Source organism: Rhodococcus sp. LB1, from assembly GCF_001583455.1.
GTDB lineage: Bacteria > Actinomycetota > Actinomycetes > Mycobacteriales > Mycobacteriaceae > Rhodococcus_F > Rhodococcus_F opacus.
This window is the reverse complement of sequence record NZ_LTCZ01000442.1, coordinates 1-56,645: the sequence shown is the minus strand read 5'-3', so window position 1 is coordinate 56,645 and position 56,645 is coordinate 1. Positions and strand designations below refer to the sequence as shown.

Genomic DNA, 56,645 nt, shown 5'->3' with positions numbered 1-56,645 from the left:
GGGCTGGACCCGAAGTCGCCGCTGGTCGGCGAGGAATGGATGTCCGGACCGTATCCGCTGGCCACCGGCACCGCGGCACTGTCCGCGAGCCTGGCGAAACTCGAAGCCGGATCCAGCCCGCTGGACGGCGCCACGTTCGGCACGGCCCCCGGCGGCCGCACCACGGTCAAGGCTCTGCCCCTGAACATCTTCGACAAGCTGCTGCTCAGCGGATTCAGCGCGGACGTATGGTTGCAGCCGGGAATCGATCGTGCGACGGCACAGCGCGACGCCGGCCTCGCCCAGCGTGACCCGTCGCGGACACAGGGCATCGGCGTGGTCCTGGGCGCGGGCAACATCACCTCGATCGCCCCGCTCGACACCCTGTACGAACTGATCGCGCACAACCGCGTCGTCGCACTCAAGCTCAACCCCATCACCGACCGCCTGCTGCCCGTGCTGACACGTGTCCTGGAACCGCTCATCTCGATCGGCGCGGTCCGGTTGCTGACCGGCGGCGCGGAGGTCGGGACGTATCTGGTGCACCACGACCTCGTCGACCACGTGCACATGACGGGCAGCGCGCTCACCCACGACGCCATCGTGTTCGGCACCGGCGAGGAGGGCGCGCGGCGCAAGGCTGCGAACGAGCCGATCCTCGGCAAGGCGATCTCCAGTGAACTCGGCGGTGTGTCCCCCACCATCGTGCTGCCCGGTGAATGGAGCCGCGCCGACATCAAGTTCCAGGCCGAACACATTGCGACGCAACGACTCCACAACGGCGGCTACAACTGTGTCGCGGCGCAGGCGGTGGTCGTGTCGTCCGAGTGGAAGCAGCGCGACGAGTTCGTGGCAGCCCTGAAGGAGGCCCTCGACACGGCACCGGACCGCGCCGCGTACTACCCCGGCAGCGACTCCCGGGTCGCCGGCGCCAAAGCGTCGTTCCCCACCGCCGCACGCCTGGGTGCGAACGGCGGACGCGTCCTGGTCACCGATCTCGAGCCCGGCGCCTACGCCCCGATCCTGCAGACCGAGTACTTCGCCCCGGTGCTCGGCGTGATCGACCTTCCCCACGGCGGCGCCGAGTTCGCGGCACACGCCGCGGACCTCGTGAACGAGGACTTCATCGGCACCCTCGGGGTCAACATCGTCGCCGCCCCGCAGACCATCCGCGAACTGGGTGCGGAGTTCGACTCACTGCTCGAGAGCCTCCGCTACGGAACCATCGCCGTGAACGCGTGGACCGGCGTCGGGTACCTCACCGCCACCGCGACCTGGGGAGCCTTCCCCGGCCACACCCTCGACGACGTCCAGAGCGGCATCGGCGTGGTGCACAATGCCCTGCTCATCGACCGGCCGGAGCGCACCGTCGTCCGGGGCCCGTTCCGCCCGTCGCCGCGGTCGATCCTGAACGGTGAGATGTCCATCTCGCCCAAGCCCCCGTGGTTCGTCACCAACCGAACCGCCGCCACGACGGGCCGATTGCTGACAGGATTTGCCGGTGCACCCTCATGGACCCGGCTGCCGGCGATCTTCGCGTCCGCGCTGCGTGGATGAGGGCTGCGTGTCCTCGACCCCTCACCCCCGTCGAAGTGGAGATGAACGATGAATCAGGAACTGTCTGTGGCCGACTACGTGATCGTGGGGTCGGGTTCGGCAGGTGCCGTGCTGGCAGACCGGCTCAGCGCCGACTCCGGCAGCGAGGTCGTGGTCCTCGAGGCCGGTGGTGAGGACAAGGACAAGTTCGCGCACATCCCCGCCGCCTTCTCGAAACTGTTTCGCAGCGAGTTGGATTGGGACTACCTGACCGAGCCGCAACCCGGGCTCGGCGGGCGGAGTATCTACTGGCCGCGCGGCAAGATGCTCGGCGGCTCGTCGTCGATGAACGCGATGATGTGGGTGCGCGGATTCGCCGCCGACTACGACGAGTGGGCCGAACTCACCGACGACTCCTGGTCGTTCAAGGAAGTGGTCAAGTACTTCCGCCGCATCGAGAACGTGCAGGACGCGTCGGACGCCGACAGCGGAACCGGCGGACCGATCGTCGTCTCGCAGCAGCGGAGCCCCCGGGCCCTCACCGCGTCGTTCCTGGCGGCGGCCGAGGAGACCGGCTACCCCGTCGAACGGGCGAACACCACTCGGCCCGAGGGTTTCTCACAGACCATGGTCACGCAGAAGCGGGGCGCGCGGTGGAGCACCGCCGACGCCTACCTCCGGCCGGCGCTGAAACGGAAGAATCTGACCGTCCTCACCGGCGCCCAGGCCACCCGGGTTCTGTTCGAGGGTTCCGCGGCCGTCGGCGTCGAGTACGAGAAGGACGGGGTGCGACGCACCATCCGCGCTGCGAAGGAAGTGATCCTCGCCGGAGGGGCGATCAACTCCCCACAACTCCTCATGCTGTCGGGCATCGGCGACGAGGCACAGTTGCGCGAGCACGGTATCGCGGTGCAGCAGCACCTGCCGGAGGTCGGGAAGAATCTGCTCGATCACCTGGTGTCGTTCCTCGGCTACAGCGTCGACTCGGACTCGCTGTTCGCCGCCGAGAAGATCCCCGAGCTGCTCAACTACCTGACCCGTCGCCGCGGCATGCTCACGTCGAACGTGGCCGAGGCGTACGGCTTCACGCGCAGTCGGGACGATCTGGCACTGCCCGACCTCGAGATGATCTTCGGGCCGGCGCCGTTCTTCGACGAGGGCCTCATCCCGGCAACCGGTCACGCCGCGGTGATCGGCACCATCCTCGTGAAACCCGAGAGTCGAGGCGAGATCTCGCTGCAGTCGGCGGATCCCCTCGCCAAGCCGATCATCGATCCCCGCTACCTCAGCGACAGCGGCGGAGTCGACCGGCGGGCGATGCTCGAAGGACTGCGCCTGTGCGACGCCCTCGCATCGGCTCCGGCGCTGAAGTCGCGGCTCGGCAACATGATTCGCCCGGCCGTCACGCCGAGCACGCCGCTCGACGAGATTCTCGCCCGGGCACTGCAGGAGAATGCCCACACGCTCTACCACCCGGTCGGGACGTGCCGCATGGGCAACGACGACGCCAGCGTCGTCACGCCCGACCTGCGGGTGCGAGGTGTCGACAAACTGCGCGTCGCCGACGCGTCGATCATGCCGGCCATCATCCGCGGGCACACCCACGCACCCTCCGTCCTCATCGGTGAGCGGGCGTCGGATCTGATCCGGAACGCGTAGGGCGCTTCGCGCCCCGTGCGTGGTTTGCGAGTGCAGAGACTCGTTAACCACGCACGGGCGGCGGAGCCGCCTAGTACCGGCGCGCCGCGTAGAACGGCATCGAATCGAGGGGCGCCTGCTTCACCGGCTGCCCGGACGTGGGCGCGTGGACGACCATGCCGTTCCCGGCGTAGAGCCCGACGTGGTTCGCCCCGTTGAACAGGACGAGGTCACCCGGTTGCAGGCTGCCCTTGTCGACGGGCGAGCCACCGTTCACCTGGTCGTAGGTGGTGCGAGGCACCGAGATGCCTGCCTGCTTGTACGCCCACTGCACCAGACCTGAGCAATCGAAGGCGTTCGGCCCGGTTGCGCCCCAGACGTACGGCGATCCGATCTTCGATTCGGCGGCCGCGAGAGCCTGCGCGCCGTGGGTGGATGGCAACGCCGGCGGGGCAGGCAACGGTCCCGGGAGAGGCCCCGGGTTCGGAGCCGGAGCCGGAGCCGGCGGCACCGGCGGCACGCCTGGTACCTCGAACGTCCCAATCCCTGGGATCGTGATCGGCTCCGCTGCAGCGGGAGCGACGGGAAGCAGAAATGCTCCCACTCCCACACCGGCGGCGATCAGAAGACCGCCGGTCGAAAACTGCAGACGATTGCCCCGACGCAATCTATGCTTGGCCATTGAGCTGAGTCCTTCAATTCATGAGGTTCCGGCGACATCAGTGCCGCTCGGACGAGACGTTAGATAACATCCCGGTCACGGACTCGGCGGACAACGGCCGAATGGCCCATATACATACCTGTTTTCGCAATACGGGTATATAACGATCAGATCTCGAACCGACCGGTCAGTCACGAAACTTCAGAAACAGGTATGCCTTCAGGCAATTCGGCCCGTTACCGAAGGCATGCGCGTCGTCCACGCTGTTGGGCGTGTCACTGATCCAGAATTCAGAACCCGAGATCTTCGGGGAACCCGCCGATGCGGACGCCGCGACCCTCACTGTCGTGGGGCGCGGCTCACCCGTCGTCTTCCTGCACGGATGGGGGCTCACCCCGCGGGTGTACGGCCGCAGCCTGTCGATGCTCGCCCAGCAGGGACATCGCGTCGTCACTCCGACGCTCCCCGGCTTCGGCGGAACTCCCGACCATCCGCCCGAGGCCCGCACCTTCGCGGGTTACGCGGCGTGGCTGGGACGGTTCCTCGACGAGGCGGGAATCAGCGAACCGGTGACACTGGTCGGCCACTCCTTCGGCGGGGGCGTCGCCATTCAGGCTGCCCACGACCTTCCGGAACGGGTCGCACGCCTGGTGCTCGTCAACTCCGTCGGCGGTGGCGCCTGGTCGTCCGACGGTTGGGGAATCCGGCCCATCGGCGAGAGGCCGCTGTGGGACTGGGGCGCTTCGGCGCTGGGTGAGGCGCTGTCGATCCGGACCATCGCGCACACGACGGCGTCGCTCGTCAACGGTTTCCTGCCCAACACGCTGCGGGATCCGGGTGCGGTCTGGCGCACCGCGCACCTGGCCAGACGGGCGGACCTGCGCGACGAACTCGGCGTCCTCGCCGACCGGGGCCTACCGGTGTCCCTCGTCTGGGGTCGCGGGGACCGGACGATTCCGCTCGCCAGCTTCGAGTCGATGCGGAAGGCACTCCGCAATCCGACCGTCCTCACCGTGACGGGCGGTCACGGCTGGCTGATCCACGACCCCACCTCGTTCGCCGACGCCGTCCGCCGGGCACTCCGCAGCCCGTGAGTGGTTGACGAGTGCAGAGACTCGCACACCACGCACGGGCGGCGGAGCCGCCTACTTCTCGCCGCGGAACGCCGCACCGGCGATGGACGTGGACTCCTTGCCGTCGGGGCCGACGGGAACGTCGCCCTCGAGGGTGGTGCGGTACAGGACGCGGGTGACGTCGAGGTGGTCGAGGTCGGTGGGCGCGAGGTGGGCGGTGGCACGGTTGTCCCAGAACGCGAGGCTGCCCGGCGCCCAGCGGAACCGCACCGTGTAGGCGGGATTCGTCACCTCGGCGAACAGCAGGTCCAGCAGGCGGTCGCTCTGCGACGGCGAGACCCCGACGATCCGGCTGGTGAAACCGGGTGTGACGAACAGTGCCCGCTCCCCCGTCACCGGGTGCACACGGACCACCGGGTGTTCGGTGACGAGCGGGTTCTCCCGCGTCTTCTGGGCGTAGCTGCTGTCCTCGGCCCACTGCGGGTGCCGTCCGCCGAACCGGTGCTCGGCGCGGAGACCGTCGACGAGGCCCTTCAGCGAGTCCGGCAGACCCTCGTACGCGGCGACGAGGTTCGTCCACTGGGTGTCGCCACCCTGCTCCGGGACGATGTGCGCACGCAGGATCGCGCCGGCAGGCGGGTTGATCAGCGCGGTGACATCCGTGTGCCACTTGTTGTCGTAGCTGTACTTCTTGCGCCCGAATCGCTTCTCGTACTTGCGGCTGTCGACGGCGAGGATCTGCGGGAAACCCTCGGGGGCTTCGTCGTCGTACGGATGCGACGGTGTCACGTCACCGAACTTCCGCGAGAACGCGATCTGTTCGGCGTGCCCGATCTCCTGGTCGCGGAAGAACAGGACCTTGTAGCGGTGCAGGGCGTCGCGGACCTGCGCTACCTCGTTGTCGGCCAGTTCTTTCCGGAGGTCGATTCCGGAGATCTCGGCGCCGATGTGCCCGGCGACGGGACGAACCTCGAGTGCGGTGTCGGCGGTCCGATCCGAGTCGGCGGGCGCGGCGGTGGTGAGTGTCATGAGTACTCCTGGTTTCGGGCTGAATCGATACGTCGCGATCATCATCGAATCCCGAACCACGGTGCTACAACGGTATTTTCACAATGCGAAAAAGGTTCACCCTGAGTTTTTCCCTACCGGAATCCGGGAAACGCGGTTCCGGCGCCCGCGCCGATCCGCGCCGCGACGCCCCGCATCGGCGGCACGATCTCCCGCACCAGATCGTCGGTGAGTCGCCGCCGGAGCGCTTGGACCCCCAACGCGCCGCGGGGCCGTCCCTCCGCGTCGAGAACGGGAACCGCAACGGCGAGCACGTCCCGGTTCTCGGAGGAGAAGGCCGCGGCGTACCCCCGCCGCCGGACCCGTTCGAGGTCGGAGGACGCCGTCACCGAACTGCGTCGCCGTGCGGACGCGGTCCCGAACGCCAGGATCGCCATTCCCATCGCGCTGCTCTGCAGCGGTTGACGTGCCCCGGGCAGCTGATGCGTGCAGAACCGTTCGGGTGGGCGCGCCGAGAAGACGGTGACCGCGACGTCGTCCCTCGCGACCCCGAGGCTGGCCGTCAGCTTCACATGCGCGGCGAGCGAGTACAGGTGCGGGGCGAACGATTCGGCGTCGAGCCGCCCGAGCGACGGCACGGCGAGGGAGATCAGGCTGGGCCCCACCCGGTAGCAGTCGGTCCGCTCGTCGCGCTCGAGCAATCCGCCGCGGACGAGGGCCTGCACGATGCGATACGCGGTGCTGACGGCCAACCCGGTGCGGGCGGCGAGCGCGCTGACGGTCAGGTCGGTGGCCCCGCCTTCGAAGCAGGCGAGTACCGCGATCGCCCGTTCCACCGCCTGCGAGCCCGACCGCGGTGACGTCACGAGCCCTCCTTACCGTCTGAACGAACTCAGGCCGAGCGTGCGGCGCCGTACTCGGGAAGCGGCACCGCGAAACGCTCACGCAGGGTCTTCTCCGCGTATTCGTGGCGGAAGAGCCCCCGCTTGCGGAGCAGGGGCACCACTTCGTCGACGAAGGTGTCGAGTCCGGACGGGAACGCGTCCGGCATCAGGTTGAATCCGTCGGCGGCCTCGGCGCGGAACCACGCCTCGATGGTGTCGGCCACCTGTCCCGGTGTGCCGATCACGGCGCGGTGCCCGCCGCCGCCGTCCAACTCGCGAAGGAGCTGGGCCACGGTCAGATTCCGCTCACGCGCGAGCCCGACCACTGATTCGCGGAACCCGAGGGAACCCGCGAACGTCGACGGGTCGGGTGGTCCGTCCAGCAGCGATGCCGGGATCGGCTGGTCGAGGTCGAGTTCCGCCAGCGGGACTCCGAGGGTCAGGCTCAGCCGGTCCCAGCCGAACTTCGCGGGGACGTGAGTGCGGAGCTGTTCGTGGCGAGCGACCGCCTCCGCTTCGGTCGAGCCGATGACCGTGATCAGCCCGGGCAGGATCTTCACGTCGTCGGGGTTGCGGCCGGCCGCACGCGCCACGTCCTTGACGTGCTTGTAATGCCTGCGCCCGGCGTCGAGCGTCAGCTCCGCGGAGAAGACGCCGTGTGCGGTGCGGCCGGCGAGGTCACGCCCGGCGGGTGACCCGCCCGCCTGGATGAGCGGCGGCTGCCGCTGCTCCGACGGCGGCACCCGCAGCACGCCGTCGACGTCGAAGAACTCGCTGTGATGCGACACCGGGACACCGCTCCGGGCGCTCTCCCACAGCGCGGTCACCACGCCGACGAAGGCCTCGGCACGGCGATAGCGGTAGTCGCGGTCCGGAATCTGCTCCAATCCGAAATTGGCTGCGGCCGTCGGCGAATACGTGGTGACCACGTTCCACGCCACCCGGCCGCCGCTGAGGTAGTCGAGGGAGAGGAAGCGTTCGGCGAGATCGCGCGGGTCGTTGAACGTGGTGGAGGCGGTCCCGATCAGGCCCAGGTTCTCGGTGGCCGTCGCCACGGCCGCCAGGATCACCGACGGTTCCAGCGCCCGGGTCGGCTTCACCCGGGGGTTCTCCCAGAAGCCGGGACCGTCGGCGAGGAAGAACGCGTCGAGGGTGCCACGCTCGGCGATCCGCGCGATCCTGGTGAAGTGGTCGAGATCGACGAACGAGTGCGCATGCACGTCGTCGAGTGTCCACGCTCCGGGGGCGATTCCCACGTCGAGGACGTTCACGTTGAGCACCAGTTGGCGTCGGGATCTACTCACGGCAGTGCCTTCCGAATCAGAAGAATCCGGTGTCGGGAAGCGGGGTCTCGTTGACCACGAGGTCGCCGATCACCCGCGCCTTGTACACCGTCGGGTTGTGGGAGAACAGGGTTCGCAGGTTGCGCCAGTGCCTGTCCAGGTGCGCCGACTCCCGGGTGGCCGAGGCGCCGCCGACCTCGAACAACCGGCCGGCTGCCCGGAGCGCGATGTCCTCGATGGAGACCTTCACCTTGGCGGCCAGTACCGCGGCCTCCTGCTCGAGCCGGGCGTCGACGCCGGAGGTGCGCGCGACGTCCGCAGCCACATCCTGTGCTGCCGCGGCCGCCCGGACCACGGACTCCGCCGCGAAGGCCGCCGCGGAGAGCGTTCCGACGATCTCGAGCAACTGCGGGTCGTGCCGCGGTTCCTCGGCGACAGCGAACACGAAGCTGCGCTTACGGCCGCGGATCAGCTCGGCGGACTCGGTCGTGACGGTGCGGAGGATGCCCGCCGCGATCGCGTGCAGATACAACTGGGGAAGCGCCTGCCGCGGCCGGGTCTCCTCGTCGCCACCGCGGAACGGCAGCGTCTCGGACTCCTCGACGGCGACGTTCTCGAACACCGTCGTCCCGCTGCCCGTGTGGCGCTGGCCGATTCCGTCCCAGTCGTCCTTGTGGACGATCCCCGCCCGATCGGCGGGAACGATGGCGCTCAGTGCCTTGCCGTCCGGGAGGTTGGCGGAGACCCGGATGAAATCGGAGTACAGCGAACCGGTGCTGTAAAACTTGACCCCGTCGAGGCGGTACCCGCCGGGACCCGGTGTCAGAGTGGACTCGAAGCTGTAGGAGCCGACGGCGCGGGTGCTCAGCTCCGAGGACGCGCCACCGAACAGTGTGCCCGACAGGATCTCCGGCAACCACGCGTCCTTGCGCTCGGTGCGCGGGGCCCGCAGCACTTCCTCGACGAAGGCGTAGTGAACGCGGACGATGTGTGGCACATCGGGATCGGCCTCGGCGAGGTCGATCACCAGATCGAAGAGATCCTGCAAGGTATAGCCACCGCCGCCGTGTTCCCGCGGCACACGCACGGCCCCGAGCCGGTGTTCGCGGATCAACTCGACGGCCCGCTGCGGGCCTTCGGTCCCGCCACGGGCACGCCGCCGCGCGGCGTCCTCGGCGATCTCGGCGATCACGGCCGCCAGTTCGGCGGAGCCGCGTGCCGGCGGACGCACCGCCTCCGGCGCGGGCGCCTCGGATACCGCTGTCATGGTGAATCTCCTGTCTTCGGTGGAATGCTCAGCTGACCGGGAACGCGCTGCGGCCGCCGGACAGTACGGTCTCCGCCGCCTGCAGGCCCAGACGGTCACGCAGGGTGCGCCGCGGGTCCTGGAAGATCGGCTCCCGTCGTATCGCGCCGAGCAGGGCGGGCAAGGTGGTCGTGGTGGCCCCTCGGAAGACGACGCCGTCGGCCTCCGTCGTCAGAGGGGAAACGCCGCCGACCGCCCATGGGCGGTCGATCAGCAACACCTGGTCGCGGGCGGCATCGGGGTCGAAGTGCGACCGATAGCGTCGCACCGCATCCTCGTCCGCGAGGATCACGGCGTCGGCCGTGCGCCGCGCCGCCACCAGTTCGGCTTCGTTCGCGGGGCGCCAGAACACGGGCGGCTTGCGTTGCGGTGGCTCGGGGACGTTGAGCGGGCCCGACACGGAGAACGTGCCCGCGTGATCGATGTAGACGATCCGCTCGGATTCCGCGAAGATGCCGCGCTCGGCGTCGTCGACGATGCTGTCGCCCGGCCAGCTCTCCCACAACTTCCGGACCACCGACACGGCGTCGACCGCAGCGTCCACCGGGGCTGACCCGATCAGCCAGCCGACCCTGCCGTGGGATCCGTGGTCGAGCGAGCCGAGCCGGCGCGCGAGATTGAAGGGGTGATCGCGGACGGGAGCGCCGGCCACCACCAGTCCGACCGACGTCGTGTGACGAGCCAGGACGGTGGCGGCCACGGTCGCATCGATCGTCGGGTGACCCGCGTCCCCCGCGTCCAGGCGGTCGCCGCCGAGAACGACGAAGTCGATTCCCGACTCGTCGATGCTGCGTCCGAACTCTTCTCGCCGCGCCGGCTCCCTCGGGTCGAGCAGTTCGGTGACGAGTGCGGCGTCGACGTGCAGTCCGATGACGGTGTGACGGCTCATGACGGTTCCCCTTTCCGCGATAGTCGTTACCTTCCCAGAGCATCGCTCACGGGACGAGCGTTGCGCTCAGTCTGATTCTGGACGCAGGACGACATGAAACACTCTGTCCCCCATCAGTACTCACTTGCGCTCCGTCCAGGTGTCGTAGAACCAGGGCACGGAGTTGGCCGCATTGCGGAAGTCGTGGATGTGCGGGGCGACGGCGAAGATCTGGGTATCCAGCAGCAGGGGGATCGTGTAGGCGTTGTCGATCACGTGATCCTGGATTTGTTCGATCAACGCGATCCGCTTGTTCCGGTCCGTCTCGGTGACCTGCGAACGCAGCAGGCCGTCGAGATACGGATCGTTGCCTTCGAGCTGGAACAGATCACCCTGGTCGCTGTCGTAGTTCTGGGTCAGCCGGAAGGTGTCGGCCGTGGGCCACCCGTTCCGGCGCAGGCTCAGTTTCGGATCCGCAGTTGCCTTCGGATAGTTCGCGAAGTCGGTCTGTTTCAGCTGCAGCGAGATCCCCACCGCACGCAGCTGACGCTGGACGAGTTCGTACAACGGTTTCGACGTGTGGTCGTAGACGTCGATGTACAGGCTGAGTTCGAGTGGCCTGCCGTCCTTCTGCCGGATCCCGTCGGCGTTCCGCGTGGTCCAACCCGACGCGTCGAGCCGACGATTCGCCTCGTCCGGGTCGAATCGCACCTCGTCGGAACGGTCCTTCCACCCCAGCGCGCCCTCGGTGATGATGCTGTTCGCGGGCTTCCAGTTGTCCGAGTACAGCGTGGACACGATCTGATCCCGGTCGATCCCGTACATCACCGCCTTGCGAACGTTGACGTCGTCGACGAAATCGGCGGTCTGCCGGACGTCCAGGACGTTGGCCAGACCCGGGGTGCGCAGGCCCAGAACGGTGAAGCCCTCCTTCTGCAGCAGCGCCTCGTCCGGCGGCTGGGTGTACCGGAGGGCGTCGCCCTCCCCGGAGCGCAACGCACCCACGCGGATGCTGTCCTCCTCGATGGGCACCACCGTCACCGAATCGAGGTACGCCTCACCCTGGTGCTTCGCGGTGGCGGGCGCCCAGTCGTACCCACGACGCTTGACGAGTCGGATCTCCTTGTTCGGAATCTCCGACTCCGCGACGAAGGGCCCGCTGCCGATCAGATTGGTCACCACCGACTGATCGTCCTTGCTCGCGTCGATCGTTGCGTCCGCGACGAGGCCGGCCGTGTTCATCGACAACGCCGCCAGGAACGGGGCGTTCGGTTCCGCGAGGTGCACGGTGACCGTGCGGGAGGCCGCATCGGTGTCGACCGCCGTCACCTTGGGGAACCAGGCGTTGCGGGGAATCCCCTTCGGCTTGTCGCCCTCGGCGAGCCACTCGATGTTGCGTTTCACGCTGGCCACGTCGAGCGGCGTGCCGTCGCTGTACGTGACGCCGTCCCGGATGACGAACTGGTAGGTGGTTCCGGGTTCGTCGACGGTCCAGCTCTGCGCGATCCACGGCACGAACTCGAAGGTCTCCGGATCCTGGTACACCAGCCTGTCGAGGAGCTGATCCTTGACCAGGCTGTTCTGCCAGTACGACACCTGAATCTGCATCGACGCCGTCACTTCGGCGTCGAGGTACACCAGGTCTCCCCCCCTGCTCGACCTGCGACCCCGTGTCGGTGGAGCCGTGCGCCTGACTGCAGGACGCCACCACCACCGCCGTCGCCGCGATGCACGCCGCGAGGCGGAAGCGTCCGAACCTGCGTGCCATGAGCCGTGAACCTCCGAGTTGTGTGAAATGGCGTCGAAATTCTCTGGGCAGCATTCACACGGTGAGCGGAATCCTGCCGGGGACCGCGTCGATCAGTCGCGCCGTGTACGGGTCGGCCGGGTTGCCGAAAACCTCGGCGATCGAACCGGACTCGACGAGGCGGCCGTGTTCGAGCACGGTCACCGTGTCGGAGATCTGGCGGACCAGGCTGAGGTCGTGCGAGATGAACAGGTACGTCAAACCGAGTTGCGTCTGCAGATCCACCAGAAGGTCGACGATCTGCGCCTGCACCGTGACGTCCAGCGCAGACGTCGGTTCGTCGAGCACCAGGATCTTCGGGGCCAGGACGAGTGCTCGCGCCAGCACCACCCGTTGACGTTGACCTCCCGAGATCTCCAGCGGCCTCCGGCCGAGCACGTCCGACGGCAACGCGACCCGGTCGATGACGTCACGCACCGCGGAGTGCCGGCTCGCCCGATCACCCGATCCGGCGATGCGCAAGGGCTCCTCGATCACGTCGGAGATGGTGTAGCGGGGATCCATCGCGGCCAGAGGGTTCTGTTGAACCGTCTGCAGCACTCGGGCGTTCTGACGGTACGACCGCGGGTCGGTCTTCAGTGGCCGCCCGTCGACGAACACCTCACCGGAGTCGAACGTGCTGAGTCCTGCGATGATTCGCGCGGTGGTGGTCTTACCCGAGCCCGACTCACCGACCAGCGCATGCGTGCTGCCACTGGCGACGGAGAACGACACCGAGTCGAGGGCGGCCACCGTGGACGGCTGTCCCTTTCCACGCCGGCCCGTCGCGAACGTCTTCGTCAAGTTCCGGACTTCGAGCAGCGGTGCCGCGGACGGACCCGCACCGGTGTGCCGGCCGGCGTACTTGCCGGGTGAGAGCGCGGGCGCATCGCTCATCAGTGTGACGGTGTAGGGGTCCTTCGGGTGGTCGAGGACCTCAGTCGCGGCTCCGGCCTCACGGACGCGGCCCTCGTTGAGGACCAGAACCGAATCGCTGTGTTCACGCACCAGCGCCAGGTCGTGGGTGATGAACAGGATGCCGAGGCCCAGTTCTTCCTGCAGGTCGGCCAGGAGATCGAGAATGCGCTTCTGCACGGTCACGTCCAGCGCCGACGTCGGTTCGTCCGCCACCAGGACCGCCGGGTCGACAGCGATCGCGATGGCGATGAGGACGCGCTGCAGCTGGCCGCCGGACAGTTGGTGTGGGTAGGACCGTGCTCGTTCGGCGGGATTGCGAATACCCACGCGGTCGAGCAGGCGGGTCACCTTCGACCGCACGTCCCGACGGGTGGCCCGCCCGTGCACGAGGAGCGTCTCCGCCACCTGGTCGCCGACGCGCTGCAATGGGTCGAGCGAGCCGAGCGGATCCTGCGGCACGAATCCGATGGTGCCGCCGCGCAGATCGCGCCACTGCTTCTGCCCGTACCCGGTCACGTCCCGACCGAGGATGTGCACGCTGCCGGACGAGATCCGGCCGTGTGACGGGAGGAGTCCGATGGCCGCCCGCGCGATGGTCGTCTTCCCCGAACCCGACTGGCCGACCACGGCGAGTGTCTGCCCGCGCTCGAGTTGGAAGCTCACATCGTCCACCACCTGCACGGCGGGAAGGTGTGGGGCTTCGGACGCGTATTCGATGTGCAGGGACTGCGCCACGATCAAGGGACCGTCACCTCGCTGCGCGGCAGAACTCGTGGCCGGTGCTTCCGCGACCGCTGTCATCAACCCACCTGCTTCCGGACGATCTGACTCAACTTGCCGACGCTGAGCACGGTCAGAATGATGACCACGCTCGGGAACGCCACCAACCACGGCGCGGTGGCGATGTAGTTGCGGCCCTCCGCGATGAGAAGGCCCCATTCCGGATTCGGCGGCTGCGCGCCGTACCCGAGGAAACTCAGCGCCGCGATGGAGAGGATCGCGGAGCCGAACTGCAGCGCCGCCAACGACAGCACCGAGGAGTAGGCGTTGGGGAGGATGTGGCGCCCCAGCAGCCAGATCTTGTTGGCGCCGAGATGCTCACTGGCCTCGACGAACGGCTGGTGTTTGATCGTGAGGACCTCCGAGCGCATCAGCCGGCAGAAGACCGCGACGGAGGAGACGCCGACCGCGATGGCGGCGTTGACCGTTCCGAAGCCCAGCGCGACGATGATGGTGATGGCCAGCAGCAGCGCCGGAATGGACAGCAGGACGTCGACGACACGGCTGACGGCTGTGTCGTAGGCCCGGCCGAAGTACGCCGACGTCAGGCCGAGCACACTCCCGACGACCAGTCCGAGGATCACCGCGATGACGGAACCGCTGATGGTGGTCGCCGACCCGTGGATGACGCGGCTGAGCACGTCGCGGCCGATGTAGTCGGTTCCGAACGGATGTCCGAGGCTCGGCGCCTCCAGCGGATGGTCCGGGGACTCGGCCAGCGGATCGAAGGGTGCCAGCACTCCGGGCAGGAGAATGCACGCCAGCACCAGGAGCAGGAACGCCACGGACAGGACGTCGCCGACGCCCAGTCCGCGCCTGCGGGCCCACGGGATCCGCGGTGCGGCGGCGGGACTGGCCGGTGCGCTCCGAACGGTCGCCTGAACACTCATGCGGTGACCACCTTCTTGTCCGGCGCGAGGGAAATCCGGGTATCGATGAGCGGGTACGCGAGATCCGCGAGCAGGTTCGCGACGACGAAGATGACCGACACAAGAATCACCACCGCCTGAATGACAGGGGTGTCCTGATTGCGGACCGCCTGCTCCGTGAGGTATCCGATTCCGGTGCGGGAGAACACCGTCTCGGTGATGACCGACCCCGCGAGGAGTTCCCCGACCGTGATGGCGACGATCGTGATCGTCGGGATCGACCCGTTCTTGAGGACGTGCCGGAAGATGATCCGGTTCTCCGTCAGCCCCTTCGACCGCAGTACGTCGACATACGGTTGTCCCGACGCGTTCTGCAGTCCCTGGATGAGCACCTGTGCGATGGGCGCGGACACGGGGATGGCCAGTGCGATCGCCGGCAGAATCACCGAGCGCACGCCCTCGTCTCTGATGGCGGAGACCAGGCCGAGTTCGAACGCGAAGAACTGCAGCAGCAACAGCCCGACGATGAACGAGGGCGTCGACAGAAACGCCGCCGGTATAGCCCGGGCGGCCTCACGGATGCGCGCCGCCTTCGCGAACACCGCGGTCAGTGCGATGCCGAAGGCGAACACGATGGCGAGCACCAACGCCGTGGACGCCAGCTTCAGAGTCGAGGGAAGCGCCGAGAACAGCAGGTGCTCCACGGACTTGCCGGATGTCAGCGAGTAACCGAGGTCTCCGTGCACGACCAGGCGCTGCACGGACAGCGCGAATTGCTCGAACGCCGATTTGTCGAGGTTGTAATAGGCGATGAGCACTTCGGCGTCTTCCGCCGAAATCGGGTTCTCGGGACTGTTGATCTGCGATTCGATCGGGTTGCCCGGAAGAACGTTGAGTACGAAGAACACGAGGGTGTAGGCAAGGGCGATCACGACGAACGCCTGCCCCACCCTTCGCGCCAGGTACCAGTAGGTCGGTCTCATTGCGCACCTTCGGAAAATGCTGCCGGATGTGGATGCTCTGCGAAGTTTTCTCGCCCGGCAACCGTAGGCCGTCGACCGCCCGTTATCCGAGTCTTCCGCTCGTCCTGATTTCAACGACCTTCCTAAATGTCTGCCGGACAGAGCTATTCGAGCCACCTTCACCTGCCGGTATCGAACGAAAAGCACGGGGCCCGTGTTCCGCTCACGCTGCGGAGAAGGCTGTACGACACACCGACCCGGGCCGTAGCGTCGCCCGTGTGATCACCGTCTGGATCATCGCGGGTGCGTTCCTCCTGTTCCGTGGGGTTCCGGGCGTCCTCGCGCTGTGGAGATCCCGGTCGTGGACCGGGTTCGAGTGCTCGGTAGTCGACGTACGCCGGTCGATCAGCTACGCGTACCGGGTCGGAAGCGACGAATTCGTCGGTCAGCGGCGGACATTCGATCCCAGACCGGCGCTCGGCGCCTCCCTGTCCGATACGGGCAGGGGTGAATTCGTTGTCGGACAGGTCCTCTGGCTGTGGTACGCCCCGCGGAATCCGCGGTCCAGTGTCCTCCGGCGCAGTGCGTCCGTCTCGATGTTGCTGGTGATCCTGGGGCTGACGTCCCTCACCCTCGCGACAGCCACCCTCTTCTCAGGAGATGCCCCTTGACATCACGACAGCAGACCCTCGAACCGACGACGGGAGACCTCCGATGAGCGTGATCCAGCGCAGCAGGACCTTCTACGGCCTCGCACTCGGTGAGCATCTGCTCGTCGACGCCATTCGCCGCGGCCGGGTCGACGAACTCGCCGCATTCGTCACCCGCACGGGCGCGGACTTCGTCCTGCTCGGCGTCGAGCGGGTATCGCGGACCGCTCCCCGGCCCACCGCGGCCCTGTCGCCCAGCGTGTCCGCCGCAGCCCTGATCGCCGCCACCGACGACGTCGGTGTGTTCGTCACCGCGGTCCCCCACCTCGACCACCCGTACAACCTGGCTCGCCGGCTCGCATCGCTCGATCACACCAGCCGCGGCCGGGTCGGCTGGCTCACCGGTGTGGAAGACCGATCGGCGCCGGGCAACCTGGCCTCGGCGGGGGTCTGGATCGATGCCGGGCCCAGTCCCGCAGCCACGACCGATGCGATCCACGCCTCCCGCACGCTGTGGGAGAGCTGGCCGGCCGACACGATCCGTGGGCGCCCGCACGACGTGCGTTTCGCGGACTCCGACCGGATCGTCTACGCCGACCACAGCGGGGTCTTCGACATCGCCGGCCCCCTCAACGTCCCCACCCCGCCGCAGCAGAAGATTCCCGTCGCGTGGTGGGCGCAGGACGGCGACGACATCGTCTCCGCCGCCGAGGTTTCCGACATCGTCGTGCTGGACGGCAGCCGGGTCGACCGTCACGGGCCGGCTGTGCGTGAGCGCGCATTGCTCTTCGTCGCCGACGATCCCGGCGCCACCGACGTGGACGGTCACATCGCGACCGTCACCGACCTCGACGCCGGCTTCGCCGCGTGGACGAGGCCGACTCGGCCCCGCGGGTACCGGCAGCGGTCACTCCGGGCGACGCTGCGGCTGCCCGAGCCGGCGCAGGCGCCGGCCCACCGCCGTCCGGTCTATCCGGGCGCGCAGAACTGACAGTCCTTCTGATCAAGTCGATTCTTAGGCATGACTTTCCGTGTACCCACGCCTATCGTTTCGGGAATCCACCGGCCCGTCCACGGGCCGGGATTTCCGTCCCGACGGCCGACCGAGGTGCCGTCATCCGACACAGGTGGTTCAGCATGATCGAAGTCCGTTCCGTCACGAAACGATTCGGGAAGAGATCCCGGTCCGTCGAAGTGCTCCACGACATCGACTTCTCCGTCGGCACCGGCCAGATCGCGGCGGTGATCGGACAGAGCGGTGCGGGCAAGACCACGCTGTCGCGCATCATCAGCCTGCTGGAGCGTCCGTCCGAGGGTCGCATTCTGCTCGACGGCGTCGACGTCTCGGGACTGTCCGAACGCCGGCTCCGGGATCAGCGTCGCGCGATCGGCACGATCTTCCAGGCGTCGAGCCTCCTCGCCCGTCGCACGGCGGCAGAGAATGTGGCCCTGCCACTCGAATTCGCCGGTGTGGGCCGGACCGAGCGGCGGGCACGCGTGGAGGAACTGCTCGAGCGGGTGGGTCTGTCCGACAAGGCCGACCTCTACCCCCGCCAACTGTCCGGCGGGCAGCGGCAACGCGTGGGGATTGCCCGGTCGCTGGCACTCGCGCCCAAGGTCCTGGTGTCGGACGAGGCGACGTCCGGGCTCGATCCGAGTACGACGCGATCCATCCTCGCGTTGCTGCGTGAACTGCGCGACGACCTCGGGCTGACGATCGTGCTGATCACCCACGAAATGGATGTCGTCCGGCAGGTCGCGGACGTCGTCACCGTCCTCGACGCGGGGCAGGTGGTGGAATCGGGCCCGGTGATCGAACTACTCCGGGATCCCCGGTCCGAACTCGGCGTCGGCCTCCTCCCCGACCGTTCCCACATCACCGCGGAGGACCGGGACGTGCTCTGGCACGTCACCTACGGCTCCGACACCGTTCCCACCAACTGGATCGAACTTCTCGGCAAGGCCACCGGCCGGTCGATCGGGGTGCTGTCCGGGACCGTGGAATCGGTCGGCGGACGCCCGGCGGGGCGGGTCACCATCTCGGTGGCCGGTGAGCATCCGTCCGTCGGCGAACTGCTGTCGTCGTGGGGCCTGCACGGAACCCGGGTCGACGACGTGGTATCCGGGCGTACCACCGAGGAGGCCGCGGCATGAGCGCCCCGGGCACTGTCGTTCTCGCCATCTCGACTCCGGTCGAGGAACTTCCCGAGCTGTTCCTCCCCGCCCTGCAGCAGACCGTGCAGATGGTCGGGATCACGGTGATCCTGGCCATCCTGCTGGGCACTCCGCTGGCGGTCATCCTGCACAACACCGCTCCCCGCGGGCTGTTCCCCAACCCGGCGGTGAACGCGGTGGCGGGCTGGGTGGTCAACCTCGGCCGATCACTTCCCTTCCTGGTGCTGATGGCCGCCATCATTCCGTTCACCCGGTTCATTGTCGGCACGTCGCTCGGGGTGCAGGCCGCGGCGGTTCCGATGACGCTGGCCGCGACACCGTACGTCGCGCGTCTGATCGAGAATTCGCTGCGGGACGTTCCCCCCGAAGTGGTGGAAGTGGGCCGGGCCTCGGCCGGGTCGAACTTTCAGATCATCCGCAAAGTGCAACTCCACGAAGCGGTCCCGACGATCATCGGCGCCCTGACCATCGCGCTGATCGGCATCCTCGACATGTCGGCGATCGCGGGAGCGGTGGGCGCAGGCGGCATCGGCAACCTCGCCATCGCCTACGGCTACAACCGATTCGACAACACCGTGATGATCACGACGGTCATCGCGCTCGTGGTACTGGTCCAGGTCATCCAGCTCGTCGGCGACCTGGCCGCCCGTCTCACCAACCGGCGCTGAGCCTTCCTTCACATTCACCCAGATCAGAGGACACACCCATGACGACTCGACCCCGCTCGGTGACGCGCGCCCGTGCTGTGGCGGCAGGCGGACTGACGGCCACCCTGCTTCTCCTCCTCACCGCGTGCGGCGCGGCCGGGGGCAACGACCGAACCGAGGGTGACGGCCCGCAGACCACGTTCAAGATCGGATACACCGCCGGATCGATCCTGGACGAGAAGCTCGCCAAGGAAGTCGCGAAACTCGCCCCCGACCACGGCATCACCGTCGAACCCGTGCAGATCGAGGATTCGAAGCTCAAGAATCTCGCTGTCTCCCAGGGCGACATCGATGCCAACCACAGCCAGCATCAGGAGTGGATGCGCGTGCAGAACGAGGACGGCAACCTCGGACTGTATGCGGCCGGAGACTGGTATGTCCTCAAGTTCTCGGGCTATTCCGAGAAGTACGGCAAGCTCGAGGATCTCCCGAAGGGCGCGAAGGTCGCGATCCCCGATGACCCGTCGAATCAGGCGCAGGCACTGCAGACCCTGCAGGACCTCGGTCAGCTGACCCTGAAGGACGGTGTCGACCCGTCGCGCGTGACCATCCGCGACGTGAAGGACAACCCGAAGTCGTTCGAGTTCACCGAGGCCGCGCTGGCGCAGTTGCCGCGCACGCTCCCCGACGTCGACCTGGCACTGGGCTGGCGTTCCAACTTCGACCTCGCCGACGTCCCCGACGACAAGATCGTCTTCAACGCCCCCGCCTACGAGTTGTACTGGATCGAGGTCGTCATCAACGAGAAGAACAAGGACAACCCCGACTTCGCGCCGCTGCTCGACACCTACCACGACCCGCGGATCGGCCAGCTCATCGACAGCGACCCGTTCTTCTCCCGGGTGGCGCAGAGCATCGAATCGGCACGGGCCACCGACCGGAGCCAGACCAACGTCGACGGCGCGGCCGCGAAGCCGGCCGGCTGATGCCCGCGCAACGAGAGGTCATCCTCAACGTCAACGTGCTGGACGTGGGTTTCCACCCGTCCGCGTGGCGCGCTCCCGACCTGCACCCGACGTCGTTCATCGACCCGGACTATTACACCGAGGTCGCGAAGATCGCCGAGCGCGGCACCCTCGACGCGCTGTTCCTCGCGGACGGTCCTGCGCTCCGCGAGGATCCCGCCGTCAAGCCGACGCGGGCCCTGGAGCCGACCACCGTGCTCGGGGTGGTGGCGAGCGCCACCGAGCACCTCGGCCTGATCGGCACGGCGTCGACGACGTTCAACGATCCGTTCGACCTGGCGGACCGGTTCCTTTCCCTCGACGTCGTGTCCGGCGGACGGGTGGCGTGGAATGTGGTGACCACGTTCCACGCCGGGACCGCCCACAACTTCGGTCTCTCCCGGATTCCCGACCGCGAGTCGCGGTACCGCCGGGCCACGGAGTTCGTGGACGTCGTGACGGCGCTGTGGGAATCGGCGACCACCCGGGTCCCGGTGCACCACGACGGGGAGTACTTCCACGTTCACGGTTTACTGCCCGTGCCGCCGTCGCCGCAGGGCCACCCCCTGCTCGTGCAGGCCGGCGGGTCCCCGCAGGGCCGCGCACTGGCAGGACGCAGCGCCGACGCGGTGTTCTCGGCGGAGCTCACGCTCGACGCCGGGCAGCAGCACTACCGGGAAGTGAAGGATGTCGCCCGCGGAGCCGGTCGGGATCCCCGGGCGGTGAAGATCCTTCCCGGGCTCGTCACGGTGGTGGGTAGCACCGAGGCCGAGGCGATCGCCCGGTACGAGGACTGGGAATCCAAGGCCGCCGACGGTTTCTCCGCCGAACGGCTCGGCGGCATGCTCGGCGTCGACCTGAGCTCGCTCGACCCGGACCGGCCGATCCCGGAGGACGTGCTCCTCGCCCCGGTCGATCCGTCGTTCTCCGGCTCGCTCGGGTTCCGGGAGGCCGTCGTGCGGCTGGCGCTCGAGAGCCGGTACTCGGTGTCCGAACTGCTTCGCAAGGCCGGCGGCTTCGGTCACCGGCTCGTCGTCGGCTCACCCGAACAGATCGCCGGCACCATCGAGGAATGGTTCGTGACGGGCGCGGCGGACGGCTTCAACCTGATGCCGGACGGATTCCCCTCCGGGCTCACCGATTTCGTCGATCACGTCGTTCCGATCCTCCGCGCGAAGGGGATCTTCCGGCACGAGTACGCCGAATCCACCCTCCGCGAACGCTTCGAGGGTGCTCCGCTCCCCGTGAGTGGTTAGGTTCAGCGCGCTAGCCGACGCGGGTGTCGTACGTGTTTCTGTTGGCGAGCACCTCGTCCATGTGCGCCTCCGCCCACGCCTTGATCCCGCGGATGACGGAGTGGAGCGAGAGTCCGAGGTCGGTCAGCTCGTAGGTGACCGTGACCGGCACGGTCGGGGTCACGGTGCGGGTGAGCAGGCCGTCGCGTTCGAGGGAGCGCAGCGTCTGGGTGAGCATCTTCTGGCTGACTCCGGCCAGCCGGCGAGACAGCTCCGAGTAGCGCATCCGCCGCGGCTCGCCGACGCAGTCTCCGCCTGGGTGCGGTCCGTCGCTGCCCAGCGCGGCCAGGACCAGCGTCACCCACTTGTCGGAGATCCGGTCGAGGAGCTGGCGGCTGGGGCAGGTCGCCAGGAACGCCTCGTACTCCACCTTCGCCTGCGCCCGCTCCTGGGCCGCCGTCGTCGTCGGCATCGACCGCTCCTTCCCGTGCGGTGACCTACGCACTCTGAGGTGCGTACTTCCCATTGGAGAGTAACCCCTCCATCGTGGAGGTGCAGCACAAGTTCCGGTCCAGAGGAGGCAACATGTCCACCACCTTCCGCACCGCAATCGTCCGCACCCCGGGCGGTCCCGACTCCATCGAGATCATCGACGTACCCGTCGTCGAGCCCGGGCCGGGCCAGGTCCGGGTCGAGATCGCCGGGGCCGCGGTCAACCCCGTCGACCTGGCGCTCGCCGCCGGGGTGTTCCACCGGCTCGGGCTGATCGACCAGCCCGACCACACCGGCCTCGGCTGGGACTTCGCCGGCACCGTCACCGCGGTCGGTCCGGACGTCGACCTCCCGGTCGGCAGCCGCGTCGCAGGGCTGGTCGCCGGGTTCGACCGCGACTTCGGCACGTACGCCGAGCAGCTGATCGTCCCGGCGAGCGACACCGCGCTCGTACCAGACGGCCTCGACCTGGCCACCGCAGCCACGGTCCCGCTGAACGGCCTGGCTGCAGCCCAGCTGGTCGACCTGCTCGGCGACGGTGGCGGCCGGAGCCTGCTGGTGACCGGGGCCGCTGGAGCGGTCGGGGCGTACGTCGTGACGCTCGCCCAGGACCGCGACTGGCGGGTCACCGGACTGGCCCGCGCCGACGACGAGAAATTCGTGCGCGGCCTCGGCGCCGACTTCACCACAGAGTCTGCGCGCGCCTGGGACGCGGTAGCCGACGGTGCCGCACTCCAGGAACAGGGCCTCACGCTGGTTCGTGACGGAGGCCTCTTCGTCGGCGTGCAGCCGGGCGCGGCGCCGGCAGAGGAACGCGGCGTCACCGTCCGCGTTCTGGTGGCGCGGCCCGACGGTGCCCGGCTGGCCCAGCTCCTCGACTCCACCGCGAGCGGCCACCTGCCGGCGCGGGTGCACGCCGTCGTACCGCTCGACCAGGTCGCCGCCGCTCACCGCGCGGTCGCGCAGGGCGGCGTACGCGGGAAGTACGTCCTTCAGCCCTGATGTCCGCCAACCAGGCGACACCGTCCGGGAGTCCTGCTTTCCATCGGTGGTGGCCGTGTCAGTGCTCGGCGTGGCCGAGGTCGTCGGATCGTCCGGCGCCCAGGCGGGACCATTGCGCCGTGGGCCGTCCGTCGGTGCGCATGATTTCCCTCGTGCCGGGCTCCCAATGCTGGGGCCAACCGCTCGGCGAGTCCTCCCACGTTTCCTGACGGCCGTACGCGGTCATGTCGAGCAACCCGTACGTCGGAGCCATCGGTTCCAGACCACGGCCGCTGGTCCAGAACGTCTCGAACACCCTGCCGTCCTGTCGCAGATAACAGACCAGGGGCGCCGGGGACCGTGGGCGATCGCCGAGCAGCACATCCGCCGCATCCTGCGCGGAGTACCAGGGCACGTCCCAACCCATGAAGTCGCGGTAGCGGACGCTCACGTCGTACGGTCCCTGGCACAGCGTGGCGTACGTGACGTCGCGCGAGTGCAGGTACGACAGCTCGCGCACCTGGCCGTTGAAGAACGTGCAGCCCTCACATTGTTCGGCCGCGGGGTGGCCGGCGTGCCACATGTGGAAGTACGCGATCAACTGGCTGCGGCCCTCGAACACGTCCAGCAGCGGGACCGGCCCGTGCGGGCCGACCATGGTGATGGCGGGGTCGACCTCGGCCATCGGCAGTCGCCGGCGGGCCGCAGCGATCGCGTCGCCTTCGTGGGTGTGCGCCTTCTCCCGGACCCGCAGTGCATCCAGTTCGTCCTGGTAGGACGCGCGGTCGACGACGGACGGGGTTGATTCTGTGCTCACAACACTTTCCCTTCATCTTGGTGGCTTTCAATTCACCGACGAAGGATGCCGCCCGAGATCGACAACAACCGCACAATGATCTCGAGATTTCTTCAGAGCTCGCGGAGGCGGCTGCTCAGGTAGCGGCGTTCCGCCTCGGTCGGGGCCAGTTGCAAGGCCTGCTCGTACGCCGCCCTGGCCTCGGCGGCACGGCCGCCCCGGCGGAGCAGATCGGCTCGGGTCGCAGGCAGCAGGTGGTAGCGGTCGAGACGGCCCGAAGCCGTGATCTCGTCGACCAGGGCGAGGCCCGCCCGAATGCCGTCGGCCATCGCGACGGCCACGGCGTGGTTGAGATCCACGACCGGGGACGGCGCCAGCCGCGCCAGCTCGGTGTACAGGGCCGCGATCTGCGGCCAGTCCGTGCTCGCCGCGTCGGGCGCGGTGACGTGGCAGGCGGCGATCGCCGCCTGCACCTGGTAACCACCGGTGCGCCCCATCGCCAGCGCCTGGTCGAGCGTTGCCACGCCTTCGGCGATCAGCGGCTGGTCCCACCGAGACCGGTCCTGGTTCTCCAGGGTGACCAACACTCCGCCGTCGGTGCGCGTCGCGCGCCGGGACTCGTGCAGCAGCATCAGCGCGAGGAGGCCGCGCGGCTCGGGTTCCTGGGGCATCAGGCGGATCAGGAGCCGGGCCAGGCGGATGGCCTCGGCCGTGAGGGCCCGCCCGTCCTCCTCGTCGTAGCCCTGATTGAAGATCAGGTAGAGCACCGCCAGGACGGCGGCCAGTCGCTGGGAGAGCAGCTCGACGGGCGGGACCCGGTAGGGAATCCCGGCCTCGTGGATCTTGCGCTTGGCGCGGACGAGGCGCTGCGCCATCGCGGACTCGGCGGTCAGGAAGGCCCGGGCGATCTCGGCGGTGCTCAGACCGGCCAACGTCCGCAGAGTGAGCGCGACCCGCGCCGGGAACGGCAGCGCCGGATGGCAACAGGTGAAGATCAGCCGCAGCCGCTCGTCGGGGATCTCGTCATGCGGCTCGTCCGGGTCGCGGGTCAGCACGGCGAGCTGGCGCAGCTTGCCCGCACCTGCCGCGTCGCGGCGCAGCCGGTCGATCGCGCGGTGGCGAGCCGTCGTGGTGAGCCAGGCGCCGGGGCGGCGCGGAACGCCGTCGCGCTGCCAGTTCGTCAACGCGGAGGCGAATGCGTCCTGCGCACAGTCCTCGGCAAGATCCCACTCCCCCGTCAACCCGATGAGAGTCGCAACCACCTGCCCCCACTCGTCCCGGAACGCCGCATCGACCGCCGCACGGACTCGGTCATCGGGCGCAGTCATTCCCAGACAGGGCGGATTTCGACGCCGCCCCAACGCGCGTACGGATGGCCGGCAGCGATCTCGATCGCCTCATCCAGGTTCGCGCACTCGACGATCACGAATCCGCCGACGAAGTCCTTGGTCTCGGCGAACGGCCCATCCGAGACCAGAGTCTCACCGTCGCGGACCCGGACCGTCGTGGCATCCACCACCGGTCGCAGCCGCTGGCCGACGAGCATCCCGCCGCGTCGTTGCAGATCCTCCCACCATGCCTGATGCACCGGATCCGCCGCGAGTTCCTCGTTCGTCGGCGATACCGACTCGTCGTCGCAGATCAGTAGCACGTACTTCATACCTGCAATTTTGCCCGACCGGGGTCACAACGGGCACCGGATCGGCCTACGCCGGCGTCCGGACGATGGTGAGCGCGGACTGCTGACGGAGCGTGAAGCCGAGGCTTTCGTACAGGCGGATCGCCGTCGTGTTCGACTGGGCGGCGTGCAGAAACGGTCTTTCCCCGCGAGCGCGAATACCTGCTCCCACGGCGCGCACGAGCCGGGCACCGAATCCGCGGCCCCGGAAACGCTCGTCGGTGCAGACCGCGCTGATCTCCGTCCACCCGGGCGGATGCAACCGCTCACCCGCCATGGCCACCAGTTCGCCGTCGACACGAAAACCGAGATACGTCCCCATCTCGACGGTTCGTGGAAGATACGGTCCGGGCCGGGTGCGGCCGATCAGGTCCAGGATCTCGGGGACATCCGCCGCGCCGAGCACCTCGGCGTCGGGGTCCGGTGCGACGTCCAGCGCGGTGCCGTCCATCTGCACCAGGCCGAACGAGTCCACGACCTCCCAGCCCTGCGGCGGGGTGTGCCCGAATCCGCGTAGCGCGGCCGTCGCCGACGGCCCGAGCAGTGCCACGAGATCCGCCCAGTCCTCGTCCCCCAGCGTCGCCGGGTGGCCCACATGCGGCGCGACGTCCGGGTGGTACCGCGCCACCCGGCCCGACCACCTGGCGAAATGCGCGTGCGTCCCGCGCAGGGATTCCCGGATGGCGTCGTCCAGGGGATGAACGTCCGTATCGGCCGGCGCCGTCAGTTCAGTGGTCATCTCACCCCGTGTCAGGAAGCGACGGTGCGCAACCAGCGGAACCGGCTGCGGTGGAACACGATCGGCTCGATCTCGGACTGCACCCTCAGCTCGTTGATCCGCAGGACCACGATCGCGTGATCCCCCGCAGGCACCTGCTGGGTGACGGTGGTGTCCAGCCACACCGACGCTCCGTCGATGAACAGCGCACCGCCGTCGGTGGTTTCGGTGTCGAGGCCCGCGAACCGGTCGCCGGTCTTCGCGGCCAGCACGCGGGCGGCCGCGTCGTGCGCCTCACCGAGCACGCTGATCCCGACGTGGGCGAGGCCCGCGAGTTTCGGCCACGTGGTGGACGTGTTCTGCACGCAGAACGCGACCAGCGGCGGCTCCAGCGACACGGGCACGAACGTGCTCGCCGCCATCCCGACTCGCTCACCGTCGACTTCGGCGCAGACGGCGACGACACCGCTCGGGAAATGTCCGAACGCCTCCCGGAGCGAAGTCTTGTCCAGTGTGCCGTCTGCCTGCGTCATGAGAGTTCCGTCCGGGTCCGGGCCGCCGCGGTGAGGATCGGACCCCACCGCTCGGCGTAGTCGGCGATGCGTGTGTCGGTCGTGTAAGTGGTGTCGATGAGGTAGAGGCCCGGCGCGGGGGCCGTCGCGCCGAGTTCGACGAGCACCGGCTTGAGCAGCAGGTCCGGCGCCATGGCGTGGGCGGGCCCGGCCCCGAGCATCAGCGGCACCACCACGACGTCCTTCAGGCCGTCGCCGGTCGCGAACTGGTCGAGGAACAGCTTCAGCACGCCCGTGTACGACGCCTTGAACGTCGGGCTGGCGATGACGACGAGGTCCGACGACGCCACCGCCTCCACCGCCGCCGCGACCTGCTCGTCACCCCACCCGAGCAGACCCGCCCCGAGCTCGATCACGTCGACCGTGACATCCGCGTCGGCACCCGTCACCGCGGATGCCACCAGACCGGCCGCGTCCAGCGTCCGTGAACCGGGCTTGGGATTGCCCGCCACTACCGTTACCTTCATTGCTTCATCACCTCTCGCATGCTTACCCCGCCACCCTAGAGCACTCGGTGGTTCCGGTCGAATATTGCAGGGCAGGAACAGAAGTCGAGACACGCCCCTTCGAATCAGGGCGATCCAAACCATTCCGCGCGGCGCCCGGAGGCGCTAGCTTGCCAGTGGCCGCACTCCGTGGTCATTCGATCGATCGTGGGGATTTTCCGTGAAGTTCAGCCGTTCTCTCGCCCTTGCCGCCGTTCCTCTCCTGGCGGCACTGACAGCGTGCTCCGGTGGATCCGGCGGCGCCGACGGCGACACGGTCCGGATCGGAACCACCGAGGCCGGCGACCGCTCGTGGGAGATCTTCGAGGACAAGGCGAAGGACGCGGGTATCACGCTCGACGTCGTGAACTTCTCCGACTACTCGCAGCCGAACGTCGCCCTGTCGCAGGGGCAGATCGACGCCAATCTCTTCCAGCACCTGCAGTTCCTCGGTGAGTACAACACCGGCGCCGACGACGACCTCACCCCGATCGGCGCCACCCAGATCGTGCCGCTCGGCCTGTACTCGCAGAAGCACCAGAGCCTCGCCGACATTCCGCAGGGCGGCGAGATCGCGATCCCCAACGACCCCAGCAACCAGGCTCGTGCCCTGTTCGTGCTGAAGGGCGCCGGCCTGCTCACGCTGACCGGCGACAACCCGTCCCCCACGCCCGCCGACATCGACACGACTGCGTCCAAGGTGAAGGTGACCCCGGTCGACGCCGCGCAGACGGCGCTGTCGCTCGCATCCGTCGACGGCGCGATCGTCAACAACACGTTCCTCGAGCGTTCGGGCATCGACCCCGAATCCGCTCTCTACAAGGACGACCCGTCGAGCCCCGCCGCCGAGCCCTACATCAACACCTTCGTCACCCGCGCCGAGGACAAGGACAAAGCGACGTACCTCGAACTCGTGAAGATCTGGCACGACCCCGAGATCCAGGCCGCCGTGAGCGAGGAGTCGAAGGGAACGTCGGTCGAGGTGGAACGCGACGGTGCCCAACTGCAGCAGATCCTGTCGCGGGTCGAAGAGGGAATTCGTTCGGCCAAGTAGATGAGACCGATCGTCCGATTCGAATCCGTCACGAAAACCTTCCAGTCGGGAAAGAAGACGCTCACCGCTGTCGACGCCGTGGATCTCACCATCGAGAGAGGTGAGATCTTCGGGGTCATCGGCTACTCGGGCGCCGGGAAGAGCACGCTGGTTCGGCTGATCAACGGCCTGGAACGCCCGACGAGTGGGCGCGTCGTCGTCGACGACGTCGACATCACCGCGCTGTCGGAATCGAAACTCCGGCACGTGCGCGCGAAGATCGGGATGATCTTCCAGCAGTTCAACCTGTTCCGCTCGCGGACCGTCGCCGGGAATGTCGCGTACCCCCTCGTCGTGGCGGGGTGGCCGCGACAGAAGCGCCGCGAACGCGTCGCCGAACTGCTCGCGTTCGTGGGCCTCTCCGACAAGGCACGGGCCTACCCCGACCAGTTGTCCGGCGGGCAGAAGCAGCGGGTCGGGATCGCCCGCGCGCTCGCGACGTCGCCGGACCTGCTGCTCGCCGACGAGTCCACCAGCGCCCTGGACCCGGAGACCACGCAGGACGTGCTCCGCCTGCTCCGCAAGGTGAACCGGGAACTCGGGGTCACGATCGTGGTGATCACGCACGAGATGGACGTCGTCCGGGCCGTCGCGGATCGTGTCGCCGTCCTGGCGGAGGGTCGCGTCGTGGAGCTCGGCACGGTGTTCGACGTCTTCTCGGAACCACAGGCGCCGGCGTCGAAGAGCTTCGTGAGCACGATCCTGCGCAACCGCCCGGAGCCCGCCGACCTGGAACGGCTGCGGTCGCGTTTCGGCGGCCGGATCGTCACTGCCGACGTGCGGGACGGCAGCCGGATCGGCGACGTTCTCTCCGACGCGGGCGGGCACGGTGTGCGGTTCGAGATCGTCTACGGCGGCATCACCACCCTGCAGGACCGCTCGTTCGGCAGTCTCACGCTCGAGCTCGTCGGTCCGGACGACGGCGTCGACGACGTGATCCGCCGGTTGCGGACCGTCACCGACGTCGAGGAAGTACAGGCATGACCACGAACTGGGACAAGCTGCGCCCCGTACTGTTCGAATCCATCGGCACGACCATCTACATGGTGGTGATCACGCTGGTGGTCGGCGGGCTGATCGGGCTCGTGGTGGGAACGCTGCTGTACGCCACGCGGAAGGGCGGGATTCTCCAGAACACGGCGGCCTACACGGTGCTGAACATCCTGGTGAACATCGTCCGGCCGATTCCGTTCATCATCCTGCTCGCCGCACTGGGTCCCGTGACCCTCGCCGTGGTGGGCGGGACCATCGGAACCGAGGCCGCGATCTTCGTGATGATCATCGCGTCGTCGTTCGCCATCGCACGCATCGTGGAACAGAACCTGGTGACCGTCGACCCCGGCGTGATCGAGGCTGCCCGCGCGATGGGCGCGGGACCCCTGCGGATCATCGTCACCCTGCTGATCCCGGAAGCCCTGGGCCCGTTGATTCTCGGTTACACGTTCGTCCTCATCGGCATCGTCGACATGTCCGCGATGGCGGGGACGATCGGCGGCGGCGGCCTCGGCGACTTCGCCATCGTCTACGGGTATCAGCGCTTCAACTGGCAGGTGACCCTCGTCGCCACCCTCGTCATCATCCTGCTCGTCCAGGCCTCCCAGTTCTTCGGCAACTGGCTGGCACGAAAGGCGCTGCGCCGCTGACCCGTGAGTACTGGAGGCGGAGCCTCAGTTCGCGGCGCCGCTCCCTGGTCACCGCGCCGCCGCTCAACGTGGGAGCCGAACCGACGAGGAGCGCGGTGTAGGGGTGCTGGGGGTCGGAGATCACCTGATGGGTGGGACCGTCCTCGACGATGTTGCCGCGGTACAGCACGACGATCCGGTCGACGAGGGCCGCGACCGCCCCCAGGTCGTGTGAGATGAACAGCTGAGCGAGCTGCCGCGAGTGCCCGAGTTCGGTGAGCAGTTTCAGGATCTGGATGCGGTTGACCGAGTCGAGGGCGCTGACCGGTTCGTCGAGCAGCAGCAGCGCCGGATCGAGGACGAGGGCCCTCGCGATCGCGATCCGCTGGCGCTGCCCACCCGACAGGTCGGCGGGAATCCGCGCCGCGATGTCGGCGTCGAGTCCGACACTGCTCAGTACCTCTGCCACTCGCGACCGGACGACGCCGCGGTCGAGTCCGCCCCGCACGAGCAGTCCCTCGGCGATCGACTCGCCCACCGGAATGTCCGGATCGAGGCTCAGCAGCGGATCCTGGAACACGTATTGCACGGTCCCGGTGCGGCGGTGGGCCCGGCGGTGCGCCGTGGACAGGTCGTCGACGCGCTGCCCGCGGATCTCGATCGATCCGGACGTCGGGGTGATCAGACCGAGAATCGTGCGGGCCAGTGTCGTTTTCCCGGAGCCGCTTTCACCGATCAGCCCCACCTTCTCGCCGGCATCGAGGGTCAGGTCGACGCCGTGCAGGATCTGCTTGCGGGCCCCACGGGGCCCCCGCTCCACCCGGACGTCGGTCATGCGCAGCAACTCAGACACGAGCCGCCTCCTTCCCGATGAACGACTCGAGCCCGTACTCCCGATGGTTCTCGACGAGTTGGCGGGTGTACTCGTGCCGGGGGGCAGTGAGCAGGTCCTCCGCACGCCCGGACTCGACGACGGCGCCGTCCCGCATCACGATCACGCTGTCGCAGACCTGAGCCACCACGGCGAGGTCGTGCGAGACGAGGACGAGTGCGAGGCCCAGTTCGTCGCGCAGGTCCTCGAGGAGGTCGAGCACCTCGGCCTGAACGGTGACGTCCAAGGCGGTGGTCGCCTCGTCCGCGATCAGGAGTTCCGGTTCCGCGGACACCGCGATCGCGATGAGCACCCGCTGGAGCATGCCCCCGGACAGTTCGTGCGGGTACTGGCGGTACACGGTGTCGGCGTCGTTCAGCCCCATTCTCCGGAACAGTTCGACGCCGCGCCGCCGGGCGTCGGCGCGGGACAACCCGAGGGTCGACCGAAGTGCCTCGGCGAGTTGTTCACCGACCCGGATGGACGGGTTCAGATAGGACGCCGGGTCCTGGAACACCGCGGAGATGCGGGTTCCCCGCAATGGCCGCCAGTGTGTGCGACCGAGGTCGGTGAGTTCGATGCCGTCGAAATCGATCGAGCCGGCGGTGACGCCGAGTCCGCCGGGCAGGATTCCGAGAATGGCCCGGCAGGTCAGCGACTTGCCGCTGCCCGATTCGCCGACGATCCCGAGGGCTTCGCCGCGCGCGAGGGAGAAGTCGACGCCGTGGACCAGTTCGGTTCCGTCGTCGAGTGCGATGCGCAGATCGCTCACGGTGAGCACCGGCCGGTCGGGGCGCGTGGGTGCGGGTGCCGACGTGGCATCCAATGTGTCAGTGGACATCCGAGGTGACCTCCTGTTTCCTGCGGGCGCGTCGTCGGGGTTGGCCGGTCGCATCCCGCAGCGCGTCGGCGATGGCGTTGAGTGCCCAGACGGTCGCGACGATCAACAGGGCGGGCACGACGGGGCCGAACGGAACCTGGTAGAGGTACTGCAGTCCGCTGGCGAGGAGTCCGCCCCAGGTCGGGTCGGGTGGGACGACGCCGATCCCGAGGAACGTCAGCGAAGACACGATGACGAGGCTGGCTCCGGTCATCGCCGCGAACGTCACCCCCACCGCCGGCAGCACCTTGCGCACCGCGTGACGACGGATGATCCAGGAGGTGTCGGCCCCCATCAGTTCGGCGGCCTCGACGTACTGGGAGTTGGCCACGGTCAGCGCCGCGGCGCGAGTGACCCGGTAGAACGCGGGTGCGATGAGGATGCCGACCGCGAACATCGCCTGGGCGAGCCCGTTTCCGAGCAGCGCGGTCATCGCGACGGCGAACACGAGGAACGGCAGCGTGATGAGCGCGTCCATCAACCGGAGGGTGAACCATTCCACGCCGCGCCCGAGGTACACCGACAGGAATCCCGGGATCACGCCGAGGAGGAATCCGACGACGACGCATTGCAGCGCGGACAGCACCGACACGGTCGAACCCGCCAGCAGCCGGCTGAACACGTCCCGTCCGACGTTGTCCGTCCCGAGCCAGTGAGTTCCGCTCGGGCCCTGCAGGATTGCCGCCGTGCCCTGTTCGAGTGGGTCGAACGGCGCGAGTGCGGGCCCGAAAACCGCGAGCACCACGATCAGCCCGAGGACGACCGCCGCGGCGCGAGCGGAGTGATAGCGCAGGATTGCTGTGAGCATGGGATTTCAGTCTCTCCGCTTGGTTGCCGGCTGCAACGCGCTCTGGGCGATGTTGACGACGATGTTGCAGAACAGCACGAACACGATCGCCACGACGAGCGTTCCCTGGACGATGGGAACGTCTCCGCGCAGCGCGGAGTCGGCGGCGAGGCGACCGAAGCCGGGCATGGAGAACATGGTCTCCATCACGACGGCGCCGCCGATGAGCGTGGGGATCTTCATACCCAGGATGGACAGCGCGGGACCGCTGCCGTTACGCAGTGTGTGCACGAACAGGATCCGGGACGGACTGATGCCCCGGACCACCGCGCCGGTGACGTAGTTCTGGTCCAGCTCCGCGACCAATCCGGTGCGGAGTTGTCGCGCGATGTCGGCGACGACGTCCATGCTCAACGCGATCGCGGGCATGATGATCAGCGACAGCCAGCGGCCGAAGTCCTCGTCCGGCGGGACGTATCCGGCTGACGGCAGCCAGTGCAACCCGACGCTGAGGACGAGGATCAGTCCGATCGAGATGACGAACGGCGGCAGTGTCGAGGCCACCGACGTGTAGGCGGTGATCAGCCGGTCGAGCAGGCTGCCCTTGTAGACGGCGGCGAGCACCCCGAGTCCGACACCGAGGACGAGTCCGATGACCAGAGCGACACCGGCGATCGAGGCGCTGACGGCGAGCCGCTCGCCGATCAACTCGCTGACCGGGATCTTGCTGAACCACGAGACGCCGAGGTCGCCGCTCAGCATGCTCGACATCCAGTCGACGTACTGCTGCCAGACCGGCTTGTCCAGCCCGAATTCGGCGTTGATGCGGGCGATCGTCTCCGGGGTCGCGGCGTCGCCGGCGATCCCGGCGGCCGGATTCAGCCCGCTGGCTGCGCCGAGCAGGAAGGTGATCAGGGTGGAGAACAGGAAGACCGGGACCACGATCAGCACGGTGCTCAGCACGACCCGCACCGCCGTGCCGAGCGCACCCGCCGGCACCGGGAGAGCGAATGTTCTCCCGGTGCCGGCGGCCTGGACGTCTGCGGTGGTCACGAGACCGTGACGCCTTCCCACCGCACCTGGGACGGCAGGATGTTGAGGTTCTTCAGGTCCGGGTTGGACACGATGATCCACGGATTGCTGAAGATGTAGTTGGTCGGCGACTGCTCGACGCCGACCTTGACGGCCTGCCACAGCCGCGGCTTGTACTCCGGGTCCTCGAGGGGCGTGCGACGCACGGCGTCGAGCGCGGCAGTGAACTCCGGCGACGCGTGCGGGCCGCTGAGGTTCATGATGCCTTCCGGACCGTAGACGGCGAGCAGGTTCTGAACCGGGGATTCACGCCCGATGGTGCCGTCCGTCGCCAGCTGCGGATTCTTCGCGATGTAGACCTCGCTCTGCCACGTCGACGATCCCGGCGGAACCACCTTGATGGTGGACTCGACGCCGATCTTCTTCAGCTGCGACTGCACGAGCTCTGCCCGGTTGGTGGCCGCCGACTGCGCGGTGATCTCGATCGACAACTGTCCGGGCCCGAAGCCCGCCTCGGTGAGGAGACGAGATGCCTTGTCGGGATCGTAGTTCCAGAGCTTCTCGATCTCGGGATTGAATGCGAGGTACCCGTCGGGGAACGGCTGGCTCGTCGTGCTGCCCAACCCGTTCGTGATGACGTCGACGAACGCCTGCCGGTCGAATGCGTAACGGAACGCCTCGACGACCTTCGGATTGTCGAACGGGGCCTTGTTCAGGTTGATGGAGACGTCGTTCGCGGCCAGCGACGGCTTCACGGTCACATCGAGACCGGCGGCCTCGGCTTCCTTGGACTGCAGGGCCGGTAGCGTCGCGAAGTCGATGGAACCGGACTGGACACCGGCGACGAGTGTCGCCGGGTCCGGGGCGACGCTGAGTTCGAAGTGGTCGATGTGGATGTTGTCGGCGTCCCAGTAGTTCGGGTTCTTCTCGAAGTACGCGTGGTCCTCGGCGACGAAGTCGGTGATCGTGAAGGGACCGGCGCCCACCGGCCACACACTGAGCTTCTGCGGGTCGGCGGCCGCGGTCGGGCTGGCGATGGCACCGGTACGCCCGGCGACCAGGTAGGGGATCTGGTAGTCGGCGTCGGCGAGGTGCAGCGTGACGTCGGTGGCGCTGTCGGCCGTGACCTCGGTGACGCCGGCGAGCTGATCGCGGAGGAACGAATCGTCCTGGGTCTTGCCGCGATCGAAGAACGCCTTGACCGCCGGGGCGTCGAGGGTGGTCCCGTCGGAGAAGGTGAGACCGTCACGCAGGGTGAAGGTCACGGCGGTGCCGTCGGCGTTGTACTTCCAGCTCTCGGCGAGTGACGGTTCGACGTTGCCCTCGGCGTCGAGCCGGGTCAGCGACGCGTACGCGAGGCTGATCGTGTTGATGTCGTTTCCTGTCCGGCTCGTCACCGGATCCCAGGAGGTGGGGAGGTTGAACGCCCACTTGACCTCGGCGCCGTCCGAGCTGCTGCCGCCGCCGCACGCGGTGGCAACGAACCCGACGATCACTCCGAGTATTACGGCGCCGACGATCCGCCGGCTCTTCTTGCTCACTGGGTGCTCCTGACCATGCAGAGGGGTGGTGATTCAGACGCTCGCGGACAGCGATGCGGTGGTGCCGGGCAGCGGGGCGGGGTCGATTCCCTCACGCCGCGCGCGGGTGTAACGGTTCTCCGCGAAGGGTAGCCCGAGGTTGCCGCGCAACGTGTTCTGCTCGTAGTCCTCCCTGACGACCCCGCGCTCACGCAGGATCGGCAGCACCTCGTCGACGAAGCGCTGGAACTGCGCCGGGTGGCCGATGTGGATGTTGATGCCGTCGAGGGCGTGGCCGTCCAGCCAGCGCTGCAGTTCGTTCGCGACGGTCTCGGCGCTGCCCGTGAACGGTGACGTCTTCGGCGCGCTGAGCGCCTCGACCGTCTGCCGCAGCGTCAGCCCGCGGTCGGCGGCGAGGTCGGCGATCTTCTTCGCCTGCGTGTAGAAGCTGCGCTCGGCGTGCTGCAGTGCTTCGGCGGGGAACGGCGCGTCGAGGTCGTACTGCCGGAAGTCGTGCCAGCCGAAGGGCCGGCCGAGTTCCCGGAGGGACTTTCCGAAGTCGTTGTCCGCCAGCTGGGTTGCGCGTTCGATCTCGCGTGCGTCGGTGTCGGTGTCGCCCACGGTGACGCTGACTCCCGGCAGGATCACGATGTCCTCGGGAGCGCGCCCGTAGGCCGCGGCGCGGGTCTTGATGTCGGTGTAGAACGCGGCGCCCGCCTCGAAACTCGGCGCGTGCGTGAAGATCCCGTCGGCGATACGCGCACCGAGGTCGCGGCCCTGGTCGGAGTCGCCGGCCTGGAAGATCACCGGCTGCCCCTGCCGCGAGCGTTCGATGTTGAGCGGGCCCACCACCGAGAAGTGCTCGCCCCGGTGGTCGAGGGTGTGCAGCCTGTCCGGGTCGAGGAAGCGGCGGGCCTCCCGGTCGCGCGGAAACGCGTCGTCCTCGTAGGAGTCCCACAGAGCCTTGACGACCTCGACGTGTTCGAGGGCCCGGCCGTAGCGGGTGGCGTAGTCGTAATGCTCCTCGAGGCCGTAGTTTCCGGCGGTACCCGAGTCGCCGCTGGTGACCACGTTCCAGCCGGCACGGCCGCGGCTGATCAGGTCGAGGGACGCGAACCGTCGCGCGAGGTTGAACGGCTGGTTGAACGACGTGGTCAGCGTGCCGACGAGTCCGATGTGTTCGGTGGCGACCGCGAGCGCGGACAGCAGCGTCAGCGGCTCGAGCCGGTTCAGGTAGTGCGGGGGCGAGTCCGGGGTGATGAACTGGCTGTCGACGATGAACACGAGGTCGAACCGCGCCTGCTCGGCCAGCCGCGCGTACCGGATGTACCAGTCGATGTCGACGCTCGCGTCGGCGGGAATCTCCGGGTCCAGCCAGGTGTACGGGTGCCCGGGCCCACCCGTGGGGGTGAGGACAGCTCCCAATTTCAGTTGCCGTCTCGTCATGTTCTCGCTCCTTTGTCGTCCGCCTGAAGGCACCTGCCTCGGCACGCCGCGTTGAAGTGTATGGAGCAAACAGACGCGTGCAGAGTATTAAATTCTCGATGTTTCAAAACATATTTCGTATGTCCCGCAGGGCTGTCGAACAAAGTCCGATCAGTCGAAGAACTCCCGTGACGACTCCGCGACGGCCACCGCGACGACGTCGGCGAGTTGCCCGATCAGGTCCGGGTCGTCGGGCAACTGGGTGGCAGACAGGCGTAGGAGTTGACGTGCGGGCGCCCGCACGAACGAGCGGGAACCGGCCCCCACGGAGATGCCCTGCCGCGCCAACGCGACGAGGGCCGCGGTCTCGTCCGACACCGTCACCCACACGACCAGACTGTGCGGGCCCGCGAAAGCCTCGATGCCACGGTCGATCAGGGCCCCCAGCAGCGCCGTGCGCCTGGCGGCGTACCGCTCGTGCGCCGCCGTGACCGCCTGCTCGGCGTCGGCGCTGACGATCAGGTGGGCGAGGGTGTTCTGCAGGATCCGGCTGTTCGAGCCGACTCCGTGACTGCGCACCTTCATGGCCTTCTCGATCAGTTCGCGGGACCCGCCGAGAACGGAGGTCCGCACATCGATCCCATATGCCTTGCAGTAGCTACGGATCCGGACGACACGCTGCGGCAGTACCGATCCCAGAGACGGAGGCTGCTGCGGTTCGAGCGGTCCGATCGAGTCGTCCTCCACGACCCACACCGCCGGATGCCGCCGCAGCACCTCGGCGAGTTCACTCGTGCGCCTCGCACTGACCGCATGATCGACGGCGAACGGCGCACCGGGTTGGAACACGAACGCCACCGCGCCGGCGGTCAGGGCCGCGTCGAGAGCGTCCGGCCGGGGGCCGTCGCGGTCCGCGCCGACGCCGACCGCATCCAGGCCCAGGTCGCGGAGGGTGTCGAGAACACCCGGGCCCAGGGGCTCGTCGACGGCCACCATCGAACCGGGTGGCGCTGCCGCCTCCACGGCCAGCAACAGGGCCTCGGTGCCACCGCCCGCCGTGGCCCAGGCCTCGGGTTCGAACGGCCAACCCGGGGCGACGGCATTCCTCAACCGCTCGGTCATCAGTTCGCGGCCGAAAACATTCAGCGTCTCCGCGTCCAGACTGGACAACAAAGCGTCGGACAGGGACGGCTGCAGAGCCAGGTCGGGCGCATTCTGCGCCAGGTCGACGCCACGCCAGTCGGGTATGCCGCGCTCGGGCACGCTGTCGAGCGGCGGAAGAACGACGGTGCCGCCGCGGCGGCGGGTCTGCACGAACCCCTGTTCCTGCAGCCGGCCCCAGGCGCTGATAATCGCGCCGACACTGAGATCGGTCGACTTCGCGAGTGCGCGGACGGTCGGCAGGCGATCGCCGGGGCTGAGCTCACCCGACCTGATGAGGTCGGCGACGGCATCGGCCAGTTCCGTGGTGCGGCCGTCGATCCGCTCGAGCAACCACTCCGGAGCAATCGTCTCCGACTCCAGCACCGCTGACATCCACACCCCTTCGATCGACAACCACTACCGGCCCCGCGCCCCGCGAGTCCGCGTCACTGCGCGAGTACCCCGGCCGGTTCGCGGAGGATGATGTCGGGAATGCCGGGCAGGCGCAGGCGCTCGAGGAACTGCACGATCTCCGCGGCGACCGACCGGTGGGACACGTCGTTGAGGATGTCGTGCCGCCCCTCGTGGACGACGACGACCCGGGCGTCGGGCAACGCGGACGTGACGGCGAGAACATCCGCCGACGGGCTCAGGGCGTCGGCGCCTCCGTGCACGACGAGGACGGGAACCTGCACGTGGTTCAGCGAATCCGCCGTGGCCACCGGCGCCTCCGCACCGAGCGTTCCCCGCTCGAGAGCGTCGGCCGAGGACAGGACCCCCCGATGCACGGGACACGCGGAACGGATCTCGAGTTCGCCGTCCCACTCTCCGGTGAAGGCGTCGGCGCTCGCCACGAGAAGACCGGCTGCCACCACCCCGGACACGGCCGGATGCGTCGCGGCGAGGTCGAGGGCGGTCAGGGCGCCACTGTCCGACCCGACGACGGTGAGCGGGAGATCGGTGGCGGCATCGTCGATCACCCGGGTAGTCGCAGCGGGATCGTTCTCCACCACCGCGACACGGTAACCATCGAAGGCGATCCGGCGGGCGAACCGGCGGTACACGTGAGCATGCTCACCGCGGCCGGCGACGACGATCACCGAGCCACGCACAGTCGCTTCGGGTTCCAGCCAGTCGATGTCCACTGATTACCTCATTCGGGGGGGTGTTCGCAGGATTGACTGCGTCACCCTGACCCACACGCGCGAGGTCGAACAAGACTAAAGCTCGAGCAGAACAAAACGCGTGCCTTCTCGCCGCGCTTCGTGTTTTGTTCCGAACATATTCGTTTGCTCTGCCATTCACCCGCTTTGCCATTCACCCAGGCCCCATCAGAAGTATCGACGAAGGGACAGGCACACCGATGCCCGAGACCACAGGGTTCGCGACCCGGCAGGTCCGCACCGGCTATCAACCCGGAACGCCGCAGAACACCGCGATCCCCCCGATCTACCAATCGGTTGCCTACGATTTCGGCAGCTTCGAACAGGCACGGGACATCTTCTCCCTCCGGCGGAAGGGAAACCTGTACAGCCGCACCGGGAATCCCACCCAGGCCGTGTTCGAGCAGCGCCTCGCCGATCTCGACGGTGGAGTCGCCGCCCTGGCCACGGCATCCGGGCAGTCCGCTGTCGCGGTCGCACTCCTCACCCTCGCCAAATCCGGACAGCACATCGTCGCGGCCCGGCAGCTGTACGGGGGAACCGTCGATCTCCTCACCGACACCTTCGCGGACTTCGGGATCGAGGTCACGCTCGTCGATCAGGACGACCTCGACGCCTGGCGTGCAGCCGCGCGCCCCGAGACAAGGGCCTTCTTCGCCGAGACGATCGGCAACCCCGTCGCCTCCGTGCTCGACGTCCGGGCGGTGGCCGACATCGCGCACCAGGCGGGGGTCCCGCTGATCGTCGACAACACGATCGCCACCCCGTATCTGCTCCGCCCGAAGGACTTCGGCGCCGACATCACCGTCTACTCGGCCACCAAGTTCATCGGCGGGCACGGCAGTTCGCTGGGTGGTGTGATCGTGGACCTCGGCACGTTCGACTTCGGCGCGGAACCGCAGCGGTGGACCCAGTTCACCGAGCCCTACCCGCGCATCGGCGACCTCGTGCTGTGGGAGGAGTTCGGCCGCGAGCGGAGCGCCTACCTGGTCTACGCGAAGACGAAGATCGTCCACGATCTCGGTCCCGCACTGTCCCCGTTCAATTCGTTCCAGCTGCTTCAGGGGTTGGAGACGCTGGACCTGCGACTGGAACGGCAAGTCGGCTCGGCACTGGCGATCGCACAATTTCTCGACGGTCATCCCGCGGTCGCCAAGGTCAACTACCCCGGACTGCCGGACAACCGGTGGCACGACGCCGCCCAGCGGTACCTGCCGCGCGGCGCCGGCTCGGTCTTCTCCTTCGATCTCGCCGTCGACGACTCGAAAGTGGCGAAGTTCATCGACTCGCTGCAACTGTTCGCCATCGTCGCCAACATCGGCGACGCCCGTTCGCTGGTAGTGCACCCCGCCACCACCACGCACAGCCATCTCGGCGACACGCAACTCCGCGACGCCGGATTCGGCTACCGCACCGTCCGATTGTCGATCGGACTGGAAAACCTGGAAGACCTCGTCGACGATCTGCGTGCTTCGCTCGACGCCATCACGGAGGAATGACATGCACTTCGGCTACTGGACGCCCATCTACGGCGGCTTCCTGCGCAACCTCGGCGACGAAGGGATGCCCGCCACCTGGGACTACGTCAAGAAGCTCTCACAGCTCGCGGATCGTCTCGGATACCACACCACCCTCGTGCCCGAGCTCTATCTCAACGACCGCAAGGGCGTCGACGCGCCCAGCCTCGAGGCGTGGTCGCTGTCGTCGGCGATCCTCGCGGTCACCGAACAGCTCCGGGTGATGACGGCGGTGCGACCCGGATTCCACCTGCCGGCAGTCACCGCGAAGGAATCGGCGACGATCACCGACATCGCCGGAACAACCGATGCCGGTGCGGCACGGTTCGCGCTCAACGTCGTCGCCGCGTGGTGGGAGGAGGAAGCCCGGCAATACGGCGGCGCCTTCACCCGGCACGACGACCGATACCGGCAAGCCGGCGAATTCGTCGACGTTCTCCGTGGGCTCTGGGAGCACACCCCGTTCACCTACCAGGGCGAGCACTTCAGCGTGCGCGACTCGATCCTGTCACCGAAGCCCGGAATCCATCCCCCGGTCTTCGCCGGCGGTGAGAGCGAGAGCGGCCGCGAATCGATCGCGACCTTCGCCGACTCGTATGTGCTGCACGGCGGCACCGTCGACGAGGTGCGCGCGAAGATCGCGGACATGAACGCCCGGTCGCAGCGAATCCACCAGCGGGACATGGTCGAATTCGGCATGTCCACGTACATCATCGTGCGCGACACCGAAGCCGAGGCCCGCGCCGAACTCGAACGCATCACCACCGTCGATCCGCACTCGCCCGGGTACGCCTCGTTCGAGGAGTTCGTGAAGAACTCCGAACTCGACGTCGAGCTGTCCAAGCGCGAATACTCCGTCGGCACCCGTGGACTGCGCCCCGACCTCGTCGGCACACCGGAACGGGTCGCCGAGAAGATCCGCGCCTACCAGGATGCCGGTCTCACCCTGCTGCTCATCCAGTGCTCCCCCGCGCACGAGGAACTCGAGCGCATCGCCGAGCAGGTCTTCCCGCTCGTCCCCAACCGTGAGTACTTGTCAACCACGGGCGGTTGACAAGTACTCACGGGCGGGACGCCCTTGACCGCACTACTCGCCACGAGTAAGGATGAATATGTTCTGTGCGCGGCGATTTCATTCCCGGAGAGAGGAATTCACACCCCCAGGACCAATCGCGGCGCACCCGTTACATACGGCCGCACGAGGGCCGCGCGCGCAGCGCGAGGGGATTTGCCATGCCAGACATCGAGGTCGACTATTGCGTCGTAGGCGCCGGATTCGCCGGACTGACGGCGGCACTGCGCTTGAAACAGGCCGGCCAATCGGTCGCGCTGTTGGAGGCGCGTGACCGGATCGGCGGGCGGACCTTCACCGTGGTCCGCGAGGACGGTTCGTGGATCGATCGGGGCGGTGCGTGGATCGGGCCGGGACAGGACCGGATCTACGCCCTGATGGACGAATTCGGCGTCAAGAGTTACAAGCAGTACACCGACGGCGACGCGATGATGGTCGTCGACGGCAAGCAGTACCGGTACAAGGGCACGATTCCCCTGACGATGAGTCCCTGGGCGGCCGCGAATCTCGGCGCCGTGTTCGTCGAACTCGGCGAGATGTGCAAGACGATCCCGCTCGAGGCGCCGTGGGAGGCGAAGAAGGCAGCGAAGTGGGACGCGATCAGCCTCGCCAAATGGCTGGGCGACAACACGCTGTCCAAGCCGGCCCACGACCTTCTCGAGACCGCCATCGCCGGCTGCTACACGTCCGCGGCGTCCGAGGTGTCGATGCTGTTCGTCTTGTACCAGATGGCGTCCGGCGGCGGTCCGAGTTTCGTTCTCGGTGTGAAGGACGCGGCCGAAGACGCGCGGCCGGTCGGCGGAATGGGTGCCGTCTACCGCCCGATGGCAGCCGAGATCGGCGACGCACTCCATCTGTCACAACCCGTCCGGGACATCGCGCAGGACGGCGACGGCGTCACCGTCCGATCCGCGGATATGTCGGTGCGGGCCCGGAGGGCGATCGTCGCGGTCCCCCTCGCGATCGCGAGCCAGATCCTCTACGAGCCGCTCCTGCCGATGGATCGGTCCTTCCTGCACCAGAGGATGCCGAGCGGTGCGGTCATGAAGATCGCCGTCCTCTACGACGAACCCTTCTGGCGCGCGGACGGATTGTCCGGGCAGTCCGCGGCACCCGACTCCCCCGCGACCGTCACCATCGACGCGAGCACGGACACGGGGCGTCCCGGTGTTCTGTGCGTGATCGTCGAGGGACCGATCGCCCGCACGCTGGGGACGCTGCCGGAAGCGGAACGCAAGAACCAGGTGCTCGCCGAGTTGACCGCGAGGTTCGGAGCCAAAGCCGCCTCCCCCGTCGACTACATCGAGCAGAACTGGAGCGTCGAGCGGTACTCCGGCGGCGGCATGCTCAGCCACGCGCCGACGGGAGTGCTCACCCAGTTCGGCCACGCCCTCCGCGAGCCGTGCGGTCGCATTCACTGGGCAGGCACGGAGAGTTCGTCCGTGATGTGCGGCTGGGTCGACGGAGCCATCCGGTCGGGGGAGCGCGCCGCCCGGGAAGTCACCGAACGGGACGGCGTGCTGTCACCCGCCCGCGCTCAGTAATAGACGGCGCCCGGAGCACCCCCGCCGACGGCAACCGCATCGCCGGTGATCCCGACGCTGCGCGGTGACGCCAGGAACGTGACGACGTCCGCGACCTCGCTCGCGTCGATCAACCGGTGGATCGAGTTGGTGGCCAGCCGCGACTCCAACTCGGCGACCGGAACACCTTCGTCCTCGGACTGCTTGGCCAACCGGTCGACGAGTCGTTCCGTCCGCGTCAGTCCCGGATGCACCACCGTCACGTTGATTCCGTGCGGCCCGAGTTCGTCGGCGAGGTTCTTCGTCAGCGCCGACACACCGACGTTCCGCACGGTCTGCGCGATGGAGTTGGCCTGGCGTGCACCGAGCCCGCTGATATTGATGATCCGTCCCCACCCCTGCTCCACGAGGTGCGGTGCCACCGCGCGGGCGGTCCGCAGATAGCCGAGCACCTTGATCTCGAGTTCACCGCGCACCACGTCGTCGGTGGTGGACGCGAAGTCGCTCGGCTTGCCCGCGCTCCACGGTGTGGCCGCGGCGTTCACGAGAATGTCGACGCCGCCGAATTCGTCCACCGTTCGCTGCACGAGGGCGCGCACCGAATTGTCGTCGCCGGTGTCGGTGGGTACCCCGATCACCCGCCGCCCGGTCTCCTGCGACAGCGTCTTCGCCGCCAGTTCCAGCGCCTCGACGCCCCTGGCCGCGAGCACCACGTCGACCCCCTCCGACGCGAGGCTGCGCGCGATCGCGAAACCGATTCCGCGGCTGCCGCCGGTGACGACGGCCCGCTTGCCGCCCAGACCGAGATCCATGTCGTTCTCCTCATCTCCGCTGTCCACCCCTCGGTTCGAGGGTAGGACCACGACGGTCGGGAGTCACGGATTCAGTTCAGCGTGAGGCCAATTGCGCTCCGCACCCGTGCGTGGTTAGCGAGTCCAGAGACTCGTCAACCACGCACGGGCGGCGAAGCCGCCTACCGCTGGATCGACTTGATCTCGAGGAACTCCTCGAAGCCGAGGACGCCGGCCTCGCGGCCGATGCCCGACTGCTTGTACCCGCCGAACGGGGCGTTGGTGTTGAACCTCCCGCCGTTCACCTCTACCTGGCCGGCGCGCAACTGCCGCGCGACGCGGTCGGCGCGGTCCTGGTCACCGGACCAGACGCCGGCGGCGAGTCCGTACTCCGTTGCGTTGGCGATCCGCACCGCGTCGTCCTCGTCCTGGTACCCGATGATCGACAGGACGGGGCCGAAGATCTCCTCCTTGGCGATGGTCATGTCCTCGGTGACGCCGGAGAACACGGTGGGTCCGACGAAGTAACCGGATTCCTGGCCGGTCTCCCGGCCGTCGAGTACCGCCTGTGCGCCTTCCGCGATGCCCTGTTCGATGTAGCCGCGCACCCGCTTCAGCTGGTTCGAGTTCACCAGCGGCCCGAGCACCGACGTGGCGGCCGTCGGATCGCCGACGGAGTAGTTCTGCGCGACCTGCGCCGCGATGGCGGCGGCCTCGTCCACCTTGTGCGCGGGGACCAGCATCCGGGTCAGCGCCGAGCAGGTCTGACCGGAGTTGAGGAAACACTTGGCCACTCCGTCGGTGACAGCCGTCGTCAGGTCGGCGTCGTCGAGGATGACGTTGGCCGACTTGCCGCCGAGCTCGAGTGCCACCTTCTTCACCGTCTCGGCCGCGACCACCGCGACCCTCTTTCCCGCGCGGGTGGAGCCGGTGAATGAGACCATGTCCACCTCGGGATGGCCGGCGATCGCCTCGCCCACGACGGGCCCGAATCCGCTGACAAGGTTGAACACGCCTGCCGGCAGACCGATTTCGTCGAAGATGTCGGTGAGAGCGTACGTGGCGAGCGGTGCCACCTCGGTCGGCTTGAGCACGACGGTGCATCCCGCGGCCAGAGCACCGCCGACCTTGAGCACCACCTGGTGGAGTGGGAAATTCCACGGGGTGATCGCCCCGACCACACCGATCGGCTCGCGCACGATCAGCGAGTTGCCCACCTCGTGGGCGTCGAAATCGTAGGTGGCGGCCAGTTCGGCGAAGGCGGCGAGGTTCGCGAGCGGCATGCCGATCTGAATGGGCTTCGCGAATCCCAGCGGCATGCCCATGTCGCGGGACACGAGGGCGGTGAAGTCGTCGAGGCGCTCCTGGATCAGGGCAGCGGCCTTCTGGAGGTACTCGCCACGTTCCTTGCCGCTGAGCGCGGACCATGCGGGGAAGGCTGCTCGCGCGGCCTTCGCGGCGCGATCGACGTCATCGGCGGTGCCCTCGGCGACTACCGCGATGACGTCCTCGGTGGCCGGATTCACCACGTCGATCCGGCCCGTTCCCTGCGAATCGATCCAGGATCCGTCGATGTAGATCTTGGTCCGGTCCAGAACTTCGCTCATCGATCAGCCTCCAGTGAAAGTGTTGCGGATCCCCCTGCGCCCCGCAGCTTACGACCGGAATCCTCCCGCAAGGGGCGAATGCGATCTCCCCGAACCAGACACCGGGACGGCACCGATCGCGGACCATCGACGTACGGCAGCACATCGGCGAAGAGGAGCGATCAGATGCGCACGCAGTCACCGGCACGCACCCTTCTCGGCGTACTCGGAATCGCCGCCGTGCTCACCGCCTCGGCGTGCGGCTCGACGGACGAGACGGGGACCGCCGAACCCTCACGTGACATCACCTTCACGAGATCCGCGCCGACCGAGACGACCGCACCGCACCCCGACCGCTGCCTGATCGGCGAACTGCAGGTGACGCTCGGACAGGCGAGTGGGGCCGCCGGATCTCAGGAGATCCCGCTCGTCTTCACCAACACCGGCACCCGCGGCTGCGTCCTCCACGGGTACCCGGGGGTCTCGTACGTCGCCGCCCCGGACGGTCCGCAGGTGGGTGCCGCGGCCGATCGGGACGGTGGCACCGAGACTCCGGTGACGGTCGCCCCGGGCGCACGGGCCACCGCAGCGGTGCGTGCCACGGTGGTGCAGAACTATCCCGCCGAGACGTGTGGCCCCACTCCGGTCGCGGGATTCCGGGTGTACCCACCCGACGACACCGGGTCGGTATTCCTCCCCTACCCCACCACCGGCTGTTCGCAGACCGGCGTGAAACAGCTGTCGGCGCAGCCCGTGATCGGGTGACCTGGTTCACCCGCCCCGGGTGAATCGGCTCACCCTGCCCTCGACCTACCGTCGGGCTACCGACTCGCGTAGAAGGAAGGCAGAGGCATGTTCGAGATCATCCGCGAAGTGCATTCCGAAGTTCGGCACCGCCGTGGTCCGCGGCATCACCACCATCTCCTCACCCGAGCGGAGCGCCGGTCGCGGATCCTGAAGCACTTCCACATGTGATCAGCCGGGGCGGCCGACCCTCCGACCAGGCCTGTTCTTTGCCTTCGCTAACAATTGGCATGGATGGGTACTATCCGACGTCGTGACTGACAGCAGGCTGGAATCGGCGAAAGTGTCCAGAGACGACTCGGACGAGTCGCCGATCGGGACCCCGCCCCAGTCGTCTCCCCTCCGTCAGTCGGTCCGCTCCGCCCGCCTTCTCGCGATCGTCGCCTCCGTCGTCGGAGTGCTGCTCACGTTGTCGCTCCCGTTCCTTCCGGTCGAGCAGGACAGCGCGACCCTCAGCTGGCCGCAGAACGGCAGCACCGGAAGCGTCGAGGCACCGCTCGTCACCTACGCGCCGCTGAGCCTCGACGTGCAGATCCCCTGTTCGGCGGTCGGTGAACTCGCCGACCGCGGCGGGATCCTGACCTCCACCGCCCCCGCGGGCGCCGCCGACGCCGCGAAGTACGGACTGGTCGCCAGGGTGAATCCCGCGACCCCGGACAGTCCCGCCGGCGTCGAGGTGCTGTTGCGGAACAAGGTGCTCCTGTCGTCGCCGCTGGACCAGCTACCCGCAGACTGCGCGCTCGTGGTCTCGTCGGATTCCACGCGGACCACCGCCGGTTTCGTCGGGGCGGGCCAGGACGCACCGACCGTCGTCGACGGCGACCTCCGCCCGCAGATGGTGGGCATCTTCAGCGACCTCGACGGTGCGGTGCCTGACGGACTGCAGGTGACGGCGCAGATCGACAGCCGCTTCTCGTCGACGCCGTCGACCCTCAAGTTCGTCGCCATGGTGGTGGGCGCGCTCGCGACGATTCTGGCGCTGGTGGCGCTGCACCGTCTCGACAACGTGGACGGGCGCCGGGCACGACGATTCCTGCCCACCCGCTGGTGGTCGTTCGGGGCCGTCGATGCCGTCGTCATCGGCACGCTGGTGCTGTGGCATTTCATCGGCGCCTCCACCTCCGACGACGGCTATCAGTTCAACATGGCCCGCACGTCCGAGGCGGCGGGTTATATGGCCAATTACTTCCGCTGGTACGGCGTCCCGGAGGCACCGTTCGGGTCTCCGTATTACGACGTCCTCGCGGTGCTGGCGAACATCACACCGGCGAGCCCGTTCGTGCGTCTGCCCGCGCTGCTCGCCGGTATCGTCGCGTGGCTGGTGATCAGCCGTGAGGTCGCACCGCGACTCGGCGCCGCGGTCCGGGGCAACCGGCTCGCGCTGTGGACCGGCGGACTGGTGTTCCTCGCGTTCTGGCTCCCGTACAACAACGGTCTGCGGCCCGAGCCGATCGTCGCGGTGGGCGTCCTGCTCACGTGGTGCTCGGTGGAACGTGCCGTCGCGACCCGGCGACTGCTGCCTGCCGCGGTGGCGATTCTGGTCGGTGCGGCGACGCTGACCGCGGGCCCGTCCGGGTTGATCTGTTTCGGCGCCCTGGTCGCGGGCGCCCGGCCGATCCTGCAGATCGTGATCGCGCGGGCCAAGACGGTCGGATACATCGCCTTGCTGGCACCGCTCGTCGCGTCGGGGACCGTGATCCTGGTGGCGGTGTTCGCCGACCAGACCCTCGCCGCCGTCATGGAGATGCAGCACGTTCACGCGATCGGCCCCAACGTCCCCTGGTTCGACGAATACCTCCGCTACCAGTACCTGCTGAACATCTCCGTCGACGGTTCGCTGTCGCGCCGGTTCGGCGTGTTCGTGATGGTGCTGAGCCTGGCCGTGACGGTCCTCGTGATGCTCCGCAAGGGCGGCCGGATTCCCGGGACGGCGGCCGGACCGTCGCGGCGACTCATCGGCATCACGCTCGCCGCGATGGGGCTGATGATGTTCACGCCCACCAAGTGGACGCATCACTTCGGCATCTACGCCGGCCTCGCGGGGTCGCTCGCCGTCCTGGCGTCCGTGGCGGTGAGCACCGCCGTGGTGCGCTCGCCGCGCAACCGCGCGCTGTTCGCGGCCGCCGTGCTGTTCCTGCTCGCGATGTGCTTCACCAGCACCAACGGGTGGTGGTACGTGTCCAGCTACAGCGTCCCGTGGTGGGACAAGCCGGTGTCGATCGCCGGCCTCGGCGCAGGCACCATCCTGCTCGGCGCCACGCTGGTGATGCTGCTGATCGCGGCTTGGTGCTACTTCCGCGAGCCCTACACCCGGACCGAATCCGTGCGGCGACGCCGGTTGTGGGCGATCCCGCCGTTGACGGTGGCGGCCGCCGCGATGGTGCTGTTCGAGGTGCTGTCGATGGCGAAGGGTGCGGTCGCGCAATACCCCGCGTTCTCCCTCGCCCGTTCCAACGTCGATGCCGTCACCGGCGCACCGTGCGGTCTGGCCAACGACGTCCTGCTCGAAACCGATCCGAACGCGTCGCTGCTGCAGCCACTGTCCGGTGACGCCGCGACTGCCCTCGCGGGCACGGGCACCGTCGGCTTCACGCCGAACGGCGTCGCCGGCGACCTCAGTGCCGACGAGGAATCGTCGGATGCGGGCGTCGCCAACTCCGTCAAGACCGACAACACCGAGCAGACGGCGTCGAGCAACGCCGCGGGCACCGGCGGCGGCGCCGGCGCGGTGGGTGTCAACGGCAGCGCCGTGGCCCTGCCGTTCGGCCTCGACCCCGACCGCACGCCCGTCCTCGGCAGCGACGGCAGCGACGGCGACGCGTCACTGACCTCCGGCTGGTACCGGTTGCCGAATCCCGACTCGGACGCCGGGGCGGGTGACATCATCTCCATCGCCGCAGCGGGCCGCATCCACTCCGTCGACGCGGACGGCGTCGTCACCTACGGCCAGAACCTGGAGGTGGAGTACGGCACCGCGCAACCGGACGGCGCGGTCGCGGTGTCGGGACGCGTGACGCCGATCGATATCGGCCCGGCACCGTCCTGGCGAAATCTGCGCGTTCCGCTCGATTCCCTGCCGGACAATACGGATGTCATCCGACTCGTGGCGTCGGATTCGGACAGTGATCCGCAGCAGTGGCTTGCGGTGACGCCGCCGCGTGTTCCCCGGACGCAGACACTGAACGACGTGATCGGATCCGACTCGCCCGTGATGATCGACTGGGCTGTGGGACTGGCATTTCCGTGCCAGCGACCGTTCGACCACCGCACGGGTGTCGCGGAGGCGCCCGAATACCGGATCCTCCCCGACCGTCCCGGCGCGATCATGACGAGCCTGTGGCAGGACCGGTACGGCGGAGGCCCCCTGGGCTGGATCGAGATGACCCGGGCGAGCCGAACCATACCGTCGTATCTGCGGGACGACTGGGACCGTGACTGGGGCGGAGTGGAGCAGTACTCCCCGCTCGACCCCGACGCGAGGACCGCGGAGATCGACACCACCCGGATTCAGCGTTCGGGCATGTGGAACCCGGCGCCGATCATCACGGCCTACTGAGCGTCGGTGACGCGCCCGTGAGCCGGGCGCGTCACCTGTCACCTCAGAGTTCGAATTCCGCCGGGGCGATGCCGACGGCGAAACAGGCGTCCCGCACCACGTTTCGCTCGTGCTGGTCGAAGTTGCCGTCGGCGCCACCGATGACGATGCCGATCTGGATGACGGCACGTGCCTGATCCTGCTTGGACTTCAGCTTCGCGATGGTGGCGGTGGCCTCGATCTTGCCGAACTCGAAATCGGACTGCAGCTTGCTGCAGTACCAGTCGAACTTCTGGCTCAACTCGTCCGACGGGAACACACTCAGCGCCTCGTTGCTGGTGATCAGCGCCGCGGTCTTCTGACGCTCGGACGGGTCGATGGTCCCGTCCGCAGCGGCGATGAGGGCGCACATGGCCATGCTGGCGTTGGCGAACTCCTTGTTCTGGAACTGTGCCGTCTTGGTCTTGAGCTGGCCGTTCATCTCGAACGCCTTTGCCTTCAGCTGATCCCAGAAAGCCATTGGACTCCTTCTTCGTGTGCCCACGCACGGTGCGTGTGGTGTCCAATTTGCCAGGTTTCACCCGACGGCGTCGCCGCGGTCGGTCTACCAGCGCAGTCGCAGGAATCGCCGCTAGGGCCGCAGCGACTGCAGCCCTCCCGTCGGCACGTGGATCCACCCCTCCCGTTCGGCGATGGCGCGGTCGTCGCCTTCCGGTAGTGCTGTGCAGCCGACGGCCGCGGCCCGCGCGATGACGGCGGCCAGCACGGCGTCGAGGGCGTCGTCCGATTCGCGGCAGATCGTCTGGAATGCACCGAGATCCATCCAGTCCGCGGCCGTCAGGAGCGCGTCGACCAACTCCCCCAGCGTCACCCGGTTCTGTGCGCTCTTGTATCCGCGCGACACCAGCCCCCAGGTGCGCAGCGCGGCCGCCGGATACGCCTCGACCACGCGGCCGTCGACGCGACCGACGTCGACCCCGAAGTCACCGAGTTCGGCGAGGATTCCGGCGCAGCGCAACGCGACATGCGCGATGAGATCGGCCGACACACTGAGCGGGGATATCCCCGTCGCGGCCTGCACCACGAGGTCGGTGCGCCGCTTGGTCAGCGGTCGACGCCCGTCGCGGTTGGCGAGACCGCTGGTCGCGGACAGTCGGCCGGCGTGATGGTCGGACACCATCCGGACGAACGCGTCGGGCCAGCCGAACGGTGCATCGATACCGGTCCTGTCGCACGCCAGCACGGCCTCGGTGACGGCGTCGTTCCCGGCTCCCAGCCGGACGGACTCGACGCGGGCCACACCGCCGGACCAGTCGATGATCGCCATAGCCGTCTTCTTCGGTTCGGCCGCCAGGTCGACTCCCACGGTGCGCATCGCCCCAGGCTAGTCCGACCTGCTGAATCAGAAGAAGTGATGAAACGCATCAGTTAGTTGTTCTGTACAGATTCACTGCCTCCGACCATCGTGGTCTCCACTACTCGACCTAGAAGTGGCGCACTTGCGCCGTTCGGAGGATTGATGCCCGACACCCCCGTCGCCCCGATGCTGGAGAAGCACACCATCGGGTTCGTCCCGGAATCCGATCGCCACGGCAAGGTTCGTGATCTGTTCACGCTGTGGTTCGGCGGCAACCTCGCCCCGCTACCGATCGTGACCGGTGCCCTCGGCCCCAGCCTGTTCGGACTCTCGCTGTGGTGGAGCCTCGTCGCGTTCGTCGTCGGACATCTCGCCGGGGGCGCCCTGATGGCGTTGCATTCGGCGCAGGGACCTCAGATGGGAATCCCCCAGATGATCCAGAGCCGCGGACAGTTCGGCACGTTCGGGGCGCTCATCATCGTGGTGATCGCCGCCGTCATGTATCTCGGCTTCTTCTCGTCGAACATCGTCCTGGCAGGCCAGTCGATGCACGGGATCGCGAACGGCATACCCGTGGACGTGGGGATCGTGGCCGGCGCTCTCGGCTCCGCCGTCATCTGCATCGTCGGCTACCGGTTGATCCACATCCTCAACCGCATCGGAACCTGGGTCCTCGGAATCGGAATCCTGGTGGGCTTCTTCGCCATCCTCACCGGCGACCTGCCGTCGGACTTCCTCACGCGGGGCGACTTCAACTTCGCCGGTTGGCTGGCCACCGTGTCACTCGGCGCACTCTGGCAGATCGCGTTCGCACCCTACGTCTCCGACTACTCGCGGTACCTCCCCAAGGACGTGGGCGTGCCGTCGACGTTCTGGGCGACGTACCTCGGGTGCACCCTCGGCTCGTTCCTCGCCTTCGCGTTCGGCGCGGTCGTCACGTTAGCCGCACCGATCGGCATGGGCACGATGGACGGCGTCAATGCGACGACGGGAAGCCTCGGCAGCGTCATGCTGGTGCTGTTCCTGCTCAGCGTGATCAGCCACAACGCGCTGAACCTGTACGGCGCCGTCCTCGCCATCATCACGTCGGTCCAGACGTTCCGCGCCCGCTGGATTCCGACCGCCCGCGCCCGGGTGATCCTCTCGACGATCATCCTCGTCGCGGCCTCCGTCGTCGCCATCGCGCTGTCGGCCGACTTCGTGTCGCACTTCGTCGATCTGGTGGTCGTGCTTCTCGTGGTGCTGGTGCCGTGGACGGCGATCAACCTCATCGACTTCTACATCATCCACAAGGGCGTCTACGACCTCGAGTCGATCTTCCGCTTCGACGGCGGCATCTACGGCCGCTTCAACTGGACGGCCATCACCGCCTACCTGCTCGGCATCGTCGTCCAGATTCCGTTCATGGCCACGTCGCTCTACACGGGCCCGGTGTCCGCGTTCCTCGGCGGCGCCGACCTGTCGTGGGTGGCCGGGCTGGTGGTGACCGGGCCCATCTACCTGCTCCTGGCGCGGCGCGGTGTTCAACCCCTGTCCGCTCGGGCAGGGTTTCGCATTTGTCCACCACCCGGCGGCGCCGGCTCGTTAGGGTCGAAAAAGAGACCGTTCCACCGGAGAAGAGAGTTGTCGCAGATGTCCAGTTTCCCGGGCCTCACCCACGTCGCGATCACCGTGTCCGACCTACCGGCCAGCACCGCCTGGTACACCGCACTGTTCGGATCTGCCCCCGTCCTCGACGAGGACGAGGAATCGGGGACCTTCCACCACCGGGTGTTCGCGCTCGACGGCGGCATGCTCTTCGGCCTGCACACGCACCCAGACAGCGGCGCTCCCGCACGGTTCGACGAACGGCAGGTCGGACTCGACCACATCGCGTTCCAGTGTTCGCCCGACGCGCTGCCCCGGTGGGTGGAGCGGCTCGACGCCCTCGGCATCGAGCACGGGGGCATCAAGACAGCGCACTACGGTTCGGGCATCTCGTTCCGCGACCCCGACAACATCGCGCTCGAATTCTTTGCCCCACCCGTGAGTACTTCTTAACGTCGGGCGGTTAACAAGTACTCACGGGCGGCGGAGCCGCAGGCGTCGAGCAGGGTCAGGGCGAGGGCCAGTGCGCCGTCGACGGCCGCCCGGTCTGCCGCGGGCGCGGCGCTGGCCGCGGCGAACTCGGCCTGATGGTTGACCGCGGGCGCCGAGTCGATGCCGATGTAGGGGTGGATCGCGGGAATCACCTGCGAGACGTTGCCCATGTCGGTGGAGGCCCGGTTCATCAGCGAGTCCGCGCCGGTGCGGAACACGCGGCCCAGTCCCTCCGCGTGCCGGACGTACGACGCGAGCAGCGCTTCGTCGGTGCGGAACTCCGAGTACGGTTCGCTTTCCGGGGCGATGGTCAGTTCACAGCCGGTTGCGACGGCGCCGGCCTCGAAGCAGCGGGCCACGCGGGGCTCGATGCGGGCCAGCTCCTCCAGCGTCTCCGCGCGCACGTACCAGCGACCTTCGGTGCGCTGGGGAATGGCGTTGGGCGCCTCTCCCCCGCGGGTCATCATCCCGTGCACTCGCGTGCTCGACGGAAGCTGTTGGCGGAGAAGCCCGATGGCGACCTGCGCCACCGTGAACGCGTCGGCCGCGTTGACACCCCGTTCGGGGTACGCGGCGGCGTGTGCCGCCTTGCCGTCGTACCGGATGTGGCTGTGGGACACCGCGTACGGTTCGGCCCGGGCGACGTCGACCGGGCCGGGGTGGGCCATGACGGCGGCATGGACGCCGTCGAACGCACCGCGTTTCAACATGTCGATCTTGCCGCCCCCACCTTCCTCGGCGGGGGTGCCGAGCACCGACAGGGTGATGCCGAGGTCGTCGACGAGCGGGGCGAGGACCAACGCCGTCCCCACCGAGATGGCGGAGATGACGTTGTGCCCGCACGCGTGCCCGAGCCCGGGGAGCGCGTCGTATTCCGCGCAGACCGCGAGGTGCAGCGGTCCGGAACCGACGTGCGCGCGGAACGCGGTGGGCAGACCGACGTACTGCTGCTCGACCGTGAAACCGGCGTCCGACAGCACCCCGGCCACCCGCACGCACGAGCGTTCCTCCTCCCACGCGACCTCCGGGTGGGCGTGGAGGTCGTGCGACAGAGCCAGGATCCGGTCTTCCGCCCTCCTGGCTCCGTCACGAACCGCGGCGTCGGCGCTCACAGGTCCCCCGGCACGCCGTAGGACGGGGCGGCCGTCGGATCGACACCGCGCACCCGGTAGTCCCGCTTCTGCGGTTCCCACACCGTCCACAGCCGGCGCAGTTCGCCGACCGGGTCGTCGTGCCAGTCGACGCGCAGATCGGTGACTGGCCAGGGCACGTCCTCGACCACCTGGATTCCCGCCGAGTGCACGGGCCCCGCCTCCCCACCGGTGGTGACCGCCGCGGTGAGTCCGTCGAGCAGTCTGTCCTCGAACGTCGGGGCGGTACTCGACACGTAGCCGAACAGCAGCGACCGGATGACGCCTTCGTCGCGGAGCATGTTGCCGGCGACGGCGGCGCCGCTGCCCTGCGCACTGCTGTGGATGCCCAACGTCTGCGCGCCCGAGTGCACGGCGGTGCCGCCGTCCGCATCGACGACGACGACCTGGCGGTACTCCGGGAACTTCTCCTGCGCGAGTGCGGTTTTCAGCGCGGTCTCCGCATTCGCACCCGAGGCGAGCGCGTCGAGGCCGACCGGTCCCAGCTGCGGATTGGTCACGTTCTGGGAGGCGACGACGCCGACCCCGGACCGCACGTGCAGGCAGCGTGCGGCCACGGCGGGGCTCGAGGAGCAGACGACCATCCCGAACGCGCCCCCGGAATCACGGGCGACGAGTGAGAACGTCATGAGCTGATCACTGCCGTCGCGTCGATCTCGACGAGCCATTCGGGCCGGGCGAGGGCGTCGACGACGATGCCGGTGGACACGGGGTGCACACCCTTCAGCCAGCGTCCGACCACTCGGTAGACGGTCTCGCGGTACCGGACGTCCACCAGGTAGATGGTGACCTTGACGACGTCCTCCAGCCGGCTGCCCGATTCCTTCAGCAGCATCGCGATGTTCGCCATCGCCTTCTCGGCCTGGGCCTCGACGTCGCCGACTCCCACCGACTCCCGGGTGTCGAGGTCCTGTCCGATCTGCCCGCGGAGATACACGACTCCGCCGGCGACGACGGCCTGCGCGAGGTCGTTGTCGAGGTTCTGTTCCGGGTACGTGTCACGGGTGTTGAACGGGCGGATGCGGGTGTGGGTGGTCATGCCGCACCTCCGTCGACGTTGTCCGACAGTCCCGCGGCGGCCTTGACCAGCCCGAGCGGACCGTCGAAGTCGAAGTTGCGGTAGACGGCGGCGAGCTGCGCGAAAGGCGGCGACTGGGCGAAGAGCTGAAACGTCAGGCGATGTCCCGCGTAATCGCTGTTGAGCAGGTCGCGGGCGAACGCGAGCAGCTTGCGACGGTCGTCGGCCACCCAGTTGTCGTTGATGGAGTAGAACTTCTCCAGCCACGGCGCGACGTCGGGGTCGGCGAACGTGGCGGCGTCCGGGGTGATGCAGATCTGGCCGCCGCACAGTTCGCGGGCGATGTGCATCATCGCGGGCAGCTGGCTGAGCGCCATCACCCGGCCGGTGTAGAGCAGGGACTGGTTGGGCATGAGCAGGCCGCCGGGGCTGGGCTCGGCGAGGGAGATGGCCGCGGTGAGGTGGGCGTTGATCGTCTCCCGGTAGCAGGCGAGCTGCGCGAGCTTCTCCTGCACCGCCTGCTGCTTCTCGAGCCCGCTCTGCTTGACGTTCCAGAGTGCGGATCCGATCATCAGATCGGCCAGGTGCAGGGTGCGTTGCACGAATGGGAACGCGCTGTAGCGGTGCAGGGTGGAGCGGATGAACGTGGCCGCCCGGGTGTGCCGGTAGAACAACACGTCTTCCCAGGGGATCTCGACGTTGTCGAACACGACGAGGGACTCGACCTCGTCGACGCGGTTGGCGAGCGGGTAGTCGGCGGACGGCGCGCGGCCGGCGAACCCGTTGCGGGAGATGTACTTCAGCCCCGGCGCACCCATGTCGAGCACGAATCCGATGGCGTAGTCGGACAGTTCGCTGTTGCCCCAGTTGGCGATGGTCGGTTTGGTGAACGCCTGGTTGGAGTAGGCGGCGGCGGTCTCGTACTTCGCGCCGCGCACGACGATGCCGTTGTCGGTCTCCCTCACGACGTGCAGGAGCATGTCGGGGTCCTGATCCTGCGGCGCCTTGGACCGGTCGCCCTTGGGGTCGGTGTTCGCCGACACGTGGAACGGGTCCTCCCGGACCGACCGGTCCAGGTGGCGACGGATGTTCTCCGAGAAGCGCGGGTCGACCTCGTTGAGGACGTCCTGACCGTCGAACAGCGACCACATCTCGCCGATGGTCTCGTCACCGACGCGGGTGACCACGCCCCGGGTGTCCTCGAGTACCAGGTCGACGGCGGCGCGCTTGTCGAGCCAGTCCTGCTGCGTGCGGGGAAGCTTGTTGGCGATGGCGTTGCGTTCGCCGGATTCGGGATCGACGTAGGTCATCGCGTCCTGCGTGGCCTTGTCGTGTGCGAGGTCGTAGATGCGTGCCCGCACGTCGACGATCGGCTTGAACATGGGGTGGTTGGCCACGTCCTTGACGCGTTCCCCGTCGACCCAGACCTCGCGGCCGTCCCTGATGGACTCCCTGTATTCGTCACCGGTGCGGATCATTTCGTGCTCCTGGTCCTCGGCGCGGGGTGTGCGTCCGGGTAGTCGGGAAAGGTGGAAGGTTCGAACGCTGCGGGCTTGCTGTAGGTGTGGGAGGCGTACACGAGCGGTTCGCCGGGGTGTGCCTCCACGGCGGTGACGCGCCCGATGTAGACGCGGTGGGTGCCGGCCTCGATGACGTCGTGGACGGTGCAGTCGAACGACGCGATCGCGTCGT

54 protein-coding genes and 1 pseudogene (1 of these 55 running past the window's edge) are annotated in these 56,645 nt (G+C 68.1%); 21 read left to right on the top strand and 34 right to left on the bottom strand.

What is annotated here, in order from left to right; genetic code table 11:
• Together AZG88_RS48330 and AZG88_RS48325 are read left to right on the top strand one after the other, a co-directional pair.
• On the top strand, positions 1-1,536 hold the 3' portion of the coding sequence (locus tag AZG88_RS48330; protein ID WP_061701552.1) for an aldehyde dehydrogenase family protein. Its footprint begins 210 nt before the window's first position; only the last 1,536 of its 1,746 coding nucleotides appear in the window; its start codon lies off the left edge, out of view; the stop codon is at positions 1,534-1,536.
• A 48-nt stretch (positions 1,537-1,584) separates the two neighbouring features.
• Positions 1,585-3,174: a GMC family oxidoreductase gene (locus tag AZG88_RS48325; RefSeq protein ID WP_061701521.1), complete on the top strand. Its 1,590-nt coding sequence runs from the start codon at positions 1,585-1,587 to the stop codon at positions 3,172-3,174.
• A gap of 70 nt (positions 3,175-3,244) precedes the next feature.
• Here the strand turns inward: AZG88_RS48325 and AZG88_RS48320 are convergent, their stop codons facing one another.
• Positions 3,245-3,835, bottom strand: a complete 591-nt coding sequence (locus AZG88_RS48320; protein WP_061701520.1) for a C40 family peptidase — start codon at positions 3,833-3,835, stop codon at positions 3,245-3,247.
• A 245-nt stretch (positions 3,836-4,080) separates the two neighbouring features.
• On the opposite strand from AZG88_RS48320, the gene AZG88_RS48315 reads away from it, so the two are divergent.
• Entirely contained in the window at positions 4,081-4,908 is an 828-nt protein-coding gene (locus tag AZG88_RS48315; RefSeq protein ID WP_005252525.1) for an alpha/beta fold hydrolase, read from the top strand.
• A 51-nt stretch (positions 4,909-4,959) separates the two neighbouring features.
• Here the strand turns inward: AZG88_RS48315 and AZG88_RS48310 are convergent, their stop codons facing one another.
• The 9 genes from AZG88_RS48310 to AZG88_RS48270 form a co-directional block, all read right to left on the bottom strand.
• Entirely contained in the window at positions 4,960-5,916 is a 957-nt protein-coding gene (locus AZG88_RS48310) for a TauD/TfdA dioxygenase family protein (protein ID WP_061701519.1), read from the bottom strand.
• Positions 5,917-6,029: 113 nt separating this feature from the next.
• A complete protein-coding gene (locus AZG88_RS48305; protein WP_061701518.1) occupies positions 6,030-6,761 on the bottom strand; it encodes an IclR family transcriptional regulator in 732 nt (243 codons plus the stop codon).
• A 26-nt stretch (positions 6,762-6,787) separates the two neighbouring features.
• The gene (locus AZG88_RS48300) at positions 6,788-8,083 is read right to left on the bottom strand and encodes an LLM class flavin-dependent oxidoreductase (RefSeq protein ID WP_061701517.1); all 1,296 of its coding nucleotides are present in this window, start codon (positions 8,081-8,083) and stop codon (positions 6,788-6,790) included.
• 16 nt (positions 8,084-8,099) lie between these two features.
• Positions 8,100-9,329: an acyl-CoA dehydrogenase family protein gene (locus tag AZG88_RS48295; protein WP_061701516.1), complete on the bottom strand. Its 1,230-nt coding sequence runs from the start codon at positions 9,327-9,329 to the stop codon at positions 8,100-8,102.
• 28 nt (positions 9,330-9,357) lie between these two features.
• The gene (locus AZG88_RS48290; protein WP_061701515.1) at positions 9,358-10,257 is read right to left on the bottom strand and encodes an LLM class flavin-dependent oxidoreductase; all 900 of its coding nucleotides are present in this window, start codon (positions 10,255-10,257) and stop codon (positions 9,358-9,360) included.
• Positions 10,258-10,377: 120 nt separating this feature from the next.
• A complete protein-coding gene (locus tag AZG88_RS48285; RefSeq protein WP_231914477.1) occupies positions 10,378-11,874 on the bottom strand; it encodes an ABC transporter substrate-binding protein in 1,497 nt (498 codons plus the stop codon).
• Between the two features lie 184 nt (positions 11,875-12,058).
• Positions 12,059-13,741 carry a dipeptide ABC transporter ATP-binding protein gene (locus AZG88_RS48280; protein WP_025433054.1) on the bottom strand — a complete coding sequence of 561 codons (1,683 nt, stop codon included), beginning with the start codon at positions 13,739-13,741 and terminating at the stop codon, positions 12,059-12,061.
• Entirely contained in the window at positions 13,741-14,610 is an 870-nt protein-coding gene (locus AZG88_RS48275; protein ID WP_061701514.1) for an ABC transporter permease, read from the bottom strand. The genes AZG88_RS48280 and AZG88_RS48275 overlap by 1 nt, the downstream gene beginning before the upstream one ends.
• Positions 14,607-15,572, bottom strand: a complete 966-nt coding sequence (locus AZG88_RS48270; protein WP_005252512.1) for an ABC transporter permease — start codon at positions 15,570-15,572, stop codon at positions 14,607-14,609. The genes AZG88_RS48275 and AZG88_RS48270 overlap by 4 nt, the downstream gene beginning before the upstream one ends.
• A gap of 257 nt (positions 15,573-15,829) precedes the next feature.
• Between AZG88_RS48270 and AZG88_RS48265 the strand changes: the two genes are divergently transcribed.
• From AZG88_RS48265 to AZG88_RS48240, 6 genes are all read left to right on the top strand, one after another.
• Positions 15,830-16,222, top strand: a complete 393-nt coding sequence (locus AZG88_RS48265) for a DUF3592 domain-containing protein (RefSeq protein ID WP_061701513.1) — start codon at positions 15,830-15,832, stop codon at positions 16,220-16,222.
• Positions 16,223-16,265: 43 nt separating this feature from the next.
• Complete coding sequence (locus tag AZG88_RS48260) at positions 16,266-17,192, top strand: LLM class flavin-dependent oxidoreductase (RefSeq protein ID WP_061701512.1); 927 nt, start codon at positions 16,266-16,268, stop codon at positions 17,190-17,192.
• A gap of 146 nt (positions 17,193-17,338) precedes the next feature.
• On the top strand, positions 17,339-18,355 hold the full coding sequence (locus tag AZG88_RS48255) for a methionine ABC transporter ATP-binding protein (protein WP_005252501.1): 1,017 nt from the start codon (positions 17,339-17,341) through the stop codon (positions 18,353-18,355).
• The gene (locus AZG88_RS48250; protein ID WP_061044416.1) at positions 18,352-19,044 is read left to right on the top strand and encodes a methionine ABC transporter permease; all 693 of its coding nucleotides are present in this window, start codon (positions 18,352-18,354) and stop codon (positions 19,042-19,044) included. The genes AZG88_RS48255 and AZG88_RS48250 overlap by 4 nt, the downstream gene beginning before the upstream one ends.
• A 38-nt stretch (positions 19,045-19,082) precedes the next feature.
• Positions 19,083-20,009: a MetQ/NlpA family ABC transporter substrate-binding protein gene (locus AZG88_RS48245; RefSeq protein WP_011594674.1), complete on the top strand. Its 927-nt coding sequence runs from the start codon at positions 19,083-19,085 to the stop codon at positions 20,007-20,009.
• Positions 20,009-21,283, top strand: coding sequence for an NtaA/DmoA family FMN-dependent monooxygenase (locus tag AZG88_RS48240; RefSeq protein WP_061044414.1), 1,275 nt, complete (start codon positions 20,009-20,011; stop codon positions 21,281-21,283). Before AZG88_RS48245 ends, AZG88_RS48240 begins: the two co-directional genes overlap by 1 nt.
• A 10-nt stretch (positions 21,284-21,293) precedes the next feature.
• Here AZG88_RS48240 and AZG88_RS48235 read toward each other — a convergent pair whose 3' ends face one another.
• Positions 21,294-21,734: a winged helix-turn-helix transcriptional regulator gene (locus tag AZG88_RS48235; protein WP_005252494.1), complete on the bottom strand. Its 441-nt coding sequence runs from the start codon at positions 21,732-21,734 to the stop codon at positions 21,294-21,296.
• Between the two features lie 113 nt (positions 21,735-21,847).
• Here AZG88_RS48235 and AZG88_RS48230 point away from each other — a divergent pair, with 113 nt between their 5' ends.
• Entirely contained in the window at positions 21,848-22,756 is a 909-nt protein-coding gene (locus tag AZG88_RS48230) for an NADP-dependent oxidoreductase (RefSeq protein ID WP_005252492.1), read from the top strand.
• A gap of 58 nt (positions 22,757-22,814) precedes the next feature.
• On the opposite strand, the gene AZG88_RS48225 is transcribed toward AZG88_RS48230, so the two are convergent.
• The 6 genes from AZG88_RS48225 to AZG88_RS48200 form a co-directional block, all read right to left on the bottom strand.
• Positions 22,815-23,552 carry a DUF899 family protein gene (locus AZG88_RS48225; RefSeq protein ID WP_061701511.1) on the bottom strand — a complete coding sequence of 246 codons (738 nt, stop codon included), beginning with the start codon at positions 23,550-23,552 and terminating at the stop codon, positions 22,815-22,817.
• 92 nt (positions 23,553-23,644) lie between these two features.
• Positions 23,645-24,859 (bottom strand): RNA polymerase sigma factor, encoded by a 1,215-nt coding sequence (locus tag AZG88_RS48220; protein WP_061701510.1) that lies wholly within the window; start codon positions 24,857-24,859, stop codon positions 23,645-23,647.
• Positions 24,856-25,191 carry a YciI family protein gene (locus AZG88_RS48215; RefSeq protein WP_061044410.1) on the bottom strand — a complete coding sequence of 112 codons (336 nt, stop codon included), beginning with the start codon at positions 25,189-25,191 and terminating at the stop codon, positions 24,856-24,858. The genes AZG88_RS48220 and AZG88_RS48215 overlap by 4 nt, the downstream gene beginning before the upstream one ends.
• Before the next feature lie 46 nt (positions 25,192-25,237).
• Positions 25,238-25,948 (bottom strand): GNAT family N-acetyltransferase, encoded by a 711-nt coding sequence (locus tag AZG88_RS48210; RefSeq protein ID WP_025433057.1) that lies wholly within the window; start codon positions 25,946-25,948, stop codon positions 25,238-25,240.
• 11 nt (positions 25,949-25,959) lie between these two features.
• Positions 25,960-26,460, bottom strand: a complete 501-nt coding sequence (locus AZG88_RS48205) for a flavin reductase family protein (RefSeq protein WP_005252482.1) — start codon at positions 26,458-26,460, stop codon at positions 25,960-25,962.
• Positions 26,457-26,966 (bottom strand): NADPH-dependent FMN reductase, encoded by a 510-nt coding sequence (locus tag AZG88_RS48200; RefSeq protein ID WP_061044409.1) that lies wholly within the window; start codon positions 26,964-26,966, stop codon positions 26,457-26,459. The genes AZG88_RS48205 and AZG88_RS48200 overlap by 4 nt, the downstream gene beginning before the upstream one ends.
• Positions 26,967-27,165: 199 nt before the next feature.
• Here AZG88_RS48200 and AZG88_RS48195 point away from each other — a divergent pair, with 199 nt between their 5' ends.
• The 3 genes from AZG88_RS48195 to AZG88_RS48185 are packed head-to-tail and all read left to right on the top strand — an operon-like array spanning position 27,166 to position 29,720.
• On the top strand, positions 27,166-28,038 hold the full coding sequence (locus AZG88_RS48195; RefSeq protein ID WP_061044408.1) for a MetQ/NlpA family ABC transporter substrate-binding protein: 873 nt from the start codon (positions 27,166-27,168) through the stop codon (positions 28,036-28,038).
• Positions 28,039-29,061 (top strand): methionine ABC transporter ATP-binding protein, encoded by a 1,023-nt coding sequence (locus tag AZG88_RS48190; RefSeq protein WP_061701509.1) that lies wholly within the window; start codon positions 28,039-28,041, stop codon positions 29,059-29,061. It abuts the gene before it with no gap.
• The gene (locus tag AZG88_RS48185) at positions 29,058-29,720 is read left to right on the top strand and encodes a methionine ABC transporter permease (protein WP_061701508.1); all 663 of its coding nucleotides are present in this window, start codon (positions 29,058-29,060) and stop codon (positions 29,718-29,720) included. The genes AZG88_RS48190 and AZG88_RS48185 overlap by 4 nt, the downstream gene beginning before the upstream one ends.
• Here the strand turns inward: AZG88_RS48185 and AZG88_RS48180 are convergent.
• The 8 genes from AZG88_RS48180 to AZG88_RS48145 all read right to left on the bottom strand — a co-directional run bounded on the left by AZG88_RS48180 (position 29,653) and on the right by AZG88_RS48145 (position 38,502).
• Positions 29,653-30,552, bottom strand: coding sequence for an ABC transporter ATP-binding protein (locus tag AZG88_RS48180; protein ID WP_231914476.1), 900 nt, complete (start codon positions 30,550-30,552; stop codon positions 29,653-29,655). The two genes, AZG88_RS48185 and AZG88_RS48180, sit on opposite strands and share 68 nt — an antisense overlap.
• Positions 30,545-31,411 (bottom strand): ABC transporter ATP-binding protein, encoded by an 867-nt coding sequence (locus tag AZG88_RS48175; protein ID WP_005252471.1) that lies wholly within the window; start codon positions 31,409-31,411, stop codon positions 30,545-30,547. Before AZG88_RS48175 ends, AZG88_RS48180 begins: the two co-directional genes overlap by 8 nt.
• Entirely contained in the window at positions 31,401-32,258 is an 858-nt protein-coding gene (locus AZG88_RS48170) for an ABC transporter permease (protein WP_061701506.1), read from the bottom strand. Before AZG88_RS48170 ends, AZG88_RS48175 begins: the two co-directional genes overlap by 11 nt.
• Positions 32,259-32,264: 6 nt before the next feature.
• Entirely contained in the window at positions 32,265-33,290 is a 1,026-nt protein-coding gene (locus AZG88_RS48165; RefSeq protein WP_061701505.1) for an ABC transporter permease, read from the bottom strand.
• Positions 33,287-34,810, bottom strand: a complete 1,524-nt coding sequence (locus AZG88_RS48160) for an ABC transporter substrate-binding protein (protein WP_025433059.1) — start codon at positions 34,808-34,810, stop codon at positions 33,287-33,289. The genes AZG88_RS48165 and AZG88_RS48160 overlap by 4 nt, the downstream gene beginning before the upstream one ends.
• Positions 34,811-34,843: 33 nt before the next feature.
• Positions 34,844-36,235, bottom strand: a complete 1,392-nt coding sequence (locus tag AZG88_RS48155) for an LLM class flavin-dependent oxidoreductase (protein WP_061701504.1) — start codon at positions 36,233-36,235, stop codon at positions 34,844-34,846.
• A gap of 150 nt (positions 36,236-36,385) precedes the next feature.
• Complete coding sequence (locus AZG88_RS48150; protein WP_061701503.1) at positions 36,386-37,750, bottom strand: aminotransferase class I/II-fold pyridoxal phosphate-dependent enzyme; 1,365 nt, start codon at positions 37,748-37,750, stop codon at positions 36,386-36,388.
• 53 nt (positions 37,751-37,803) lie between these two features.
• Positions 37,804-38,502: an alpha/beta hydrolase gene (locus tag AZG88_RS48145; RefSeq protein ID WP_061701502.1), complete on the bottom strand. Its 699-nt coding sequence runs from the start codon at positions 38,500-38,502 to the stop codon at positions 37,804-37,806.
• A 218-nt stretch (positions 38,503-38,720) separates the two neighbouring features.
• Here AZG88_RS48145 and AZG88_RS48140 point away from each other — a divergent pair, with 218 nt between their 5' ends.
• From AZG88_RS48140 to AZG88_RS48130, 3 genes are all read left to right on the top strand, one after another.
• The gene (locus AZG88_RS48140) at positions 38,721-40,019 is read left to right on the top strand and encodes an O-acetylhomoserine aminocarboxypropyltransferase/cysteine synthase family protein (RefSeq protein ID WP_061044401.1); all 1,299 of its coding nucleotides are present in this window, start codon (positions 38,721-38,723) and stop codon (positions 40,017-40,019) included.
• Position 40,020: 1 nt separating this feature from the next.
• Entirely contained in the window at positions 40,021-41,091 is a 1,071-nt protein-coding gene (locus AZG88_RS48135; RefSeq protein ID WP_061701501.1) for an LLM class flavin-dependent oxidoreductase, read from the top strand.
• Positions 41,092-41,270: 179 nt separating this feature from the next.
• Positions 41,271-42,653: a flavin monoamine oxidase family protein gene (locus AZG88_RS48130; RefSeq protein ID WP_061044399.1), complete on the top strand. Its 1,383-nt coding sequence runs from the start codon at positions 41,271-41,273 to the stop codon at positions 42,651-42,653.
• On the opposite strand, the gene AZG88_RS48125 is transcribed toward AZG88_RS48130, so the two are convergent.
• Entirely contained in the window at positions 42,647-43,444 is a 798-nt protein-coding gene (locus tag AZG88_RS48125; protein WP_061701551.1) for an SDR family NAD(P)-dependent oxidoreductase, read from the bottom strand. The genes AZG88_RS48130 and AZG88_RS48125 overlap by 7 nt on opposite strands.
• A 161-nt stretch (positions 43,445-43,605) precedes the next feature.
• Positions 43,606-45,030 (bottom strand): aldehyde dehydrogenase family protein, encoded by a 1,425-nt coding sequence (locus AZG88_RS48120; protein ID WP_061701500.1) that lies wholly within the window; start codon positions 45,028-45,030, stop codon positions 43,606-43,608.
• A gap of 165 nt (positions 45,031-45,195) precedes the next feature.
• Between AZG88_RS48120 and AZG88_RS48115 the strand changes: the two genes are divergently transcribed.
• The 3 genes from AZG88_RS48115 to AZG88_RS48110 all read left to right on the top strand — a co-directional run bounded on the left by AZG88_RS48115 (position 45,196) and on the right by AZG88_RS48110 (position 49,369).
• Positions 45,196-45,774, top strand: coding sequence for a DUF4232 domain-containing protein (locus AZG88_RS48115; protein ID WP_061701499.1), 579 nt, complete (start codon positions 45,196-45,198; stop codon positions 45,772-45,774).
• Positions 45,775-45,861: 87 nt separating this feature from the next.
• Positions 45,862-45,984 (top strand): hypothetical protein, encoded by a 123-nt coding sequence (locus AZG88_RS55220; RefSeq protein ID WP_257014924.1) that lies wholly within the window; start codon positions 45,862-45,864, stop codon positions 45,982-45,984.
• 112 nt (positions 45,985-46,096) lie between these two features.
• Positions 46,097-49,369, top strand: coding sequence for an arabinosyltransferase domain-containing protein (locus AZG88_RS48110; RefSeq protein WP_061701498.1), 3,273 nt, complete (start codon positions 46,097-46,099; stop codon positions 49,367-49,369).
• Positions 49,370-49,412: 43 nt separating this feature from the next.
• Here AZG88_RS48110 and AZG88_RS48105 read toward each other — a convergent pair whose 3' ends face one another.
• Positions 49,413-49,868 (bottom strand): tellurite resistance TerB family protein, encoded by a 456-nt coding sequence (locus AZG88_RS48105; protein WP_005254018.1) that lies wholly within the window; start codon positions 49,866-49,868, stop codon positions 49,413-49,415.
• Positions 49,869-49,979: 111 nt separating this feature from the next.
• The gene (locus tag AZG88_RS48100) at positions 49,980-50,723 is read right to left on the bottom strand and encodes a DUF429 domain-containing protein (protein ID WP_061044395.1); all 744 of its coding nucleotides are present in this window, start codon (positions 50,721-50,723) and stop codon (positions 49,980-49,982) included.
• Positions 50,724-50,867: 144 nt separating this feature from the next.
• Here AZG88_RS48100 and AZG88_RS48095 point away from each other — a divergent pair.
• Together AZG88_RS48095 and AZG88_RS53215 are read left to right on the top strand one after the other, a co-directional pair.
• Positions 50,868-52,169: pseudogene (locus AZG88_RS48095) on the top strand (purine-cytosine permease family protein); the annotation flags it as partial.
• A 168-nt stretch (positions 52,170-52,337) separates the two neighbouring features.
• A complete protein-coding gene (locus AZG88_RS53215) occupies positions 52,338-52,745 on the top strand; it encodes a VOC family protein (RefSeq protein WP_197488050.1) in 408 nt (135 codons plus the stop codon).
• Here the strand turns inward: AZG88_RS53215 and AZG88_RS48090 are convergent.
• From AZG88_RS48090 to AZG88_RS48070, 5 genes are all read right to left on the bottom strand, one after another.
• On the bottom strand, positions 52,742-53,896 hold the full coding sequence (locus AZG88_RS48090; protein WP_061701497.1) for a M20 family metallopeptidase: 1,155 nt from the start codon (positions 53,894-53,896) through the stop codon (positions 52,742-52,744). The genes AZG88_RS53215 and AZG88_RS48090 overlap by 4 nt on opposite strands.
• Positions 53,893-54,564, bottom strand: a complete 672-nt coding sequence (locus AZG88_RS48085; protein ID WP_061701496.1) for a DUF1028 domain-containing protein — start codon at positions 54,562-54,564, stop codon at positions 53,893-53,895. The genes AZG88_RS48090 and AZG88_RS48085 overlap by 4 nt, the downstream gene beginning before the upstream one ends.
• Entirely contained in the window at positions 54,561-54,974 is a 414-nt protein-coding gene (locus AZG88_RS48080) for a RidA family protein (protein ID WP_061701495.1), read from the bottom strand. Before AZG88_RS48080 ends, AZG88_RS48085 begins: the two co-directional genes overlap by 4 nt.
• Entirely contained in the window at positions 54,971-56,431 is a 1,461-nt protein-coding gene (locus tag AZG88_RS48075) for a 4-hydroxyphenylacetate 3-hydroxylase family protein (RefSeq protein ID WP_061701494.1), read from the bottom strand. The genes AZG88_RS48080 and AZG88_RS48075 overlap by 4 nt, the downstream gene beginning before the upstream one ends.
• The coding region (locus tag AZG88_RS48070; RefSeq protein WP_197488049.1) for a flavin reductase family protein at positions 56,428-56,645 on the bottom strand (218 nt) is incomplete at its 5' end. The genes AZG88_RS48070 and AZG88_RS48075, both read right to left, overlap by 4 nt.

What these genes read in the sequence shown, in the direction of transcription:
- AZG88_RS48310 (WP_061701519.1), bottom strand. Translation starts at nt 5,916, where the DNA reads ATGACACTCACCACCGCCGCGCCCGCCGACTCGGATCGGACCGCCGAC.
- AZG88_RS48150 (WP_061701503.1), bottom strand. Translation starts at nt 37,750, where the DNA reads ATGTCAGCGGTGCTGGAGTCGGAGACGATTGCTCCGGAGTGGTTGCTC.
- AZG88_RS48175 (WP_005252471.1), bottom strand. Translation starts at nt 31,411, where the DNA reads ATGTCCACTGACACATTGGATGCCACGTCGGCACCCGCACCCACGCGC.
- AZG88_RS48245 (WP_011594674.1), top strand. Translation starts at nt 19,083, where the DNA reads ATGACGACTCGACCCCGCTCGGTGACGCGCGCCCGTGCTGTGGCGGCA.
- AZG88_RS48270 (WP_005252512.1), bottom strand. Translation starts at nt 15,572, where the DNA reads ATGAGACCGACCTACTGGTACCTGGCGCGAAGGGTGGGGCAGGCGTTC.
- AZG88_RS48210 (WP_025433057.1), bottom strand. Translation starts at nt 25,948, where the DNA reads ATGACCACTGAACTGACGGCGCCGGCCGATACGGACGTTCATCCCCTG.
- AZG88_RS48115 (WP_061701499.1), top strand. Translation starts at nt 45,196, where the DNA reads ATGCGCACGCAGTCACCGGCACGCACCCTTCTCGGCGTACTCGGAATC.
- AZG88_RS48080 (WP_061701495.1), bottom strand. Translation starts at nt 54,974, where the DNA reads ATGACCACCCACACCCGCATCCGCCCGTTCAACACCCGTGACACGTAC.
- AZG88_RS48255 (WP_005252501.1), top strand. Translation starts at nt 17,339, where the DNA reads ATGATCGAAGTCCGTTCCGTCACGAAACGATTCGGGAAGAGATCCCGG.
- AZG88_RS48075 (WP_061701494.1), bottom strand. Translation starts at nt 56,431, where the DNA reads ATGATCCGCACCGGTGACGAATACAGGGAGTCCATCAGGGACGGCCGC.
- AZG88_RS48275 (WP_061701514.1), bottom strand. Translation starts at nt 14,610, where the DNA reads ATGAGTGTTCAGGCGACCGTTCGGAGCGCACCGGCCAGTCCCGCCGCC.
- AZG88_RS48280 (WP_025433054.1), bottom strand. Translation starts at nt 13,741, where the DNA reads ATGACAGCGGTCGCGGAAGCACCGGCCACGAGTTCTGCCGCGCAGCGA.
- AZG88_RS48240 (WP_061044414.1), top strand. Translation starts at nt 20,009, where the DNA reads ATGCCCGCGCAACGAGAGGTCATCCTCAACGTCAACGTGCTGGACGTG.
- AZG88_RS48125 (WP_061701551.1), bottom strand. Translation starts at nt 43,444, where the DNA reads ATGGATCTCGGTCTGGGCGGCAAGCGGGCCGTCGTCACCGGCGGCAGC.
- AZG88_RS48320 (WP_061701520.1), bottom strand. Translation starts at nt 3,835, where the DNA reads ATGGCCAAGCATAGATTGCGTCGGGGCAATCGTCTGCAGTTTTCGACC.
- AZG88_RS48205 (WP_005252482.1), bottom strand. Translation starts at nt 26,460, where the DNA reads ATGACGCAGGCAGACGGCACACTGGACAAGACTTCGCTCCGGGAGGCG.
- AZG88_RS48230 (WP_005252492.1), top strand. Translation starts at nt 21,848, where the DNA reads ATGTCCACCACCTTCCGCACCGCAATCGTCCGCACCCCGGGCGGTCCC.
- AZG88_RS48085 (WP_061701496.1), bottom strand. Translation starts at nt 54,564, where the DNA reads ATGACGTTCTCACTCGTCGCCCGTGATTCCGGGGGCGCGTTCGGGATG.
- AZG88_RS48215 (WP_061044410.1), bottom strand. Translation starts at nt 25,191, where the DNA reads ATGAAGTACGTGCTACTGATCTGCGACGACGAGTCGGTATCGCCGACG.
- AZG88_RS48295 (WP_061701516.1), bottom strand. Translation starts at nt 9,329, where the DNA reads ATGACAGCGGTATCCGAGGCGCCCGCGCCGGAGGCGGTGCGTCCGCCG.
- AZG88_RS48130 (WP_061044399.1), top strand. Translation starts at nt 41,271, where the DNA reads ATGCCAGACATCGAGGTCGACTATTGCGTCGTAGGCGCCGGATTCGCC.
- AZG88_RS48135 (WP_061701501.1), top strand. Translation starts at nt 40,021, where the DNA reads ATGCACTTCGGCTACTGGACGCCCATCTACGGCGGCTTCCTGCGCAAC.
- AZG88_RS48235 (WP_005252494.1), bottom strand. Translation starts at nt 21,734, where the DNA reads ATGCCGACGACGACGGCGGCCCAGGAGCGGGCGCAGGCGAAGGTGGAG.
- AZG88_RS48155 (WP_061701504.1), bottom strand. Translation starts at nt 36,235, where the DNA reads ATGACGAGACGGCAACTGAAATTGGGAGCTGTCCTCACCCCCACGGGT.
- AZG88_RS48200 (WP_061044409.1), bottom strand. Translation starts at nt 26,966, where the DNA reads ATGAAGGTAACGGTAGTGGCGGGCAATCCCAAGCCCGGTTCACGGACG.
- AZG88_RS48105 (WP_005254018.1), bottom strand. Translation starts at nt 49,868, where the DNA reads ATGGCTTTCTGGGATCAGCTGAAGGCAAAGGCGTTCGAGATGAACGGC.
- AZG88_RS48140 (WP_061044401.1), top strand. Translation starts at nt 38,721, where the DNA reads ATGCCCGAGACCACAGGGTTCGCGACCCGGCAGGTCCGCACCGGCTAT.
- AZG88_RS53215 (WP_197488050.1), top strand. Translation starts at nt 52,338, where the DNA reads ATGTCCAGTTTCCCGGGCCTCACCCACGTCGCGATCACCGTGTCCGAC.
- AZG88_RS48120 (WP_061701500.1), bottom strand. Translation starts at nt 45,030, where the DNA reads ATGAGCGAAGTTCTGGACCGGACCAAGATCTACATCGACGGATCCTGG.
- AZG88_RS48325 (WP_061701521.1), top strand. Translation starts at nt 1,585, where the DNA reads ATGAATCAGGAACTGTCTGTGGCCGACTACGTGATCGTGGGGTCGGGT.
- AZG88_RS55220 (WP_257014924.1), top strand. Translation starts at nt 45,862, where the DNA reads ATGTTCGAGATCATCCGCGAAGTGCATTCCGAAGTTCGGCACCGCCGT.
- AZG88_RS48290 (WP_061701515.1), bottom strand. Translation starts at nt 10,257, where the DNA reads ATGAGCCGTCACACCGTCATCGGACTGCACGTCGACGCCGCACTCGTC.
- AZG88_RS48250 (WP_061044416.1), top strand. Translation starts at nt 18,352, where the DNA reads ATGAGCGCCCCGGGCACTGTCGTTCTCGCCATCTCGACTCCGGTCGAG.
- AZG88_RS48170 (WP_061701506.1), bottom strand. Translation starts at nt 32,258, where the DNA reads ATGCTCACAGCAATCCTGCGCTATCACTCCGCTCGCGCCGCGGCGGTC.
- AZG88_RS48220 (WP_061701510.1), bottom strand. Translation starts at nt 24,859, where the DNA reads ATGACTGCGCCCGATGACCGAGTCCGTGCGGCGGTCGATGCGGCGTTC.
- AZG88_RS48260 (WP_061701512.1), top strand. Translation starts at nt 16,266, where the DNA reads ATGAGCGTGATCCAGCGCAGCAGGACCTTCTACGGCCTCGCACTCGGT.
- AZG88_RS48100 (WP_061044395.1), bottom strand. Translation starts at nt 50,723, where the DNA reads ATGCGCACCGTGGGAGTCGACCTGGCGGCCGAACCGAAGAAGACGGCT.
- AZG88_RS48190 (WP_061701509.1), top strand. Translation starts at nt 28,039, where the DNA reads ATGAGACCGATCGTCCGATTCGAATCCGTCACGAAAACCTTCCAGTCG.
- AZG88_RS48185 (WP_061701508.1), top strand. Translation starts at nt 29,058, where the DNA reads ATGACCACGAACTGGGACAAGCTGCGCCCCGTACTGTTCGAATCCATC.